Source organism: Roseofilum halophilum BLCC-M91, from assembly GCF_030068445.1.
Lineage (GTDB): Bacteria > Cyanobacteriota > Cyanobacteriia > Cyanobacteriales > Desertifilaceae > Roseofilum > Roseofilum halophilum.
In genome coordinates this window covers 1-55,984 of the sequence record NZ_JAQPOK010000148.1, presented here as the reverse complement: position 1 = coordinate 55,984, position 55,984 = coordinate 1, and the positions used below count along the sequence as shown (strand labels likewise).

Below are 55,984 nucleotides of genomic sequence, written 5' to 3'. Positions count from 1 at the left end.
ACCTGCGAGTCAAGCACCAGAAGTAGTAGAGAGATATCAACATCGAGCTATTGATTGGATTGAAGAATGGCTATCTCTTTTACTGGAAAAGCGATCGAAAACAGACTTGATTAAAGCCTCTGACATCACCCACTTTATTCCTTATCGTGAAGCGATCGCCACTTCAGACAAAATTATGTCTAATCACGATTCATGGCGTGATTTTGAGGCGATCGCTGAATGGTTAGAGCGCTTTTTACCTACAGCTAGTGAAGAGGATATTCCGAGTAGTTTGTCAAGTAGTAAAGAGCAAATCTTGCAGGAATTGCGATTCTCAGGAGGAACGGCAGAATACCAAGATGATTTCCTCGAAACTTTTGTACAAACTGATTTGGTGAATAAGTCACTTAAACAAAACATTCCATTAATTATCGGTCGAAAAGGAACCGGTAAAACAGCGATTTTTAGACGTTTACTAGAAGACCCCAATGTTAATTCTATTGTTGTTTTATCTCCCAGTCCTCTTAAAGGCAATCGTCCTTGGATAATCAGTTCGGTAGAGTTTCAAGCTATAAATGAACTATTGGAGAGTAGCGGAAAAAGCTGGAGAGATTTTTGGTTACTACAAATTTGTTTAGCTTGCTGGAGTTCCTGGAATGGAGATCCCCCCAAACCAGATAGGTCTTTATCAGAGATTTTAGGAAGTAAGCCAACGAGTGAATTAGAAGTGGTTGGCTGGTTTAGAAATCTTCTAAAAAATTCTCAAATTGGGTTATTATCTAGAGATTGGTTAACCCGCTTCGATCGTGCGGCACAATCGCCTCTATTCCTGCTGATTGATGGATTGGACACCGGTTTTGGGAATACTCCGCAAGATCGAGATAGACGGACTAAAGCAATTGAAGGCCTATTTTCTTTAGTAACGGGTATTGGAGATAGTCTGAAATTTTTAAGATTTAAAATTTTGTTGCGAGAAGATATCTGGAGAACTCTGAAATTTGATAATAAAAGTCATTTTTACGGGCGTTCAGTGACTTTAGTCTGGAAAGATAAGGCAACGTTCTTTAAGGTTTTGGTTAAACAAGCTTTGAAATCTCAAAGTTTTAAACAAGTGGTAGAATCAGCCGATCAAGGTAGGATTTTGAACAGTTACGATCATTTAAGTGAATTACAAGTCTTTGCAATCTGGAATCTGCTCGTGGGAGAACGAATGAGAGGGGGTAAATCTGCCTTTACTCGCAATTGGGTTTGGAAACGTCTAGCTGATGGGAGTGATAATCATAGTCCTCGCGCTCTTTTGCAACTTTTTGCAGAAGCTAGAAACTGGGAACAGACAGAACAGAAGCAGAATCCCTATGAGAAGACGATTATTCGTCCCCGTGCTTTAAGTTCTTCTCTAGAAAAAGTCTCAGAACAAGCCTTAGATGCTTTAATTAATGAAGAATTTGAGGAACTTAAAGCATTAGAATCTCGCCTCAGAGATATTGGATATTCTCCGTTTAAAGCGACTGACATCACTGGGTTGGAAGATGAGTTGAGCTTGGCGATAGAAGTGGGTTTACTGTCGATTTATGAAGGAACTGCCAAGGAAGTAGAGCGCTATAAAGTTCCCGATCTTTATCTGTCTGGAATTGGGATGACTCGTAAGGGACAAGCATAGCTGATGCTGCCTCTGAGGTCATTCACACTATCGGCCTGACTACCAATTACCAATTACCAATTACCTATTACCGCGCGAAGCGCTATAACTATGCTTTCTGAACGCTTTGAAAACGCCCTGATTTGGGCACACCAACTGCACCAAACCCAAATCCGTAAAGGTTCAGGAGTGCCCTATATCGCCCATCTGTTGGGTGTTGCCAGTATTGCCCTAGAATACGGTGCAACTGAAGATGAGGCGATCGCCGCCCTTTTACATGATGCCATCGAAGACCAAGGCGGAGAAGCCACCCGCGATCGCATTCGAGAACAATTTGGAGATACGGTAACGGCTATAGTCGAAGGATGCACTGACGCTTACACTACCCCTAAACCCCCTTGGCGAGAACGCAAACAAGCCTATCTAACTCATCTTCCCCAAGCGTCTCCCTCGGTTCGCCTCGTCTCTGCTGCCGATAAACTCTATAACGCTCGCTCCATCATTAAAGACTATCGCCAAGTTGGAGAAAGGATCTGGGACAGATTTAAAGGCGGAAAAGCTGGAACCCTATGGTACTATCTAGCTCTAGTTCAAGCTTTCCAACAAGCTGAAAACACTCCCCTAGTGCAAGAACTCGCCCAAGTCGTCACTGAGATGGAAAACCTATAGTGCTTCGCGCGGCAGAAGGGTAATGGGTAATAAGTAATGGGCTGTCTCCCCATCTCCCCATTCCCCCATTCCCCCATTCCCCCCTATCATGAGGAAAGACAGTACATTTTCTTAACACCCAGACTATGGCAGACGAAAAAAGCACAGCCTCAAAGAAAGAAAAGCCACCCGCTCCGGAAGACAAGCCCTTTGCCGAATTTATTCAACAGGATTATCTTCCTGCTCTGCAAGAGGGCTTAGAAAAACAGGGCATTAGTGACCTGAAGCTCGACTTTACCCAAGCGGCGATCGCTGTCCAGGGTATGGAAAAAGAACCCCCCTGTTGGCAGGTGGTGGGAACCTGGAAAAACGGCCAACACCAATTTAATGTTTACTTTTTCAAAGAAGACATTAAAGGACAACGGGCGTTTTCCTATTCCCACAAGGGAGCTAAACCCAGTACCCTAGAACCCTTCTTGATCGACGAGCGGAAAATCAATCTCGGTTTGTTGGTCTTTGGGGTCGTCACTCGTTTGAATGGACAAAAGTGGCTCACGCTCAATTAGAGGGTTGTACTACATGAGGGGAGAATTCCCCTCTAGGCCTTTATTCTTACCAGAGCGCGATCGAGACAAATCAGCACTGCTCCCGATCCCCATTGAGTCATAAAATCCTGATAGAGAACGCCTCAGCACCCCCCGATCTAACTCAAACCCTATCTAGACAAGACATTACCCATACCCATTACCCATGACCGGTGACGAGCTGGTAGGGTTGAAAGTTTTAAGAATTAACAAGACTCTAAAATAGTCCTTAAATTGTGTGGATTATTTCAAAATAGAAGCGATACAATTCAGAGACGATTAGCAAGGTAAGCAAGCTGAAGGAGAACGACCTATGCAGGCCACTACAGTAATGGCGACTCGAAGAACTGGAGCATATGCTCTGATAGATAGCTTAAAACGGCACGGAGTCAAGCATATTTTTGGTTATCCAGGGGGAGCTATTCTCCCGATTTATGATGAATTGTATCGCTGTGAAGCCAACGGAGAAATCAAACATTTCTTGGTAAGACACGAACAAGGGGCTTCCCATGCGGCAGATGCTTATGCTCGTGCAACGGGTAAAGTGGGCGTGTGCTTTGGCACGTCTGGCCCTGGAGCCACTAATTTAGTCACGGGTATCGCTACGGCTCAAATGGACTCGATTCCTATGGTCGTCATTACTGGACAGGTGACTAGGGCAGCGATTGGTACAGATGCATTCCAAGAAACGGATATTTACGGCATTACATTGCCCGTGGTGAAACATTCCTATGTGGTGCGTCGGGCCCAAGATATGGCTCGGATCGTTGCCGAAGCGTTCCATATTGCGAGTACGGGACGGCCGGGGCCGGTTCTGATTGATGTGCCCAAGGATGTGGGTATAGAAGAGTGTGATTATGTGCCGGTGGAACCGGGAACGATTAAGTTACCGGGGTATCGGCCCACGATTAAGGGAAATCCTCGGCAGATTAATCAGGCGATCGCCTTAATGCAAAATGCTGAACGACCCCTACTCTATGTTGGGGGTGGGGCGATCGCCTCTGGGGCCCATGCGGAACTTAAGGAACTGGCGGAACTGTTCCAAATTCCCCTCACGACGACGTTCATGGCCAAAGGGGCCTTTGATGAAAAACATCCCCTATCCGTGGGCATGTTAGGAATGCATGGTACAGCCTATGCTAACTTTGCTGTCAGTGAATGTGACCTGTTAATCGCTGTTGGGGCCCGCTTTGATGACCGGGTAACCGGAAAACTCGATGAGTTTGCCTCCCGCGCTCAAGTGATCCATATTGATATTGACCCGGCAGAAGTAGGGAAAAACCGCACCCCGGATGTGCCCATCGTTGGAGATGTGCGCCAAGTGTTGATCGATCTGCTCGCCCGGTGTCATCAAATGGGCTTGTCCGGTCAACTCACGAAAACGACCCTGTGGTTAGAGCGTATTAATCGTTGGCGCACCGACTATCCCTTGGTTATTCCTCGCCCAGAAGGGCATCTCTCTCCTCAAGAGGTGATCTATGCCGTTGGCCAACAAGCCCCTAATGCTTTCTATACCACTGATGTGGGTCAGCACCAGATGTGGGGAGCGCAATTCCTGGAAAATGGGCCTCGCCAATGGATTTCTAGTGGTGGCTTAGGAACCATGGGTTTTGGTGTCCCCGCAGCCATGGGCGTTAAGGTGGCTTTGTCCGATGAACAGGTGATTTGTATTGCTGGAGATGCCAGTATCCAGATGAATATCCAGGAACTGGGAACGATCGCCCAATATGGCATTAATGTGAAAGTGGTGATCATCAATAATGGTTGGCAAGGTATGGTACGCCAGTGGCAAGAAACGTTCTATGGTGAGCGCTATTCTGCCTCGAATATGGAAATGGGAATGCCTGATTTTGTCAAATTGGCTGATGCTTATGGCATTAAAGGCATGAAAATCGATAGTCGAGATCAACTGGAAGGGGCGATCGCCGAAATGCTTGCCCATGAAGGGCCTGTGATTCTGGATGCCCATGTCACCCGCAACGAAAACTGTTATCCCATGGTGGCCCCTGGTAAGAGCAATGCCCAAATGATTGGCTTGCCCACCGTGAATAAAGAACCGTCTTTAGATTTGCTCTATTGCACCAGTTGTGGAGCCAAAAACGTCACCAGTAACAAGTTTTGCCCCGAATGTGGCGCGAAACTCTAAATGGGCAGAAGGGTAGAAGGGTAATGGGCAGAAGGGTAATCTCCCCATTCCCCCATTCCCCTACCCCATCTCCCCATCTGCCCTTAAGATAGAACAGATGGCTATGGCACTTGGGTTTATGAATAAAGCAATCTCCACCGCTTTCGTCCTTCTCGGTCTCAGTTTAGCGGCTCCTGCGGTCGCAGAAGATTTAGAGCATCTTAGACAACTGCTCTCTTCTAAAGAATGTCCCATGTGCAACCTGAGCGAGTCAGGGTTAAGTATGGCTGAGTTAGAAAATGCCGACTTAACGGAAGCGGATTTGAGTTTTGCCAATTTGGATAATGCCGATTTAAGTGGCGCGAATTTAAGTGGCGCAGATCTGACGGGGGCGCTGTTATATAAAGCAGATCTGCGACGGGCCAATTTAGCTGGAGCTAATTTAGCTGGAGCCAATTTAATTGGGGCAGATTTATCCTATGCTGACCTCACGGGGGCCAATTTGGCTGGGGCAAATTTGAGTGGCGCGTATATGGCAAATGCCCAAATTGAAGGGGCCATCATTAATACGGCTATTCTCAATGGGGTGATTGACTTTCCGGGTGGGATTTTGACTCCAGAGGATTATTATCGGTTAGCGTTTGTGGATGCTCGTTCTGGAAACCATCGAGGAGCGCTGGAAAAGCATAGTTTAGCCCTACAGATCGATCCCAATTTTGCCCCCGCTTATTTGGGACGTGGTGTGAGTCGCCTGCAACTCGGAGATGGCAGTGGGGCGATCGCCGATTGGACAGTAGCGAGTGCTATTTTTGAAACCCAGGGCAATGAGCAAGGCTACCAAACCTCCCAAGAATTTATTGAAGTGACAGAAAAGGCGATCGAGGAAAGCAAAAGAGGCAAACGACGGGGAGGGTTTCTGAGTATCGTTAATCAACTCGCTCCCATGTTGCTGCAATTCCTCTTGTGAGACTCCCAGCCTCAAGTTCTGGGAAATCATATGAATATAGTCTATTGAAATAGCCGTGAGACAATAGAGTGTTTCAATTTGCTTATTACTTGTTACTTGCCGGTTGTCCAAAGGCTCTGGGACAATGGGCAACAGTTCTCTAGCTAATCGTTTCACCCGTTCAACATGAAAATTGCACAAGATATTACCAAGCTAGTGGGAAATACTCCCTTAGTTCAACTCAACCGTATTCCTCAAGCAGAGGGCTGTGTCGCTAAAATTGTGGTTAAACTCGAAAGTATGAACCCAGCTTCCTCAGTTAAAGACCGGATTGGGGTAAACATGATTGATGTAGCAGAAAAAGAGGGGTTGATTTCTCCAGACAAGACCGTATTGGTGGAACCGACTTCTGGTAATACGGGCATAGCCTTGGCCATGGTAGCGGCTGCGCGAGGCTATCGGTTAATTTTGTTAATGCCAGAAACCATGAGTGCAGAACGGCGAGCGATGCTCAAGGCTTATGGCGCTGAATTAATTCTGACTCCGGGTTCGGAAGGGATGGGGGGATGTATTCGCCGAGCGATGGAAGTGGCCGAAGAAATGCCTAATGCTTATATGTTGCAGCAGTTTCAAAATCAAGCCAATCCCCAGATTCACCGCAAAACGACGGCTGAGGAGATTTGGGCAGATACGGATGGCCAGGTGGATATGATTGTTTCGGGTGTGGGCACTGGGGGCACAATTACTGGGGTTGCCGAGGTGCTGAAGAAGAGAAGCGAGAAAGTTAAGGCGATCGCCGTGGAACCGGTCACTTCTCCTGTATTATCCGGTGGGCAACCGGGGCCCCATAAAATTCAGGGGATTGGGGCCGGCTTTGTGCCAGAGGTTTTGAAGGTAGATTTGATTGATGAAGTAGTGACCGTTTCTGATGAGGAGGCGATCGCCTATGGTCGGCGTTTAGCTAAGGAAGAAGGCTTACTCTCTGGGATTTCCAGTGGTGCTGCGGTTTGCGCCGCCATCCAAGTCGGCAAGCGCCCAGAAAATGACGGTAAATTAATTGTGGTGATTCAACCGAGTTTTGGCGAGCGCTATCTGAGTACGCCTTTATTTCAAGACCCGGAATAGGGAGATGGGGGATAGGGGGGATAAGGCCAATTACCCATTACTAAAAGACGTGAGTTACTATCAAACCCTAGAAATTGAGCCAACGGCGACGGCGCAGGAAGTTCGTCAAGCCTATCGCCGTTTGGTGAAACGCCATCATCCGGATCTCAATCAAGCAGTGGGTAATGCTGACCGGATGGTGGAAATTAATCTGGCCTATGAAACCCTCAGCGATCCCCATCGTCGCCGAGTATACGATCGCCAAAACTTTCCCTACATGCCAAGGGGCGATCGGCCAACATCCCCCAAACCCCCCACCCGTTCCTCTCAACAACCCTTAGATCCCGATCGACATTGGCAACAATGGCTGGCGAGAGTCTATCATCCCGTCAATCTTTCCTTACTTGAAATTCTGAACTCCATTGAAGCAGAAATTGATGAGCTGGCCGCCGATCCGTTTGACGATCGATTGCTCGAAAATTTTCAACTCTATTTAGACAATTGTCGCTCCTTATTAGATGAAGCCCAAGTGCGGTTTCGCTCCCTTCCCAATCCCGGACCCGTTGCCAGTATTGCCGCCCATCTCTACTATTGTCTTAATCAAGTCAGTGATGGCCTAGATGAATTCTCCTGGTTTCCCTACAACTATGACGAACATTATTTACATACCGGACTAGAACTCTTCCGCATTGCCCGTGGGTTGCGCCAAGAAGCACAAGAGGCCCTGCAAGAGGTTTATGCTGACGCTTAATCCATCATTTTTCATCAGTAATATCAAGTCCGAAATTAAAAACCTAGGGAGCAAGCCTCTAGTTATGCTTTTTTTGCATATCATTTATGTATTTGCTTGAATATCTAAGTTTTTTCGTAGTTGATATTACAGAAGATCCTTGAACTATCTGGATATATAGAAGTTATATCTCGGACAAGAAAAAAATCAGATTTTCTATGACCGAGACTGTATAAGGAGAACACCAAAAATGTCACTAAAAGTCGAACTCCTGGAAGAAAGCTTTGAAAAAGTCAAGCCAGAAGCCAATGAATTTGCAGAAAGCTTTTATAACAATTTGTTTACGGATAATCCGGAAGCAAAGCCCCTGTTTGAACATACGGATATGAAGAAACAAAAGCAAATGCTTTTGCAATCCTTGGTCTTTACCGTCGAAAATTTACGGAAGCCAGAAGCCTTAAGTGATGCACTCAAAGGCTTAGGGGCACGTCATGTTAAGTATGGGGCCCTTCCTGCCCATTATCCCCTAGTTGGTGGAGCGCTGTTAAAAACCTTTGAACAATACTTGGGGGATCGCTGGACTCCTGAAGTTAAACAAGCTTGGATTGAGGCCTATCAAGCGATTACGAATCTGATGCTAGAAGGAGCTGAATACGACAAAGCAGAAACCCAACTTTCTTAAGTCATGACCAGCAATTTGCAGCGATTTCCTTTCCTAAAAAATCTTTTTCAAGTCAAGAGTGCGATCGTAGCAGTGGTGGTTTTGCTGCTGGTTTGGGGAATTGCTGCGTTTGCCTTAGATCAACGTCAAATCTTTCTTCCAGGAGTCACATCAGACGGCCACACCTTGATTGAAGCCTCCTGTAGCTCCTGTCATGAAGGATTTAAGCCGGTCAGTAATGAAACCTGTATGCGTTGTCATGAAGCGGAGCTAGTTAGTGATGCTCACGGCCCGAAAAAGTTTCGCGATCCCCGTTGGGCAGAATATTTAGAGAACTTAGATGTTCTAACCTGTACGGCATGTCATGCAGAGCATGTGCATATGTTTGGTCGGGGGGTTCACCTGAAACCCGATTTATGTATGGCTTGTCATGAAGGAGTGATTGCCGGGGATATTCCTAGTCATCAAGGGTTTGAGCCGGATGGGTGTTGGACAGCAGGATGTCATAATTTCCACGATCATCGGTCAATTTCGACGGGTTTTTTGCGGGAAAACTTGAATCAGCCCATCTTGTTACCGAAGCCAGAACTGCCTAATTTAGAGGTCACGCTGACTCAGAATGAACCTCCTCAACCCGATTTGGGTGAAGAGTTTCTGGAGGGTGGAGCATGATTAAGAAGGTTATGGTCGCGCTCTTGTGGCTGGTTCTGATGCTCTGGAGTCATGGGGCGATCGCCTCCCCGGTCTCCTCAGAACGAGTAACAGAAATTACTCAGCAATGGGAAAATAGCGTTCACGCTCTCGCAGATGTGAACTGTTCCACCTGTCACCAAGTGGGAGAAAACAAAGCCCTTGTGGTTCGTCCGAACCAAGAAAGTTGTCAAAGTTGCCATCAGCAACAGGTTGATACGTTTCTGCTCGGTAAACATGGCATTCGTACTGCTGAAGGACTTTCTCCCTTAACTCCAAAGATGGCACATTTACCAATGAAAGCTTCGGCTAGGGAACAGGTGATGGGGTGCAATACCTGCCATGATGTCCATCAACCCGACACCTTTAAGGCTTCGGTGGACTCTTGTTTGCAATGCCATAATGATGCCCATTCTCTCAATTATGGGGATTCAAAACATGGTTCTTTATTTGCTGCATCCGTAAGACTGCCTCGCCCCAGTCCCGATCTGGTGACTTGTGCAACCTGCCATTTACCCCGCACACGCAACGAAAATACCAATTCTGTGTTTGTTAATCACAATAACACTTACAACCTGCTCCCGCGCGATCGCATGGTGAAAGATGTTTGCATGAATTGCCACGGTTTGGAATATTCCTACAACAGCATCTTTGATGATGGGTTAATTGAGGGTAACTTTCATCATTCCCCTCAACAAGATTTAGAAACTCTGAAGTTAGTGAGAACGCTAGAAGCAAAGCGAACCGCTTCAGACTCTGAATAAAAGACTTGTTCACCCAATGGAAAACTGACTATGCCTATCCTTAAAACCTGGATACGTTCACTGAAACTGAAAACCATTAGTCTATTTGTTTTAGCGACAGCCATTTGTCTGACTGCTGTTTCTTGTGCTGGTGGAAACACCAGTAGCTCGACTCAAACCAGTGGCATCGATCCTGCTCTGGTGGTTGATTATATCCATGCCGTCGCTGAATCCGATCGTACTGCCTATACCAAGCATGTGGTTAACCGGCTGAAAACATTAGAAGGACAAGAGAAACCTAATGGAGTCGTTCCCGCAGAAGCAACGGAAGCTTGGCAAGATGCCAATGGTATTCCGCTCCCCGCGCAAATGTTCCGTTTAGGTGCAGAACTGGCTTCTGAACAAGGTACATTCACGTATGGCTTAATTTCACCTTGGAATATTAATGATGCACAAGCCCCCAGGGGAGAGTTTGAAGAAGTGGGGATGCAAACTGTTATTGATACGGGGGAACCCTATAAAGATTATCGGGAAATTGCTGGTCAAGAATATTACTCTGCTATTTATCCCGATAAGGCGATCGCCGAAGCTTGTGTTACCTGTCACAATAGCCATCCCATCCATAAAGAACGCTATCCCGATAAAATCTTTGAATTGGGAGATGTTATGGGGGGTGTCGTAATTAACTTACCCCTAGAAGGAACTTAATCTATTTCTTCTTTTAGGTTTGATTCGGGGAGGAATCCACATTCGGTATTCTCTCCCTTAATTTTTAATTAATATTACAAGTTCTTGCCTTTTGCCTATTGCCTACCGTATACCATGAAACCCAAGTTTTCTACCCTCATTCTCTTAACCGTAGTTTGTGCTGTTTTGCTCACCCCTTTTGTTTTCAGCCCTAACTATATCCCTGCCCTACGCTTAAATGATTTCGATCTCTATTTAACCTTTCAAAGCGATCTTTATAAGCAAATTACTGGATATTTATCCCTGATATTTGTAATTCTAGAAATGATCTTGACCTTTCGCAAACGGGGAAGAAGTTGGAAAATCAAAATCAAAGTTCCGGGAAGTATTCAGCTTTGGAGAAGCCTACATATTTTTCTAGGAATCGCCTTAGTTGGCAGTACACTCATCCATACTATAGGCGTGCGAGGTCTTAATTTTAATGCCATTTTTCTATGGATTTTTTTCCTGGTTACCTTATCCGCTTTAGTCGGAGTCGTTGCTGAGACTGGAATTGTAGAATCTTCCCAGCGCTATTTCCGATTCAGTTTATTCCCTGCTACTGCTAATTCAGCCATTTCTAAAGGGGTTTTAATTCGTAACCTCAGAGGAATTTGGCTGACGACTCATCTTATTTTAGTCAGCATGTTTTTAGTGATGTTGATCTTCCATATTATCATTGCCTACTATTATCAGTAATGCTGACAATCGCCATCCAAAAACATTTTGAATCGGTTGATATTACTGGAGTGGTAGCGTCTCGCTCCCTAGATTTTTGATTATGGTGTTTCTGCTTTACAGACATGAGAAAGCGGATTTGATATCAAATCTTTCCTTAACGGGGAACATTTAATGCACCATTATTTTTTAACCAATTTTTTTGAGCGTCAGTCAATCCTTGGGCATCCGTAAACATGGCTCCCATGACTTCACAGTTAATAAACTCCACATTTTTCCAAATTGTTTGTTCTAAATTGGCATCCTGGAAGCTGATTTCTACTAACTTTACTCGATCGAATAAAGCGAAATTTAAATCAGCAGATAAAAATGAACAATGTTCTAATACACTATCAGTAAAAGATGCATTTATACAGTTTGCACCTAGGATTTCTGTATCTTGTATTTGACTAGAGCGAATATCGCTTTCAGATAAATTAGCAGAGACTAAATTACAGTTTTTCCAGTGACTGTTTAAGCAAATATACCGATGTAAGTTTGATTTTTCTAAGTCAGTTTTGATCAATATACTGCTGCTTAAATCTGCCTGTTCTAAAATAGCGGATCGCAAACTGGTTTCTGTAAAATCACATTTGATTAATTGAGCAGAAGTGAGATTAACCTGATTTAAATTGGCGCGACTGAAATTAGCTTTTTGTGCTTTGATTTCTCTCATATCTGATTTAGAAAAATTAGCATCAATACCATTCAGGAGATCTAAGGATGCTCCGTAGAGTTTCGTGTAACTTGCTTGCAGCGATCGACAATTGGCTCTCTGTAAACAAGCTCTATTGAGTTCAGCATGGGATAAGTTAGCGCAAACTAAATTAGTTTCCGTTAAATTGGCTAACATCAAGTTGGCTTGGAAAAAATTTGTCCCTTGACAAAAGGCCCTAGATAGGTTTGCGCCACGCAGATAAGCTTGAGTAAAATTACCATCATCGAGAATACAATCTTCTAAATTAATCCGGCTTAATTCAGCTCCTACAAAAGATTCTCCTTCCTGGAGTTTGTTTAAAACTTCTTCGGCTGTGAATAAGGTCATAAATCAAGGTGATATGTGAAAAAACTTTAAGTTCTAGTTTATCGCTTAATTGCCCTTTTGCGCTACTTTTGTCATCCTGAATACAACAGAATATTCTCAATCAACTAAGGTAGAGAATAGAAAAATAATTTGATTATCCTTATAAACGGTGAAGATGAATACTCCTTTGATCCGGTTTTTCGGCTCAATCCAGTTTGCAATTCCTCTTCTAGCGAGTATTGCTGGGATTTTAATCGGAGCGACAATTTATGAAGCTCAAGTTGGCTCAACTGTAGTTCAACATTTGATTTATAAGAGTCCCTGGTTTGGGATGCTGATGTTCCTGCTGGCGGTTAATTTATCGATTTCGGCATTCACCCGCTATCCTTGGCGAGGCTCTCGTAAAGTAGGGTTTGCCTTAACTCATATTGGATTGGTTTTAATTATTATGGGATCGGCGGGAGTGATTCATTTGAGCTTGGAGGGAATGTTACCGTTACGGGAGGATCGAGGGGCGAATAATCAGATTCGCATTGAGGGCGATTTATTGGAAGTGATGACTCCTGAAGGTGAAACGGCAGAAAGGGATATTTTTATCCGTCCAAATGGTTCGATTTCGCCTTCTTCGGTGTTGGGGCTTTCTCTGTTAGGTTATGCGGAAAATACGGTAAAAGTGGTAAATTTTAAAGAGGGAGGGAATAGGAGTAATGTGGCTCTGAAGTTGCACTTAACGAGTGAGCGGATGGGACAGGATTTAGAACAATGGTTAGCGTTTGCACCGTTATCTTATCGTAGGGTAAGTTTGGGGCTGGCTGAATTGGTGTTGAGTGCGGTAGAGAGTGAGGAGGTAGCGCAGGGGAAACTTGAAGAACTGGCGGATAGTTCAGAGGGGAATTATTTTCAGGCGATCGCCACTTCATCGGGTAAACTCTATTATGCAACCCATTCCTCTCAAGGCTTCCAATCCGGTATCCTAGAGGTAAATCAACCGGTTAAACTGGGTTGGGCAGACTTTGAACTTACCCTAGAAGAGCAACTCAGCCCTGCTCAGATAGACCGTAAAATTGTACCAGTTGGCGATCGCACCGTGCAAGGGAGTCCCGCTATCCTCGTCGAAACAGAAACGGGAACTCAACAATGGCTCCCTTGGGGAGAACCTACCCCTATCCCCGCACCAGAGGGGGAAATTCTGGCAGCTTTTACCCCTAAACTCTTTTCCCTTCCCTTTCAAGTTGCTTTGCAAGACTTTATCGTAGAGCGCAATGAAGGTTCCGATAGTGTCGCCATGTGGACGAGCAAAATCCAAATTCAAGACTATCATCAGCATATTAGCAGCGATCGCACGGTTTGGATGAACCACCCCACCTGGTATCAGGGCTGGAAAATCGCCCAAGCTTCCTGGAATCCCGGAGATTTACGCCAATCTACCCTACAAGTGAAACGCGAACCCCTGTGGATAACCCTACTCACCTGGACAGGTTCCGTCCTCGTCGTTGTCGGTATTGGTACAATGTTTTACGGTAGGACGATTCAGAAAGCCATCAGTCATTACCCGTCACCAGCAGTTAATTTAGTAGAAAATTAGGGCGTTTTTCTTGGCTCTACTCCTGTCGTCCTTGTACTGTTACCCGATTGACTCTCACCTTAGCTTGTATGATAAACACCGATCTACTGTACCAAAGACTGGGCATCACTCCAGATCAACTCCTAGAGTTTTGCCACAACAACCAGATGATTGAATTAGCTTTATTTGGATCGATTTTGCGGGATGATTTTCAACCCAATAGTGATGTTGATATGCTAGTTACCTTTGCACCAGAGGCTAAAGTTAGCCTTTTACAGTTTATTGGGATGGAACAAGCCCTAGAATACCTACTTCACCGCAAAGTCGATCTGGTACAAAAGTCTGCTGTTGAAAAAGATTATAACCCCATTCGTCGTCGTGCTATTTTAGAGAATTATCAGGTGTTATATGGAGCGCGATCGCTCATATCTTCATGATATTTATCGCTTTGCAAATCAGATTATCTAATTTGTTGCACCCCTGGATGAATCTAGTTTTGCAGAAGATGATAAGACTCAGTTGGCTATACTCTATGCTCTTTCAATTATCGGAGAAGCAACGAAAAAGCTCTCACCAGAATTCCGGACTCAAAATTCCACTATCCCATGGAAGCAAATCGCAGGAATGAGGGATAAGTTAGTCCATGATTATCGACAAGTAGATATTGATATTATTTGGGAAGTTACCCAAACGGATATTCCCGATCTGATCGAAAAAATCAAACCTCTGTTGGCAGAGAAGAGTTAATCCTTTCGGCTATAAACCTAAAATTTTACTATCGAATCCATGTTTTTTAATCCCTTACCCATGAGCAATCCGATCAAATTTCTCATCGCCTTAACATTAGGACTGATCCTATGCTTCTTCCCCGCATGGAAAGGCACAATTTCTAATCCGGAAACCCCTTATGATGCCCTCAAAACCCTAGCTGTACAACTTGATGGACGCAAAAAGCCCCTAGATACGGTTGCCAGAGAAACGGTGACTCAAATTCATGGCCGTTTGGACTATCAACCCTTAAGCGGAAAAAAGCTAGATTATCTTAATACCTATCTTTCCCTATTATTTAATAACCAAGACTGGAATGACGAACCCTTTATTCTCTTGAGTTACCGTCCCTTAAAAACTGCACTGGGACTAAACCCAGAACAGAAATATTTTTCCTTTGTAGAACTGGTGTCTTCTCCCTTGGGTTCCTTGGTTTTGCAAGCCCATGAAGATCGAGCCAAAGATCTCGATTTAACACGAGACCAACGGGAAGCGCTAACCCTAGAAAACCGTTTAGCCTTAATGTTAGAGACGGTGAGCAGTACCGAGTTACCGATTATTCCCCATCCGAGCGATCCGAAGGGGAAATGGTTGGGAATAGCTCAGGCTTCTGAATATTATGCACCGGGACAAGTTGAAACCCTGCAAACCACCTATGACGAACTTAAAAAAGCGGTGCAACTTGGGGTGAATTCAGACTTAAAGTCTCAAGTTTTAGTGCTAAAAAAACAACTGGTCGCTTTAAGTCCTCAAGTCTATCCTTCTGGAGAAAAATTAACGCGAGAAGTCCGTTTTTATGGACTTCATCTGTTTACTAAAGCCTGGATTTTGTATGCTTTAGGATTTCTGGTGATGTTAGTTACCCTGGGATGGGAAAAGTTACAAGCCTATTGGGTAGCATTAGGGTTATTTTGTAGTGGATTAGCGGTGCATGGATATGGGTTTTGGGAGCGGATGCAAATTGCAGGACGACCCCCAGTGACGAATATGTATGAATCGGTGATTTGGGTGAGTTTGGGTATAGCGGCGATCGCCGTTACCTTTGAATTCCTACATCGTGCTAAATATTACCTGTTGGCTGCTGCCCCCTTATCTGTCTTGTGTTTGCTCTTGGGCGATCGCCTCCCGGCCGTCCTCGATCCCAGCATTAAACCCCTCGTTCCCGTTCTCCGCGATAACTTTTGGCTCAGTGTCCATGTGCCCACCATCACCCTCGGTTACGCCAGTTTTGCCCTTGCCTTTGGCTTCGGTCATCTCCTCCTAGGAGCCTACCTTTTCAAGCCCACAGCAAAAGATTGGATTAACCGCCTCTCGCGCTGGAACTATTCCATCCTCCAAGTCGGCGTACTTTTCCTTACCACCGGGATAATCCTCGGTGGCATTTGGGCCCACTTTTCCTGGGGACGATTTTGGGGATGGGACCCCAAAGAAACCTGGGCATTAATCGCCCTAATGTGCTACATTGTGCCCCTACACGGTCGATTAGCCGGTTGGCTCGGCAACTTTGGCATGGCGATCGCCAGTGTTATCAGCTTCAATGCTATCCTCATGGCCTGGTATGGCGTAAACTTCGTCCTCGGAACCGGATTACACAGCTACGGCTTCAGTACCGGAGGTTCAGAACAGACGATCGGTAGCTTAATCGCCCTAGATCTCCTATTCGTATTGGTCGTATTTCTGCGTCAACAAACCCTCAAAAACCAATCCCAATCTCCAGCCCTATCCTAAAACTCAACCCCACCTACTATGGAACGTCGTTACTTTATCCGTTGGATGACCCTAAGCGCACTCGCGAGCCTCCTCCCCCCCACCCTCTCCGCTTGCGACTCTGGAGAAACGCCGCCAACTCCCTCCAGCAATAACAGCCCTGATATTGATACCTCCATGGGCGAAGACGGATTTCAAGCCCTCGGTACAATCCCCCAACTCGAAGCCCAAGGAACCATCCTAGACCGACGCAACGCTCCCAAATCCGTCCTTATTTTCCGCCATCCCGACACCCAAGCCATAGTCGCCCTCAATCCCATGTGTACCCATCAAGGTTGCACCGTCGAACTGTCCGCCGATGAAAACCGATTTCAATGTCCCTGTCACGGTTCCCAATTTGGCTTAGATGGCGCAGTTCTATCCCCTCCTGCGGAAAAACCCTTACCTTACTTTGAAGTCAAACAAGAAGGAGACTTAATTTTAGTCAAAGCCCAGTAAGTTATAAGGCTTCAAGCTGTACTCCATAGAAGAGAGAGCGTATAATTATTTTAACGTTCTCATTTGAATTGAACTCAATTGACTCAGAGCCAGCGCATTTTAATCTGTACCCTAGTCGCCCTAGCTTCCAGTGGCTTCGGTTTTGCTGTCGGTGGCAATTTTCAACTTCAATCTAAAATGCAAGCGTGCCAAGACTATTCTTGGGGGTTTAACAATGTCTGCCAACTCTGGGTCGGCCCCAGTGCTTGGTTACAAGGAAGTACAACAGGAGCATGGGTAGGCATAGTTTTAGGAGGATTTTTAGCCGGGTTATCCACCTCTAAAATTTCTCAAGAAAATCATCAAGAAAATCGCCAATTAACACCAGAAGAACAAGCCGAACTCGAACGAGTATTAGGGTTTCTAGAAACAAAAGCTATGGGAGTCGAGCAATTAACCAGTAGAGAGCGATTAATTCTGGCATTAGGAATGCAATTGAGCCAAAATCAATTCAGAGAACAAGACACCACAGAACCTCTGAAAGTAGAAACCGTTGAGAAACTCATATCAAGTTTAGGGCAAAATTCTCAGACCTCTGGAAAACTGCCCAGTTCAGAAGAGGATAACGACGGGATTGGCCCATGATCGCGGATCTCATTTTATCCATGTTAATTACCGTTGCGATCGCCATTCTGGGGATTTGGTTTGCAGGACTCCCCGGTTATTTTATCATATGGCTCTCACAACCCTTTCTCCGGTTTTGTTTTGGTCAAAAGGCCCTCTCTCATTTGAATCCAGAAGAAAGTTTTGCCGCCATCTTTCTAGTCTCTCTCTTCTGGGGATTTAATGTTCTGCCTGGTTATTTGGTGGCGTTTATTTGGTTGAAAGAATATACCCTGATTAGTCAAATCCCAATTTTTGTCGGGGTGGTGTATGTCGGCAGTATAATCGTGGCCCTAGTAAGCTATGGTTGGGTGATGGGAAGCAATGAAAAGCCGTAAACGAAGCGCCATATGCGAAAATAGGGAAGCTGTTTAGATTCCCCGATCCATTATCGATTCTCCTGTCTCTACCATCCAATCTTTCTCAACTGGAAATTAGGAATGAATTTACAAGTGTGTCCATTAATCTAGAATACCAACCGATAGCTTATCTATTCATGTCCGCTTGCGTAAACCCGCCCTCCAACTCTAGAAAATTAAGGGAAAGGAATAAACAGAACTTGATTTTCATAGTCTTCGGGTTGACTACAAAGAATAAACAGTTCTAAATCATTGATGATTCTGCCTATGGGTGCTGTGGCTATCACCTCAACGACTCCAATCATGGGTAGTCCTTGATTGACTCGTTCATAAGCGTACATGGTGATAGTCGCGACATCATGAGTGAGCAAAATTCGTCCCTCATTGGCTGCCCATTCTAGAATATCTGGATCGTCAGCGTTCATCAGTCCGACATCTTGGACTCGAACAATATCTAATTCAGGTAAACGTCTGATCAAACCTCGTAATATGGCTCCGTTAAAATTTTCATCGGTAAGTAGGCGCACATTAGTTTCCTTTTGTCTGAGAACGGGCAAGTAGTCGCTCCCTCAAATTAGCTAAATTGTGGGTTTGAGTGAGTTGTTGTCTGATCTGTTCGGCTTGTTGCTGGCGTTGCTCTAAATAAAGATCGCATTCTTGTCGGTGGTTGAGATAGTAGGCAATGGTGCTGTAGATGTCTTCTAGACGGAGAACGGGGAACTGAATGGCGATTTCTTCGGGGGTTGAACCCTGATGATAGGCGGCGAGGAGAGTATCGAGGGTAACGCGGGTTTGCCCAATACGGATACCTCCGGCTTCATCCCAATGAAAGGGTGGAGCAGAGAGTTTGAATTCAAGTTGGGTAGTCATGGAAGGTTTGTTTCGTTTATACTAGGGCCTATCATCAATAAGCCATATGACAGCAGCAGCAAGGTGGATAGCACCTGATTGTTCTTGCCAGAATCCCTTACATCTTATCCATCTACTTCTGTCAAGTGTCAAGCAATTTGATTGATAACACGCCCTAGTCAATAAAATATTCCATTTGAGGACAAAAACTTATGACTCAAACAAACGATACTCAAGTCCCAGACAGCGACAATGTACAATCATTCACTCTAAAATTATCCCACGACTTAAATCTAAACCTCGAATTTCTAGATCGACCACAATCGCCAACTGAAGAATTTTCAACAGTTCAAGAAGGGAGTTTAATGCCTCTTTTTGTTGATGATATTGGATCGAGTAGGCGTATTAATATTGCTTGTGATACTAGTTGTAAATAGCAGCTTTTGATTTGTTTAAAAGTCAGAAGTCAGAAATGTATAGCGCTTCGCGCTAGGCAATAGGCACTCTAGCAATAAGCAATAGCTTGTATTGCTTAGTTTCTAATGCTTTAAACTGTACTCCATAGAAGAGAGATGTTATGGATTTGAAAGTTTCACGATACCTAGTTGTGACAGAGCCTTTTACAGAGCGCCAACAGTTATCTCTCAAGCAAATTATCTTGAGTACCCGAACAAACAAAACTTGGATCTGTGACGCAGAAACTTGGAAGGCTATTGCTGAGGGTAAATTCTCTCAATTGTCTAGTCAGATGATTAATGATCTCATAAAAGCCGAAATTTTGGTCTCTAGCGAACAAGACGAACTAGCCGAAATTTTAGCTCAAAACAGAGCCGCTATTACTAACTACAATACCCTGTATCTTGTAGTACAACCAAGTGCTGCCTGCCAACTTGGTTGCGGTTATTGCGGTCAACAACATACACCGCAAGGGCTAAGTCTTGCTAACTCAGAACGATTTCTGGAGTTGGCGCGACAGAAGCTTTCCAATGGGTGTTACAGCTCTCTTGAAGTTTCCTGGTTTGGAGGCGAACCTCTATTAGGCCTCCCTCTTATCCACAGCCTTAGTCCTAAATTTAAGAAACTAGCCCAAGAATTTGGATGTAACTATTATGCAAAATTGGTGACTAATGGTTTGCGTTTGACAGTGGATGTGGCGGAGGAACTATCACGAGAATATAACGTTAAGTATGTTGAAGTAACTCTGGATGGAACGGACATTTACCATGATGCTCGACGGTATTCCAAAAAAGGTTCGCCCACATTCTGGACAATATTTAATAATATTTCATCTGTGGTACGCCATGACAATCTCAATCTCAAGATAGGAATAAGATGCAATGTAGATCGCCGGAATCGAGATGGAGTTGTACCACTTCTACATCTCTTGGTCAAAGAAGGTATTCATCAGCGAATAGAAACATTTTATGTGGCACCGGTACATCCATGGGGGAATGATGTCGATGACATAGCACCCGATCCAGAAGAGTTTGCTGCGTGGCAGATTGCATGGTTTGCAGAGATGGTCAAACTGGGTTTCAATGTGGGTTTAATTCCTCAGCGAAATGAATTAGTCTGTATGGCAGTACAGCCGGATTCAGTACTTGTAGATGCTTATGGAAACCTTTTCAACTGTACCGAAGTGAGTTACGTTCCAACCTATGAAGTTGAAACTGCTTCCCATGAAAAACGCAATATCTATGCAATCGGAGATTTACATCGAGGAGAAGATCCAAAACAACGAGAGTTACTCTCTAGTTTTTATGACAGGGTTGAAAAAGGTGAGTATCCTTGTCATTCTTGTAACATGTTGCCCACTTGTGGAGGCTCTTGTCCTAAACAGTGGTTAGAAAGAATCAAACCATGTCCCCCCGCTAAGTACAACATTAAAGAGCGCTTGATTCTCAAATATCTACTTTCCACGTTGACTCTTTGTGAAGTTTCCTTGGAGAAGAATAAAGCACCGGAAAGCAACTATCCACCAACTACTAAGATCTAATCAATTATAGGTTGGCTTTGATTTTGTAGAAACCAACTTAATCAGTAATTACTTTCATAAAGTAAGTTGAGAAATGAAAATCTTGGATGATTTTAGCCGATCAACTTGAGGGGTAATCTTTTGGTAAAAGTTAATCAACAAACTGATTTTTGTATAGAAGAGATCTCTGAATTATTACTAAGATATCGAATGGGAAAAGATAGAAAAATCATTCCATCTTCTGTGGCTTCAGGTACACTATTTGATGAATATCTACAGAAAAAGTTACAGTCTAGATTATCTATTCCAGAGCAGGATTTTATCAAGTTAATTAGCAATCAATCTTTTCGTGGTCTGGTGTTTGCTCGACGGGGATTTTTAGATGAATCTGTCGCGTATATGAATATGACGGCTAGGCAGCTTCAGGAAGCTTCAGTGAATGATGAGACATTACTGCTGTGTCGGTCTTTTTTCGAGACGGCTGCTGCCTACGTTGATTGTAAGTGTGAGCGTTGGGATAGATCGGCAAAAAGGTTACTATTAGCGCTAAAAATCGACAACATACTAGAGCAAGAGTGTGAATACTCTGTACTTCATCTTCATCGGATTCAACTTGTTCATAATTTTATCCGTCTTTATAGTCGCTATCGTCAAGAAGACGCGATTAATCTGGCAAATGCTGTGGTTGAGTACCTGACAGGAAACAGGCAAACACTGCCAATTATCGGGCAGTGGAATTCTAGTAAACTTGTTAGTCAATATCCAGAGTTTATTCATGCATGGCTTTGTGAGATTATTGGCGAAGTAGGCTTACTGCTGGCAGGACAGAAACTAAAAAATGCCAAGACCCTTTTTAATCAATTTCAATCATGGAGACTTTTAGTATGTGAATATGAGAGTGAACGACTATATCAATGGTGTCAAATCAAACATTATTTCTTGGATTCTAATATAGATAATTTTATTGATTTATCTAGCCAATTTCTTGTAGAAGGTCGTGACGCAACTTCGTTAACTATACTCTGGTACATAACAGTTCTTGATATCATGCGATTTTTGGAAGCAACACATATTGAAACTTTCTGTCTCTTTAGAGACGAAGTTTTAAAGGATATAGAAGAATGGGAGCATTGTCCAAGGCAAATCAAGAGAATTTTTAAAGAATACTGTAAAACTGTATAGCGTCAAAATTTCGTGATCGCCTCCCCCCCCGATTCCAGCCCGTAGCGCCATATGCGAAAATAGGGAAGCTGTTTAGATTCCCCGATCCATTATCGATTCTCCTGTCTCTACCATCCAATCTTTACCGCCAGATGTGGTGCATCGGATCGCTGCGGGTGAGGTGATTGACTCGATCGCCGCCGTGGTTCGAGAATTGGTGGAAAATGCCCTCGATGCGGGTGCGACGCGGCTGGAAATTGAAATTTGGCCGCAAAACTGGCGCGTGAGAGTGGCGGATAATGGTGAGGGTATGAATCGAGAAGATTTGATTCAGGCGGCGCGATCGCATACGACCAGTAAAATTCATACGATTACCGATCTCGATCGCATTACCAGTTTAGGTTTTCGTGGTGAAGCCCTCCATAGTTTAGCCCAACTTTCTCAACTGGAAATCTGGAGTCGAGGCAGTGAGGGGGAAGGATGGCGAGTTCAGTATAATGCCTTGGGAGAACCGGATATGATTGATGCGGTGGCGATCGCTCCGGGTACAATTGTAGAAGTTTCCCATCTGTTTGAAACTTGGTCATTGCGTCGCCAAGGGTTTCCCTCTCCTCCCCAACAACTGCGAGCCATTCAAACCCTGATTCAAAATATTGCCCTCTGTCATCCCAACATTGCCTGGAAAGTCAGCCAAGATTCTCGCCCCTGGTTTACCATTAGTCCGGGGAAAAATGCCCAATCGATTCTGCCCCAACTATTGCGGGATGTACAGGTGAGCGATCTGTGTTTTCGGGACGTTGCCCTAGAGCAAGAGGCACTTAATCCAGAATTAGATAACTTAGAATTAGTCTTAGGCTTACCCGATCGCTGCCATCGCGGTAAACCCGATTGGGTTAAAATTGCCGTTAATGGGCGTTTAGTGCAATGTCCCGAACTGGAAAATACGGCGATCGCCGCCATGAGTCGCACCGTCCCCAACAAACGTTACCCCGTCTGCTTTCTCCATTTGCACCTATCCTGCGATCGCATCGACTGGAACCGTCATCCCGCCAAATCTCAAATCTATTTACATCCCCTCAAACCGCTCCAAGAAGCCGTACAACAAGCCATCTCTGATGCCCTAAAACTCAGTGATATCACCCTACCCCAAGCCGTCCACCAAGAGCGAGTCGGCCAACTGCTCAAAGCCTCCGAAAAGTCCGGTTCCTATCAAGTCGCCCCCAAAACCAACGCCCCCACCCCCTTAGAACTCAAAGCAGTGGCTCAAATTCGCCAAACTTACATCGTCGCCGAGCATCCAGGGGGACTCTGGTTAGTCGAGCAACACATCGCTCATGAGCGAATTTTATACGAACAATTGTGCGATCGCTGGCAACTCATTCCCCTCGACCCCCCCATCATCCTCAACCACCTCACCCCCAAACAAGTCGAACAACTCATCCGTATCGGTTTAGACATAGACCCCTTTGGCGAAGGACTCCACGCCATCCGCAACGCTCCCCAACTGCTCCAACAACGAGACGACTGCGCCGAAGCTCTGCGAGAACTCGCCGCCGGAGGAGACCTAGAAACCGCTCAAGTTGCCACCGCTTGCCGCAGCGCCATCCGCAACGGTACACCCCTGAGCATACCCGAAATGCAAGATATCCTCGACCAGTGGCAAAGAACCCGCAACCCCCACACCTGCCCCCATGGTCGCCCCATATACCTCTCTCTAGAAGAAACCTCCCTAGCCCGATTTTTCCGCCGCCATTGGGTAATTGGCAAAAGTCACGGCATTCAAGAGCGTTAGAAATTGATTCTCAACAGTCATGGGTTAAAGAACACGGCAAATCGATCTTAAAACAAGTGCCCGTTCCTGGATGGGATGTACACTCCAATTTTCCGTGATGCTCTTCAACAATAATTTGATAAGCAGTCGTCAAACCTAATCCTGTTCCTTTACCAATAGATTTAGTGCTGAAAAAAGGATCGAAAATTTTAGCCTTGATCCGATCGGGAATACCTAAAGCATTATCTTGGATCAAAATAGATACTGTACGATTTGAATCCCAGGTAGTTTCTATTTCAATTTTCCCGATAAAATCCGACACAGATTTTGATTTTTCTTCCACCGCATCAATCGCATTTTCGACAATATTCAAAATCGCTTGATTAATTTGGGCTGGGTAGCACTCAATATTAGGGATTTCATTCAATGTTTGCACAACTTCAATTTCTCCCCTAGCGAGTAATGGAAATAAAGAGCTAGAGAGTAAATTTAGGGTGTTTTTTATAGATGAATTTAAATCAATTAATTTCCTACCTTGTTCATCCAGACGAGAAAAATTACGCAAAGATAACACAATCTTTTTAATTCGATCGGCTCCCTTTTTCATCGAGTCTAGTAACTGCACAAAGTCCTCTTCAATAAACTCTAAATCTAGAGATTCGATTTGATCGACAATGACCGGAACCGGTTTTGGGTAATATAATTGGTAGAGCTGAATTAAATTGAGCAAATGCTGGGCGTATTCGCGGCTACACTCAATATTACTATAAATAAACGTAATCGGGTTATTAATCTCGTGGGCAATACCCCCAACCATTTTCCCTAAAGCTGCCATTTTTTCGGATTGAACCAGTTGGGATTGGGTCTTTTGTAATTGCTGTAAGGTTTGAGTTAAGGATTCTGCTTTTTCTCGTTCTTTTGTCTCGGACTCCCGCAAGGCAGATTCTATTTCTATGCGAGCTTGGATTTGATCTTCTAAATTCTGATTAATAGTGTTCAGTTCTTGGGTACGTTCTTTGACTCGTTGCTCTAAAGTCTGATTGGCAATTATCAGCTCTTGTTCTGTTTCTTGACGACGCTTTATTTCTTCTTGCAATTGATAATTGATTGAGGCTAGTTCTTCCGGAGTTTTGAGAGATAAAAATTGTGGAATTAGGGTAACCATAGCTGCCGCAGTATAGCAGGAAATCAAGGCTGTGAAAGCTCGCTCAATTCCAGAGATCCAGTAGTTGGGATACCACAATGTCCACACATCAAAGAGGTGACCGATTCCACAGAGAATAATAAATGCTCCAAACAAAATAAAGATATTCAGAAAAGGAACATCTTGACGTTTCCATACGGAGTAAACGAGAATCCCAGGAATAGAAAAGTAGGCTAAAGCAATAAGAGTATCACTGGTAACATGAAGGCTGACTAGGGGGGTTTGCCATAGGTAACAGTGACCATGGGCCATATAAGCTAGACTGGGAGAAAAAAGAGAGGCAGTCATGTTCCGTATGTTTATACCGTTTACCATCTAAATCGTTTATTATACACCATGAAATATGAGGTACGGTATGTGAAAAAACAGACGCAGTTTTTAATGTTTTATTGATTGGATGGCTTGAATTTCGTTTAAATCTACTTGCATCATGCCCTGTTGTAAAGAAATGCCTAATAATCAATAGCAATAATGCCTTTGGGACAGATCGCGATCGGGCTAGAGACAAGGCATGTTTTGATCTGTACGGGCGGGTTATACCCAAATCTTGTAGACTAACAACTATTTTTGTAAATCAACAACCCCACCCTAGGATGGGGTCGTTGATTTAAACGCCTGCGTGACCTAAAGCCATGGCAGTCACGAGCATTCCCAGAACCAGGAAGGGTTGGGCGCTGGCTTGGTATTTGACATCATTTTCTAGGGGATTTCGCAGGAAATACATATCTTGAAACGTGATTTGGGGAATCACAAACAGCAGCAGGATAGTAGCATAGAAATTTTCGTGAATGCTAATGAGATAAGCAGCAACTCCGGCTTGGAAGACATCAATCATTAACACGCAAATCCAGGCTGCTGTGCCGATGCCGAACATGACGGGGAGGGATTTTAAGCCCAGTTTGGTATCCCCTTCTACGCTCTTAAAGTCGTTAACGATCGCAATCCCCAATCCCGAAAGGCTGTAAAATAGGGTCAAAATGGCGATCGTCCAGTTCATTTGCCCAAACAGAGCATGACCAGCCCACCAGGGAAAAGCGATATAACTTGCACCGAGGGCATAATTACCGAGCCAACCATTTTGCTTAAGTTTCAGGGGGGGAGCAGAATAGATATAAGAAATATAGCTCCCAAACACAGCAATCATAGTGATTACCTTCACCTCATGGCCCGCCCAAATATCTAAGCCATAGGCTAAGAACACCCCAGACAATAATAAAATCCAAATCTGAGCCTCTACCTGGTCTGTAGAAATGGCTCCAGAAGGAATCGGTCGATAGGGTTCATTAATAGCATCAATTTCCGCATCGTAATAATCATTCATGGTTTGGGTATACCCCACCATCAATGGCCCCGACAGCAGCATACAAGCCGCCGCCATCAACACATTCTCCACACTCCAGGTAAACCCTCCAGAAGAAACCGCCCCACACAACACCCCCCAAATCAGAGGAATCCAGGTAATAGGTTTCATCAACTGAAGGCGAATCTTCCAAATATTCGTTTCTTTCGTCTCTGCACCCTTCATTCCCAACATTTGTCGGGTTTGGGCGCTGCTCCCCCGTCGCCGTCGTCGGGATGAAGTAGAATTGGCTGCGGTATCGTCGTTACTCATAGATCTGAATATCCTACTGTCCTAAATTTTCCATAGTAATCACTAAAACGAAATCCTTAAATACCGATCCTGGAACTTAGCTCCTTTAACCGGTTGACCGCTTAAGGGAGGAGGCAATAAGATATTGCGTCGTTGGTCGCCTGCTTCTATGGTAATTTCTGGCCCATATTGGGTGAGTTTAACCTGTTTCTTATCAAATCCGGGTAAAAACAAGCTCACGGTCTTTTGAGCCACATCAACCGTAATCGGTTTCGGGGCCCGGCTGGCCTGGGTAAAATCCGGTAGGGCATTTTGCAACACTTGCCAAGTTTTACTCCGGTCAAAGGGGACAATATTGACCGTCAAAGGCTCAAATTGAGCGGTGGCAGTGCTGACATCGATCGCCTCATGATCGAAGGCATCATACAATTCTTCAAAGCTATTGGCCGCCTGTGCTGCCTCCGTGTCCTGAAGGACAGACTTATTCAAAATCACGCCCCCCACGGTTAATCCCACTTGCTGGGCACTCCCCCACAAATACATGGCTTTAGCCAGGGCAGTTTTATCCCCTGTGGTCACCAAATAGGCCGCCACCCGATCGGGATTGTTCACTGCGGCCTTGCCTTCATCCAGGGTTGAATTGGCTTCTTGAGTGGGAGCGGCAAAATTATCCTGAGACAGGTCTACATTCAAAATGGCGCTACTAATGGGCCCTAAAAACGGTGATAGGGCTTGGCCTACATCAGATTTGACGATCACATCCCGGAACCGACGGATATACCAGCTCATAATTTCCGGGGTTCCTAACATTCGCAGGGTTTGGCGATCGCCGTCTCCATCATAAACAATCACATCATACTTACCGCTTTGGTCATACTCCCGCAGAGCATACAGAGCCAACGCCCCATCCATCCCCGGCAATACGCCCAACTCTTGACCAAACACTTCCTTAAAAAACGGCTTCTGTAAATACCGCGCTTCCAGTTGCTTCACATCTTCCCAACTGCGCTCTAATAAAGCAGCACTCCGGAGGTTCACCGCCTCCAAATTCGTTTCAATGGCCCCAGGAGTCCCCTCCACTTGGCCCAACATTAATCCAATCACCGCAGGCGGTTCAGACAGGGCCAACAGCACCCGTTTGCCCGCACTGGCCATTTGTTTAGCTGTAGCAATGGCCAGGGTTGTTTTACCTGTGCCACCCTTACCCAAAAATGTCAAAATCAGAGCCATGTCTGTTATTAACCCTTCACAATCACGCTGTTGTCCCAGTTTAGCCTTTTCACCGGTTCCCAGTGACCAACGGCCAAGCCAATGGTCACTGTGGATTCTCGATGGAGTCGTCTTAAACTGCCACTAGCTCTTCTTCAAAGAACCAGGTGGAAAATTGACCAAAGTCAACCACAAAACCGACACCCGACCCATCGACCATTTTATAGCCGGTGATTGTCCCTACAGGGTTCTGCTTGATTTTGTCTACCAGATTAGCAGGGATGCGATCGATTAAACCCTTTACTTTTACCTTCTGACCAATATCCATTTATTCCATCTGTTTATGATGTTCTCCAATTCCACAGTGTATAGCAATGGGGGATCGTTAGCCGAATCTTTCCCGTTGAACGCTCCCATCGGTTACACGAGAGAGTAGACAGTTGAGAATCGACCGTGGAAAATAGACACTTGAGAGTTAGGTGGCGTGGGGACAACCCTCAACTCCCAATTTCTTCATCGAGTCTTAACGGAAGACCTAATTTATGTTGCTTGAAAATTGGCCAGAAATCCTATTCATCTTTACCATGCGATTAGGGGATGTTACCCTAGGAACTCTCAGAATTAGTATGCTGGTTCGAGGATATCGTTTGCTTGCGGCTGCCTTGAGTTTTCTCGAATCTATCCTCTGGTTGATTGCCACGGCCAAAGTGCTGACGAGTCTCCAGAATCCGAGTCAGTTTGTAGCCTTTGCGGGTGGCTATGCTATGGGCACATTTGTGGGTTCCACCATTGAGCAATGGTTAGCTCTGGGTGAAAATCTTTTACGGGTGATTGCTCCCACGGATTCGCCTCCTGTGGCGGATGCATTACACCAGTTAGGGCTACAAGCGACGGTTCTCAATGCCCAGGGAGATAAGGGAGAAGTGCGGATTGTATTTTGTATTATCCCAGCCCGTCAGCGAGAGTTGGTCTTAAGAACTGTGGGGTCGGTAAATCCAGATGCCCTGACCACTATTGAGCAAATTACCACAGCCGATTTACAGCGTTATAGCATACCGAAAAATTTTTCCGGCTGGTTTGCCCGCTTGAAACGTCGTTAAGGTTGGACAACATTGACAATCAACTCTCAAGGCTTTTGGCTCTCATGCGCCACTGTTTGCGCCAATGGTTAATTAACATCGTTAACCCTGTAATCAACATCCACAGCAAACCCAAGCCATTGAGTAAAACATAAAAAGATTCAAATGTTTTCCCTAAATACTCTCCCTCATGAATCACCATGAGGATATGGACTTGATCGCGGGTTAATCCAAACCAATCTTTGGCTAACCGATAGGAAACCCCTGTAAAGACTGTGGTAAATAAGGGCAGGAGAACAATGGGAGCCAGGGTTTTATGTAGAGTACGAATGGTGAGTTTAGCCATAATCAGTATCTATAGACTCAAAGATTATTTTAAGGGTTTGAGATCGGACAGTTTCGAGCCGTCCCTCCCTTTAATGAAAAAAAGCCCGACTATATCGGGCTTTCGTGCGTAAGGAGTGAACGATAAACTAGAGGTCGCCACCTCGCAAAAATAGAACAAAGATAACGGCTGGGCCAGCTACCACTACTAATGTTAGCATTAGTAGTTGGGCTATGAGTATCCAATCGATGCCTGTGAACAAATTTGTGATAAAATCCATGTCTCCTCCACACTCAACCCTAGGAGTTGATGCAATTTAATAAATAGAATGCAACTTCTGATTTTACATGGGGATCGACCCCAGGCTTTAAGGAAGTTAACAAAACTCAATAAAGTGTAGCCCAATTCCCCAATCCAGCTTACGGAGTAGCTTTATGGCAACTTGGCGTTGTATTAAACACTGTGGTGCGTGCTGCCATCTCGATCCAGATGAACGACCGGATCTCGACCAATACCTATCCCCTAGTGAGTTAGAACTCTACTACAGTTTGGTGGGGGCTGATGGCTGGTGCATCCACTTTGACCATTTAAGCAAAGAATGTACCATTTATCTAGACCGTCCCCAATTCTGTCGAGTGCAAGCGGATGTCTATGAACGGATGTTTGGTATTGAACCGGATGAGTTGAATGATTTTGCGATAGAGTGCTGTGAGGAGCAAATTGAGGGGGTTTATGGCGATCGCTCTTTGGAGTTGCTCCGATTTCGGCGCGAAGTCGGTTTAGAGACACGGGAGAGTTGAGGTTGAAGGACTATCCCTGAGCAACTCTTTTGGAGTTTTCTATCTTCTCACTTAAACTACAGCCACAATATTTACAAAATTTCGCGTCGGGATCGTGGAACAATAAACCGCAGTCTCGACATTCCATCCGCACTTTTTGAGAGTTTTGAACAAAGTGTTTGACTAAATCGCCGACTTGCCAAGGAATTAAGGCAATTCCTGTTAAAATCATGGCTAAGGTGATCCAACGTCCGGCTTCGGAAAGGGGAATAATATCCCCAAATCCGACGGTTGTCATGGTGACAATGCAGAAGTAAAGAGCGTCAAAGAAGTGGCGAAAGGCTTGGGGATTGATGGCGTGTTCAATCTGATAAATCAAGCCTGAATAGACAAAGATAATGGAAAAGAGGGTAAAACAGATACGGGTAACAATGAGGTCATTTTCTGAGTTGATAATGCCCAAGAATGTTTTGTCCCGCAGATAGCGCAGGAGATGAAAGATCCGAAACCAAATCAGGTTTTCTGAGAATCCTATTTTAATACTAAATAACCCGAAAATGAAGGGGATGAAGATGAATAGATCGATGAGGGAATAGACACTTAAGAAATACTCTAGTTTCTGTTCGGCACACCAGAGGCGCAGTAGATATTCTAAAATAAAGATGATTAGAATCCAGGTATTGGCTAGATCTAAATTTTGATAGATATTGGGGGGAAGATCGTAGGTTTGAATGACGAAAATGGCAGCAGAGATCAGGACGAGGGTGATAATGCTGAGATTGAAGATTTTCCCTAGTAGAGTTTCAATGCCTAACCATTGATTGAGGGTTTGACGTGGGGAAATGAGGTGAGAAGTCAAAATATTAATAATTAATAATTAATAATTAATCCATTATCAAGTAGGGTAGGTCATTGCCCACCCTACTCCTGAAAGATTAGCCGACGGAGGTTAGGGTGCGATCGCTCCCTTCCCGATCCGTATGGGCTTCAACGGTTACATCAGTAACGACGGTTTCTACTTCATAGTTGAGTTCTGGGGTTTCAGAAACTTCAGCATTGACTTGGGCAGCAGCTTGGTTTTTGAGCATCATTCCAGCAGCACCGAGTCCGCCAATACCGGCTAAACCTGCTACGACAGCCAGAGGGTTGGCTCCATTATGGGTATGGGGATGAGCCACTTGACTGATAGGGGTATCGGGAGGCTGATTTTCAGTAGTTCCTTCACCAAAAGACTTGTTCAGAAAGCAGCCTTGAGCGGAAGCACCGAATAAGGCGGTGCTGGCGATCGCCAAACCCATGACACCACCGACGAAGTAGGAAAATTTCATGATATTAAAACAGTTAAATAGGTTTACATCCATTCAGATTAGGGTCAGACCCTAGGGGTTATTATGGATGATGCCCCATTTTACTGCAATGTACTGTTATTTGAGTAACACTTGTGCCATAACGGGAAAGTGATCGGAGATGAATATGCCTTCCCATGGCGATCGCTCGACTCTAGCGGATAAGAGAGAACAGCGAGCATCATAGTAAACGGTATCTACGGCATCCCAAGCTTTACCGGTGAATTCATGATAGCTGTTTTGTTCTTCTGGGGGCATATCTGCTAGGGCATCAAACCAAGGGCGATGGGCGATCGCTCCTTGGGCTAAAATTTGCCTGGGTTGAGTCTGGGGAGATGCATTAAAATCGCCCATGAGAAACCGATAGGATTGTCGATCTGGCCAGTGATTGAGTTGACTTAAAATAACTTTGGCGCTCAAATCTCTGGCGAGGGCACTGTTATAGTCGAGGTGCGTATTCCAAACGACGATCGGTTGGTTTTCTGGGGTGATGAACTTGCCCCAAGTGACAAACCGGGGTTGATGATTGCCCCATTCTGGGGTGATGCTACCGGGAATTTCTGGGGTTTCGCTTAACCAAAATTCTCCAGATTCGAGACACTTTAGACGCTGAGAATGATAGAAGATGGCGCAATATTCTCCGCGCCCGTTGCCCTGGCGATCGCTGCCAATACTCTGATATTCGGGTAAGCGACGATGGAGGTCGAGCATTTGATGGGCCAAACATTCTTGGGTTCCCAGAATGTCGGGTTGCTCTTGGGAGATCCACCCGGCTATGGCTTCCCGTCTTACTTGCCAATTAGAATCTCCTGGATCGGGTTTGTCGTAGCGAAGATTGGCGGTAATCAGTTTAAGTTTCATGGCAGGAGCATTGGAGGACTAATTTAACTGGCGATCGCCATACTGAAACTGATACCCTGTCTCCTTGATTTTCTGGTTCGACACCCAAACATTGTAGGGTCTGGGGTCGGGTAAGCTGGCATCCCAGGTGACGGCAGGATATTGATGTAAACTCAATAGGCGATCGAGCAAGGTTTGGCGGGTTAAATGGGCATCATCGACTAAATTATAGATGCCGTCTAATGTTTTCTCGCAACTATGGGCGATCGCTCCCACAATATCCTCTAGGTGAATCCAATTGGTGGCTTCTTGTCCAGTTCCAGGCCGTGCGGTTCCTGCCAGGGTGCGATAAATTTTAATCAATTCCCGATTGGGGCCGTAAATTCCCCCCAAGCGCAAAATACAAACCTGACGATCTGGAGTTTGGGCACTCAGAAGCACCCGCTCCGTTTGGGCTAAAATTTCTCCGTTCTCAGAAACGGGAGCCACTGGGGTGGTTTCATCGGCGCTGTTGCCCTGGCGATCGCCATACACTTGATAGCTACTGGTATAAATAATTTGTCGCACTTGGGGCGCAGTTTCCAGGGCAGAAACCAGGGTTTGAGCCGTTCCCAAATAAGTATCTCGATAACCCTCTGGGGTGCGGTGGGTGCGTTTTGCTCCTACGCTGAGGAGAATAACATCCTGGTCTTGGATGATGCTCTGGAGTTGTGAGCGATCGCTTCCTTGTACAACTCTAACTTGATGGGCGATCGCCTGCAAATCCTGCACCCGTTCCGGTGTTGTCGTTGTCACCGTCACCTGATGTCCGCGATCGAGCCAATAACGACTACAGGCACTTCCCACATAGCCACATCCAATAATTGCAATTTTCATACCTCAATTCCTGCCCCTGGCCTTTTGAACAAACTTTACCAATTGTTATAGAGTTAGGCTTCTTGCACCAGAACATAGGGTTGGACAATGAGAGCCTCAAACTGTTGATCTGCGGTACGCTCCCAATGGTTTAATTGTTCCAGAGTGGGTTTAGTAATCAGTTGTTCGCCGATCCAGTGTTGTACGGAGGTCACTTCATCAGTAGCGATCGCCACTCCCACATCGACTAAATTTAATCCTTCATTCACCACGACCACATTATCCCTAGCAATATGGGGTTTGAGCCACTGCCATTGTGCCCGATCGACTTCTTGCGTGAGGCGCTCCCGAATATCTTCCATGTTTAAAGTTATCAACTGTAATTCTGCACCTGCCTATTTTACCGCCCTAAGTCATGCAGTGCATGGATGGCATCCCGACAGACTTCAGTAACCCGCTCTAACTCATCCCGTTTAGTGGTTTTCGGCGGATCGATTAAGGAGCCAATGCGAACCGTGACCGGGACAGCACGGGGAATCGGAGTCTCTTTAACCAATATTTTTTCCGTACCCCATAAGCTCACGGGTAATAAAGGAGCCTGTGCTTTAGCCGCAATCATGGCTGCACCTAATTTGGGCGAAGTAATGCGGCCGTCTTTGGTGCGAGTCCCTTGTAAAAATAATCCCGTTGCCCATCCTTCCTTTAGAGCGGATAAGGCATTACGAATGGCGCTGCGATCGGCAGATGCTCGTTCGACGGGATAGGCCCCGTATAGGGAAATGGCCTGTTTTAATACCGGAACCTTAAATAATTCTTCCTTGGCCATAAAAGCAACTGGTCGCCGCACGCAGTTGGAGACAATGGGGGGATCGAAATGGCTGGCATGGTTACTGACGACCACTAAGGGCCCCTCTTGGGGAACATTTTCAGCGCCGTAAATCCGACCTTGAAAATACACATGCAGCATGGGACTGACCACAGACCACTTGAAGAGGTGGTAAAGAACAAGACTTTCCAAGGGTTCGCGGTTTTGAGTCATGGCTTTAATGGGTAATGGGTAAACCGTTGTTTAAGCAGGGTGATTTAGGGTTTGATTTTCGTTAATTTACTGAGTCTGAGCTGATGGGAGGGACTGAGCAGAGCTTGCCAAGCGAGCAGGACAACACCGAGGGTTCCTAGGGCGGTTCCAGAGGCGATCGCAAAAGCGATGATAATTTGATAGCGCACCGCATCCAGGGGACTTGCTCCGGCCAAAATTTGACCGGTCATCATCCCTGGTAAACTGACCACCCCCATCACCATCATCGAGTTAATCATAGGAACCATGCCGCGCCTAACCGCTTGTTTGACTTCGGCATGGGTGGCTTCCCATCGGGTTGCTCCTAAGCTCAGGAGGGTTTCAATTTTGCCCTGATTGGTGACTAAACTCTCCATAAACTGCTCTAAGCCTAGGGAAACTCCATTTAAGGCATTTCCTAGAATCATACCCAGTAGGGGGATTAAATACTGGGGATTATACCAGGGTTCTACTTGAATAACAGCCAGGATCGAGAATTGGGTAATGAAGAACGCAGCCACCAAAATCGAGACAAAGGAGCGCCAATAGATGCCCACAAAGCGCCTTGAAGTTCGGTTCACGCCAGACATGCCAGCGATACTGGCCATCAGGAGTGCCAGCACTAAAATGGCGATCGGATTGGATAAGGAAAACAGCCAATTGAGGACATATCCGATTAACAATAATTGCACGACCATGCGAATCGTGGCGATCGCCAAAGTTTTCTCTAATCCTAAGCGCAGATAAACCGATAATCCCATATTAATCAGAATTAACAGGGATGAACCAATCAATTGACCCACACTAATGGAAATATAGCTAGTGGACATCTGTTCCTACCATTTGATCATCGGTAAGGGGTTAAGGGGATGCTTTTTAAGTTCTTCTTGAGTTAAGCGCAGCAAGTTATCATGAAATCCCAAATTTGGAAAAGTTTTCAAGACTTCCTTAATATAAATTCGGTGTAATCCAAAGGATCTCCACCCCTTCGACACATCTACCCAATCTCCTTTTCTAAAGACTTCTACTAAAGGGTATTTGCAGTTATGCACCGAGGTGATTTTGTGGTGCATCTCAATCATCAAAGCAATTTCCGTAGACCATGACTGCTTACCTTGATTTTTGAGGTAGGTTTTGGCTAATTCAATCGAGGGTGGTAAATAGTCCACCCTATCATCGGGCCAAATGCCCAGATCGTGAAAACAACCGGCAATAATTAACTTTTCGCGATCGTCCTCCTGACATTGATGAAAAATAAAGCAGAAATTCAGCACTCGATAGACATGGTTTTTATAGGGTTCGTATTGACTGCCAATCACAGATTTCCATTCTCCGAGAATGGCTTCTAATAAAGGAATATGGGTTTCAATGGTCATGGATGTACTAAAAGTTTTTCATTGCTCGTTGAATTTGCCGTTGATCGTCACGGCGTTTGATATCTTCACGCTTGTCATGGAGTTTTTTCCCTCGACCTAAACCGACGGCGACTTTCACCCATCCTGATTTTAAGTAGAGTTTAAGGGGAATTAAGGTTAAGCCTTTTTGTTCAACTTTGCCGATGAGTTTGCGGATTTCTTCTTTGTGCAACAATAATCGGCGGGTGCGTAAGGGGTCGTGGTTAAAGTAATTTCCTGTGGTTTTATGGGGAGAAATATGCACATTCAATAAGACGGCTTCTTCGTTGCGAATCAACACATAGCCATCCCGTAAATTAGCCCGTCCTTCGCGAATTGATTTAACTTCGGTTCCCCGCAATTCAATCCCGGCTTCATAGGTGTCTAAGATTTCGTATAAATATCGCGCTTTCCGGTTATCACTTAAGATTTTATGTCCGCTACCGGTTTTAGCCATGGTTTTTCCTCTATTTCTTCTCTTTATTCAACGACAATACACCATTCATAGAGATCGTAGGTGACACAATGGTTGATAATCAAGGGATCTTGTTGAACGATCGCCTCCGCTTCTTCCCAAGATGGGGCTTCAAAAATCAACATGCCGCCGCCTCGCCTGTACCAATACCCACTCCGTGCTTTATGCCCTTTATCCACTAGGCTTTGAACATAGGCTTTATGGGCAGGAACGTACCGATCGAAGGTCGCTTTATCAACAATTCCGGATTCGATTTTGGCAAACCAAGGCATAATGAAATAGCGGCTATGAGTTAGATGAGTCTTTTCTTATTTTAGCGATGAATCGGACGATACAGCGTTTTTTTGTGGCCTTGGTGCTTCCCTCTGGGCTTCAGGAGCAGGTGGAGCAGATTAAGCAGGAGTTTAGCGATCGCTACCAGAGTCGTAAGGCATTTAATGCTCCTGCCCATATTACCCTGCAACCGCCCTTTGAGTGGGAACCCGGCAATATCCAACAGGTGGAAGAGTCCTTAGCGGAGTTTGTGGGATATCATTCCCCCATCCCCATCCAACTCGACGGGTTCGCGGCCTTTCCTCCCAGAGTCATTTACGTCCATGTGGTTAAAACCCCTGAACTGATGGCCCTACAACCGGCCCTTCGCCGCCATATCCAAACCACCCTCCCAGGGATCGAGCAGCCCCACCATCGACCGTTTCAACCCCATGTCACCGTTGCCTTTCGGGACTTAACACCGAAAAACTTCCGTCAGGCCTGGCCACAGTTTGAGCATCGTCCTTTCCAGGAAACCTTTATAGCCCCTAGTCTGACGCTCCTGCACCATAACGGTCAACGCTGGCAGTCCTTTGCTGAGTTTGCCTTCACTGGATAAATGTAAAGTTTTGTTGATATCACTGGACGATCGCCAAAACCGTATCGTACACTACAGAAAGATAAGGATAAATCGTTCATCTGAAATCACTTCCAGTGGAGTTGAGTAAGACGGAAGTAAGGAGAAATCCTGAAGGAACGCGCCTCTATTAACGATGAAACAAAGCGAGTTTGATTATCTTAGGAGGCGAAAGCTATGGAACTTCGTTATCGCGGACTTACTTACGAATACAATCCTCCCGTTGTCGAAATGGGAGAAGAAAAGGTTGGTGGAACCTATCGCGGTTTAGAATGGCGGTTCCGCAACCTCAAGAAAGCCCCCGTGATGCAAACCAATGTAGATCTGAAATATCGCGGACTGAGCTATCATGTCGGCAGCGAAGCAGAAGCACCCCAAGCGGTTCCAGAGGTTGCACCAGTTACCCCAGTGGTTGCTGCTGTAGCATCAGTGGCTGGATCGGTAACGGAAAAAGCCAGAGCGTTAATGATTTCCCGCGATCGCAGCATCAAAACCCGTCAACAAGCCATGCTCGGCCGTTTAGCGACAGAAGTCGGTTTAACTGCTGATGCTGGCAAATATTGGAGCCGCATTCAAGGCAAAATTCAACCCACATTCCGGGTAAACTACGAGCATCATATCGGTTCTTACAGCTAGAAACGCTGTACAAGGATGAGCTTCTTAGTTGGTAAATAATCTAGTCTTAATCTCCCTCCAAGACTCTTGGGGGGGAGATTTTTGGGATTGAGCGATAAAATCTTAAAACAATCTGTATTAGGAGTGTGGTTGATACAATTCAATTTCCGGAACTTAAAGTATCTAATTTCAAGCTGGAGAATAGAGCAATTCCAATGCTGTATTTTATTCATGCTCGCCAATATCCAAAGATTTAATCTGCTCAGAAAACCAATGGGCAACGGTGATATTACTAGCTTCTTGTAGACGGACAAGGGTTTGTTCCAGAAGTGCGATGGGTAAACCCGATAAACCTTGAGAAGTTGTACATTCTTTATATTGGTTATTCTCTTGTAGCTCGAAGGCCAACACTCGCCGTCCTCTGACATCAATCACCCAATATTCAGGGATACCTAAAGAAGCATACAAGTGTTTTTTCTGATCTAAATCGCTCGATAGGGTGGTATCGGAAATTTCACCGACGAGATCGGGGACGCGCCAGCGATCTAAATCAATATAGCGTTTTTCTCCAGGATTCCAGGTGGGATAATTGTCTCCAATATAGAGAACTAGATCGGGCGCAGCCGAACTTTGGTTGTTTTTTTCTAATAAACACCCTCCAAATGAATTGGAGATTTGGGAAGATTTTTGACTGAACCAGATAAAAAAGAGGATGGCAAATAAATCGCCAATATTAGAGTGATTAATGCCTTCCGAACCCATTTCGACTAAGAGTTGATTTTGGTAGTAGTATAACTTGATTCGTTCGGGACAGTCGCGATCGCGCCAAACCTCGTAGTTTTCCCAGCTAGAGGGTTGCCACAGGGGTAACGGCAGTTCATTTTGGCGAGGATCGGCGATGAGGAAAGTCATAGGATTAAGTGACAATTTTTTTGACATTGTACCCTGATTGAGATAAGAGGGATATTATCTGGTTCTCCTCAAAAGGAAATGAAAAAATACTTAGGATTACTATCTACTTTACTGATTACTGGATTGTCGTCGAGCGCGGCACTGGCGACTCCGGAACCGGATCGGACTGTCTCCTGCGATCTCTTGGTGGTAGGGGGTGGACTGGCGGGAACGGCAACGGCTTATGAGGCGCTGCTGGGGGGTAAAACGGTTTGTCTGACGGAGTTGACGGACTGGGTGGGGGGTCAAATTTCTTCCCAGGGGACTTCGGCTTTGGATGAGAGAACGACGCAGAGAGCGCAATTGTTTTATTCTCGTGGGTATTTGGAGTTGCGCGATCGCATCTTCCAGACGTATGGCAAGCTTAATCCGGGGGAGTGTTGGGTGAGTGTCTCCTGTTTTCTGCCCAAAGATGGCCATCTGATCCTGATGGAGATGCTCGAAACTGCCGCTAAACGGGGCAAGGGAACGCTCCATTGGTATCCGAATACGGTGGTGAAAGACCTGGATTATAATGGCGATCGCACGCTGATTGAAGGGGCGATCGCCATTCAACACCAAGCTGCACCTAATGCTCCTCCCCTGAATACGCGCTTTTTGTCTCAAACCCTGGAAGATGCTTACACCTACGACGACTCCGAGGATCTAACCAAAACCATTATCGAGTTTACATCGCCCCAGGAAACCCCCTGGTATGTCATCGATGCGACGGAAACCGGAGAATTAATTGGACTGACGAACGTTCCCCATCGTCTGGGAATCGATGGGCGATCGCCCCTAGAACCCTCTTCAGCCAGTGAAACCGGCGATCCTTACTGCACCCAAGGCTTTACCTACACCTTCGCCATGGAAGCCATGGACTCACCCCAACCCCAGGAGATGCCGGAGTTTTACCCCCAATATGCCCCTTACTATAGCTACGAATTAGAGCGCCTAGCCAGCTTTGATTTAGTCTTTACCTATCGGCGGATCTGGAGTCCGCAAACGGGAGAAAGCACCCGATTTGGCGGTATTGGCTTTACTGAACCCACCCCCGGAGATATCGCCATGCAAAACTGGACATGGGGCAATGATTACCGTCCGGGAACTTCAGTTGATAACTTTATTTACACCCGCGACCAACTGCAAGCCACCGGTCAATTGCAGCCTGGGGGATGGATGGGAGGTTTGCGGGTGGATGCCCTACGCAAGGCGGAAGAACATGCATTAGGATTTTATTACTGGTTAGTGGCGGGAACCACGGATTCCCAATTGGGCGATGGATTTAAGGAACCCCATCCCAATTATCGCTTTTTATCCGGGTTAGACTCGCCTATGGGAACCGCTCACGGACTCTCCAAATACCCCTATATGCGCGAAGGACGACGCATTATCGGTCGTCCCAGTTGGGCCCACCCGGATGGCTTTACGATCTGGGAAATCGATATTTCGCGCCAGGGATATACGGATGACTATTACCAGCAAGCCTTACCGCCAGAGGAATACCGAGCCTTTCGAGCGGCGATCGCCGGATTAGAGGCGATCGAAGTCTTGCAGTCTGACTCCTTATCTAACCCTCCCCAACGGCGCACCCGCTCCACCATCTTTCCCGATGCTGTCGGCATCGGTCATTATGCGATCGACTTTCACCCCTGCATGACCGAAAGTCCTCCGGAAAAACCCGGAAATACAGAACGCGAAGGAGAACGCCGAGGCGCAGGCAGGGCTTATCCATTCCAAATTCCCTTGCGAGCGATGATTCCCCAACAACTGGATAACTTTTTAATTGCCGGAAAAAGTATCGCCGCCAGCCATATTGCCGCCGCCGCTTATCGGGTGCATTCCTTTGAATGGTCAGTCGGTGCAGCAGCCGGAAATACGGTGGTTTTTGCCCTAGAAAACGAGATTATGCCCTATGAATTAGTCGATAATTTACCGGCTCCGGAACCGCAATTAGAAGTCTTGCAACAACGGTTAATTAATCAAGGCAATCCCATCGCCTTTCCCAACACCTCAATTCTCAATGAGGATTGGGACAATTGGCAGTGAACTGGCGTAGAATTCGCCTATGACCAGAAATCTGGCATTATAGCGCTTCGCGCTAGGGAATAGGGAATAGGGGGAGCAAACAACAGACTTGGTGGAAGCTCTGAGCTGTTCTAGCTATCGTTAAAAACCGTCATAATGTACCTCATAGCAAAGGAAACTGCTGTAAAAAATGCGAAAAGTTCCCATAACTGAAGACGATTCTAGAAAAATTGCTAACCAAAACTACAATACTTACATCTCAGAAGGGATTGATTCCCACCAATCTACGCAAGTTGCTCCTTCTCAATTACTCCAGCCTTTTTCTGAAGAACTAGAGCATCAGCTCATCTGTCGATTTCAATCAGTCAAAGAGCAACTCATCGATCATTTAGGCCAGCCATTTTATGCTGATGCTGGCTTTATTCTCTATCAGGGCGATCTCATTGATTTGCTCAATAAACTATCCCATTCCAATCTCTGTATAGATTTAACTGTTACATCACCCCCCTACAATATTGGCAAAGAATATGAAAAGCCCATGGTAATAGAGGAATATATTGCATGGTGTGCTAAATGGATGAATCAGATCTACCAAGTCACTACGCCCAAGGGTTCATTTTGGTTAAATGTTGGTTATCTAGAAGTGCCGGATAAAGGGTTGTGTGTCCCCATTCCTTATCTTTTATGGGATAAATCTCCTTTTTATTTATTACAGGAAGTGGTTTGGAAATATGGGGCAGGTGTTTCAACAAAGTATCGTCTGAGTCCACGCAATGAAAAATGGATGTTCTATGTAAAAAATAATCAAGACTACACTTTTAACCTAGATGAGATACGAGATCCAAATGTCAAATATCCTAATCAGAAAAAAAATGGCAAATATCGTTGTAATCCTTTAGGAAAAAACCCTTCTGATGTTTGGGATTTTCCTAAAGTGACGACAGGAAAAAAACGATCTTCCAAAGAAAGGACAGGACATCCAGCGCAATTTCCTTTAGGAGTGGTTCAGAGAGTGATTAAAGCCTCATCTAATCCAACAGAACTGATTCTAGATCCATTTGCTGGTTCCTGTTCAACTGGCATAGCAGCGATCGGTTTGGGCAGATTATTTTTGGGATTTGAAATTAGACCAGACTATTGTGAAATGGCAGTGGCAAGATTTCAAAAGTTCCAAGAGGAAAAGAAAAACAGTTCTACTTATATTCAACAATCTTTATTCTAGATCTTTTTATAAAGATCTAGAAGTTTATAAGTTTCTACATCGGCTGAGAGGCGTGACTGTTGACCTGTTGATGCTTTTTGACCGATCCAATCGCTAGAATCAAGCCATCCAAATCGAATCAGACGAATAGACGGTGTTGAAGCACTAGAGAATTTCTCAAAATTGACTGCCAGATAGTATCCAGACTTCACTTTTTTCCTTTTTCGAGTCTTTTGTGCATAGCTTCTATTTCCATAAATATGTCTAGGATTAGATGATGTTTTAAGTTCAATGGAAAATGAATTATCTGGTAAGTAAACGATATCTTTATCAGTAACGGTTTTATCTGCTTTCCAAACTCCTGGATACTTTGATTCCAGTTCTAAGGGGATGAGTTCATGCAAAAAGAAACCCATAATTTGAGGTTTAGGAAAAATATCTTTACCAATTTGGAAGCCTTGAGTTCCGAGCTTAGAATTAAATATGGATTGCCAAGAAGACAAAACTATCTCTACTATCTCTTGTCGATCGAGGGGGTGATTATCCACCAGAGTTTGAGTAACATTGAGCCATTGGTTAACCGGTAGATCTGTATAAGGAGAAGTCATATCAAGTCCGGGTAATTGATTAAAGTATAGGAGTGAGGATTGGGACAATTGGCAGTGAACTGGCGTAGAATCAAAATGTACCCCATAGCAGCGTTCGCGATCATCGCGGGCTTTAACGATGGAAATTCTAAGGAATTTCCCAGTTGGACAGAAAAGGGATATGGGTGTGTGTAAGAGAAGCAACTGAAGGAAAACTCCATGTTTTGGCGGATTGCAGCCCTATTGCTTTTAATGGCGATCGCCTCCTGTAAGGGTCGGCATCTGATTCCTATCACCCTCGTGAGTGAATTAGAAATCAGTGATTGTAACAGCCGTGATGCAAGATTGCAGGTGGGTCGGATGGTTTGGATCGACAATGAGTACAACGATCCGATCGCCATGACAGTGATTGAGGAAGTGGACTTTGAGTTTGCTTCAGAAGATCGATCTTCCCTCATAGGGGAGTGTAGCGCCTATGCCGAATTGTATCTTCCCACCAGCGATCGCCCCCCTCGCATGAAAATTCGGCTCTCTGATGGTAGCACTAGCGATTTTTTCACCCAAGAGCAAGTGAACGAATCGGGAATTAACCACCGCTTTCAGAAGCCGACGGCGATCGAATAGCACAAAAGCCTATATTAGTCCATCATTAGTTCATGACAGACAATTGGGAACCTGTAGCCGTTTTGGTGACTTCAATCCGCACCGGAAACGCTTCCTTAAAGAATTTCAGGTGGGTAATCGTGAGGATGCAGGCAAATTCAGGAGAAATGGCATTTATAGCGGCGATCAGGCGATCGCACCCTTCCTCGTCTTGTGTACCAAATCCTTCATCAATAATCAGCATTTGTAAAGATGTCCCCGACTGTTGCGCTAGAAGTTTAGCTAAAGCTAAACGGATAGCAAAGTTCACCCGAAAGGCTTCCCCACCGGAATAGGTTTCATAGGGGCGAGTCCCCTGGGAATCGGCAATTAAAATATCTAAAGTTTCCACCCATTTATCTTTCTTCGTTTTCTGAGTTTTTTGCGTGATAAACTGCACATGCAATTGATGAGAACTCAACCGCGCCAAGACCCGATTGGTTTGCGCTTCCAACTCCGGTAAAATGTTCTCAATCATCAGAGATTGAATCCCTTTTCTACCAAATGCAGTGGTTAATTCCGTGTAAATGCGATAGTTTTTCTGGGCGCTCTCCAATTGTTGCTTAATCGTTTGATACTGCTGATTAAGACTTTTCAAATGTTGGTGCTGCTGTTGCAATCTGCCTTGACGAGAGAGCAACTCTTCTCGCTGCCGTTGCCCATCCTGAAGTTGTCGCTCTAAGGCCTTCACTTGAGGCGTAGCATCGGGATTTTGCAGCAGAACTTGATTCAATTTGGCTAAACTTTCTTCTAATTCCTGGGCCCGTTGTTGATGATCCTCTAAGCGACGGTCTAACTCTAGACAAGTCTGGCAAACTTGGGGATATTGTTGTTGAGCTTGTTCCAATTGTTGATAGCGAAATTGGGCACTTTGCGACTCCCTCAAGCGATTCAACAGCGTTTGATGGCTCTCTGGATCGTAGTCCATTTCCGCTAATTGACACTCTAAGGTTTCAATTTGGCGCTGTAGGGTAGACGTGGTTTGTAATTTCTCTAAACGGCGGCTCAGTTGTTGGTATTGCGCTTCTAATTCTGGACGTTCTTGTTGCAGTTTCCGTTGCTGTTTGAGAGCCGATTTAATTTCCCCGCGTTTAATATCCACCCAACGCCATTTTTCCACTTGACCTCTGGCAAGAACATGATCTTTTTCATCATAGTTGAGTTTTTGCAAACGCCGATCCATCGTCTGGAGTTCAGTATAGAGATCTTGGGCATAGCTGCCGGTTTGCAAAGCCTCTTCTAACTCCATAATCTCCGTTTGCAACTGTTGCAGACGTGCCAATTTTTGCCCCGTAACATCTAAGACAGCTTTGAGTTGTCCTCGCTTTTCTAGGGCGGGACTCAGCCCAGCAAGTTCGCGGTCTAAATCCCGGTATTCTTGACGAAACACTTTAATTTCTAGTTCAGAGGTGGCAAGCTGTTCGCGAATGACCCAGATTTGATTGAGAATTTGTTGTTGTTCAGAAGTGTGTTTTTCTTGCACTAAGTGCCAGTGGTGTTCATCTAGGGGCCGATCGCATAATGGACAAGGTGGATAAATTTGCTCGTCACCCTTTTCTGGGCTAGATCGCTGTTTGAGCAATTGTAGTTTTTGACTAATGGCATCCAGTTGGCTTTCGTAGTTGCGCTGTTGCGCTTGCAAGCGTTCCATCATATTGCGCCGTTCTTGCCCTTTTTCTAGGACACGCTGTTGATAAATGCGTTTTTTCTCTAATTGGGCAATTTGTCCGGCTAAATCTTCGGCAGCTTGTTCTAATAACGGTGTTTCTGCTTGTTCGGTTTGCAGTTGTTGCCAAGTGGCTTGTAACTCTTCGAGTTTAGCTCGACACCGAGCCGTCGCTCGATCGATTTGACTTTGCAGATTTTGGCGATGGTGGAGCAGGGGAGAGACTTGTAATTGAAGCTGATCGAGGGAATTGAGGCGATCGCGAGCTTGTTGGAGTTTAACTTGAGCTGCTTCAATTTCCGGCTGGCGATCGAGTATCGCTTGCACTTCTTGCTCCTGGGCGTGCAGATGCTCAAGCTGAACTTGAGTCAGACGCAGTTGATCCTCTAGAGCGCGGTGCTGCTCGTTTTGTGTTTGACGCAGATGGTTGAGCTGGTCTTGGGTGGTTTGATAGGTGCTAAATTGGGCCGCAAGTTGGGCTTCTTTGGCTTGTAAGTTCTGGAAATTTTGGTAAGCCGTGGTAATGGCACTCTCTTGAGCTAACAGGCTTTCGAGTTGCTCCTTTTGGGCATTAGCGCTGTCTCGCTCCTGGTGCAAGCGTTGGCGATCGCCATCGAGGGTTTCCTGTTGACTTTGATGCCACTGGCGTTGTTGATTCAGGGTTTGTTGTTGGTGCTGGAGCGTTTGCCAACTGCCCAATTGTTGTTTCGCTCTCGCTTGTGTCTCTTGGAGTTGGTGCAGATGTTGCTCGATCTCTTGCAGTTCCTGGGCGATCGCCTCTTCTGTGGTAAGCTGGCTTTCAATCGCCTCAAGTTGCGGTTGCAACACTCCCACCGTCGTCTTATGCTCAAGGGCAATTTCCTTCGCGCGATCGCTCAGGCGATCGTATTGCTCCAAATTCAACAACCGCGCCAAAATTTGCTTCCGCTCCATCGCCCCTTTGAGCATAAACTCATCCGCTCGCCCTTGGCGCAAATAGGCCGAATTAATAAACGTATGGTAATCGAGTTTCAGGCTCTCAATAATAAGCTGTTGGGTTTGGCGCATATTGCGACTCGTCAAAGCACGAAACCCGCTTTCCGTTTGCACCTGAAATTCTAAGCTCGTCGTTTGTCCCCGTTGACGGCTACGAATAATGCGGAACGTTTGCTGATGCTGAATGAGGCTAAACATCACCCGAACCTCCGCCGCTCCGTAGTGGATCAAGTCATCTTCCGTATTGACACGACTTTTTCCCCACAGACACCAGGCGATCGCCTCCAGCAAAGACGATTTTCCCGCCCCATTTACCCCAGAAATGCAAGCGGTATGGATTTGACTAAAATTTAGGCTCGCTTCCTGATAACTCAGAAAATTTTTCAGCCCCAATTGTAGCGGTATCATTCCAAAAGGACACCCTTATACTGTTGTCTGCAAAAGCTCTTGTCTGCAAAAGCTTGTTCATTATCAATAGTATGCCCTGATGGTAAGCGATGCAATCCCTGTGAGAAATGGGGCATAGGGAGATGGGAGGATCTTTCAAGGGCACGATCTTCAAAAGAAATACCATGGGAAGACCTGGCTCAAAAACTCCGGATTCAGAAGGGTTAATCCGTATAGGGAAACGACAGAAAATGATTGCCACCAAGGTGCAAACTCTATGGACTCAACCGCCACTCAAGACCTATCAACCTGGATTCAAACCGGCTGGGTAACGTATCAGTTCAGTGATGCTGAAGACATGGGGAAAAGAGTACCAGAGTTCCCCGGTTTATATGCTTTAGTCGCCGAAAGCCAGGATGGTGAAAACTGGATTTTACTCCATATTGGTCACACTCAAGAGAATTTACGAGACTCCTGGCAGTATTACCGGCAGTTACCCATGGTGAAAATTCTGCATCAGTTATCCTTAAATGTCAGTTTAGCCCTATTTGCCCTTCCCGCTTATCCCCTACCTGGATTATCTATAGAAAACTTACCCGACTGGGAAAAACTGTTAATTCAACAGTTAGAACCGATGCTAACCGAAACCCCAGCCGCCCTACAAATTGCCGTCAAGTAGGTGAGCCGAAACGAGTCTGAGATAATGGCTAGAAATAGCCAAGGTCTCGATAATGCACATTTCCCAACTCTATATTTACCCGGTTAAATCTTGTGGGGCGATCGCCTGTTCCCGTGCCCAAGTTACCCCAAACGGGTTAGCGGGCGATCGCCAAATGATGCTCGTCAATGCCCAAGGGCAATTCATGACCCAACGGGACTATCCGCAAATGGCTCAAGTACGGGCAAAATGGGACTCAGAGACCCTGATCCTAGAACATGACAAATTTGACCCTTTTCGGTTCCAACCCACCTTAGAGGGCAAGCTACAGCCCGTTCAAGTCTGGCGCACCCAGACAATGGCCATCGACCAGGGAGACCCCGCCGCTCAATGGTTTCAAAGGGTTCTCGCCTTAGATCGTCCCTGTCGCCTCGTCTATCAATCTCCCCACCATCCTCGTCCCGTCAATCCCCAATATGCCCTCAGCCCTAACAATACCGTCAGTTTTGCCGATGGCTACCCGATACTGGTCACCAATACGGCATCCTTAGCAGAGCTGAACCGCAGACTAAGCCAAACCTATCCCCAAGATCCGCCCCAGTTTCCCATGAACCGCTTCCGTCCCAACATTGTCATCGATACCGACGAAGCCTTTGCTGAGGACAACTGGACAACCCTAACCCTGGGGACAGTCCAATTGGCAATCGTCAAACCCTGCGATCGCTGCATCGTCACCACCACCGATCAAACCACTGGAGATCGCCACCCCCAACGGGAACCCCTGAAAACTCTGGCCCAGTTTCGCAACCAACCCGGAGGCCTAATGTTTGGCAGCAATGCCATTCCCAAAACCCTTGGTGCGATCGAAGTGGGCATGGAATTGAAAGGATAGCAAGGCCCATTACCCAGCAAGGCTTCCTAAGCTACCACGGTTACGATAGATAATGTTAAAAAAGGAGAAATTTTGATGAGATTTGCCAGCGATCGCCTGTGGCTAGTAGGCCTAATATTGATTATGGGCTGTACAGCCCCAGAAGCCTCAGAACCCAACCAAGAGAGTATTTTGGTCAGTTCTACTGAGGCTCAATTAGCCAGCAATTTACCCGAAAGTAAGACAGAAACCATCTCTGTTGAGGGAGAACCCCAAGAAATTACCCTCAAGCTCTATCAGGAAGACCATATTCGAGTGGTGACCTATTATCCTGAAAATATAAGCGTCAGGAGTGCGTGTAGCCATGAGGGATGCGGCGTATCTTTTGAGCTTCTTCAAGGTCTATCTGTATCTGCTCTCCCCACAGACGAACCCTTACGAGCTAGAGTGCATGTATTTGTTCCCTCCGCAAACACCACCTTAGAGGAGTTAGAAGCGGGAGTCACTGGAGATTGGGGAGTGTTTGCAAGCAATGAGTGGCAACAACAACCCTCTAACGGCTCACTTTCCTATCCTTGGGAGACAAAGAACATGAACTTTTTTAATTATGAAAAAAATCTTTTAGGTTCGGTGCATTTAGGTGAATCTGAAGGACAGGTTTTCCGCGTTACCGTTGTTTTTCCTGGGGATATGGGCGATGGATTTGCTCCCCGCGCTAATGTCATCCTTAACAATCTACAAGTAAAATAGATTCAAGAATTGGTCTTTGGGAAGGGGTTTATCTAAATTACGATCGAGCGGAGTTTGAAGCAGATCTTCAAACCTTAAAGAAGTTGAGTATCGGGTAGGGTGGGCAGGGATAGAGTTGTCTAAGGTGAATCCATAGCCCACTTCTCCTGCCCACCCTACAGTGATTGCGATCTGTAGTGTAAATAAATGGATTTGATATAAAATGTTCAGAGGGCTAAAGCCCTCACTACAAACGAAATCTAATGCATCAAATTAGATGAAACAATCCACTACGATGGTTTGAGAGGGTTATAGGCAATTAACCAATTACCCATTACCGATTAAAATGAAATAGGTGAGTGTGATTGAATAACAGAACGTGAAAATTATTGTCATTGGTAGTGGAGGGCGAGAACATGCGATCGCCAAAACCCTCCTGCAATCTCCCCAAGTGCAGCATGTGGTCTGTATCCCTGGTAATGGGGGAACAGCACGGTTAAAACGTTGTGAAAATGTGCCCCTGAAGATCGACCAAGTAGACCAGTTTGAGGCGATCGCCAATTATGCTAAAACCCACGCCATTGACCTCATTGTTGTCGGCCCAGAAGCGCCCCTGGCTCTCGGTATCACTGATGCGCTACAAAACCATAACTTAACCGTATTTGGGCCCACCCAAGCGGGGGCACAAATTGAATCGAGTAAAGCCTGGGCCAAAGCCCTAATGAGCGAGGCCTCCATTCCCACGGCAGCTTCCGCCGTGTTTACCGATGCAACTTCTGCCCGCGCCTATCTCCAGAGCCAGGGAGCGCCCATTGTGATTAAAGCCGATGGTCTCGCCTCTGGTAAAGGGGTCACCGTCGCCATGACCTTAGAAGAGGCTGAAGGGGCAATATCGGCAGCCTTTGCGGGGAAATTTGGTGTAGCCGGCCAAAAAGTGGTGATTGAAGAGTATCTCACCGGTCAAGAAGTCTCAATTCTCGCGCTCACTGACGGCGAAACCATCCGTCCCCTCATTAGCGCCCAAGACCATAAACGCATTGGAGAAGGGGATACCGGGCCCAATACCGGCGGCATGGGAGCCTATGCTCCTGCCCCCCTCGTGACCCCAGAATTAAGCGATAATGCGACCCATCGCTTACGCGATCGCATTAACCAAGAAATTCTGATCCCCACCATGGAAACCTTAAAAAAACGGGGGATTTCTTACCGGGGTGTATTGTATGCTGGACTCATGATTACCCCAGAAGGCGATCCCAAAGTGATCGAATTTAACTGTCGATTTGGCGATCCAGAAATTCAAGCCATTCTACCCTTGTTAGATACGCCCCTAGAAACCCTGCTCTTAGCAACCGCACAAGGCCAATTAGCCCAGCAAGAGATTACCTGGAAACCGGGAGCGTGTGCCTGTGTGGTGGCTGCCTCTGATGGATATCCAGGCAGCTTTGAAAAAGGCTTTGCCATTACTGGAATAGAAGTAGCCGAAGCTCAAGGGGCGATCGTCTTTGAAGCGGGAACCACCTTAAAGGATAATCGGCCCGTGACCAGTGGTGGCCGCGTCTTAGGAGTGACTGCGGTGGGAGAAACCCACGATCTGGCCTTTGAAAAAGCATATCAGGCGATCGCCTCGATTTACTTTCAGGGGTTATACTACCGTCGAGATATCGGCTATCGCGTGCGGCAAAAAAATAGCCCATAACCCATAATAGAAACAATCCCCAAAAAATAACTGTAGGTCTTCAGCTCAATGTATCGATATTATGGTGGCTTTACTGAAAAATTTTAAAGGAGCGATCGCCCATTGGTGGTCAGAATTCACTCTGCAAACCCGACTCATGGCAGCCGCTACCCTAGCGGTATCGCTGATCATGAGCAGTCTGACTTTCTGGGCCGTCAACACCATTCAACTCGATGCTCGTCTCCATGATACCCGCTTTGGCCAAGACCTGGGACTTTTGCTGGCCTCGAACGTAGCTCCCCTCGTGGCCGAAAATAACCTCACAGAAGTGGCCCGGTTTTCCCAGCGCTTCTATAACAGCACCTCCAATATTCGCTATCTGCTCTACGCAGACGAAGACGGTAGACTCTTTTTTGGCCTCCCCTTCTGGGACTCAGAAGTACAAACGTCCCTGAGTATCGAACGGCGCATTCAGCTACCGGAAAATTACATGACTTCCTCCCAAATTCCCCTGGTGCGCCAACATCAAACTCCCGATGGGGAAGTCACGGATGTCTTCGTTCCCCTGATGCACGAAAACCAATATCTAGGGGTATTGGCGATCGGAATTAATCCGAATCCTACCGTCGTCACCTCCTCAAATCTTACCCGCGATGTTACCTTAGCCGTTTTTGTCTCCATTTGGTCGATGGTCATCTTAGGTGGAGTCTTTAATGCTCTCGCCATTACCCAACCCATTAAAGAACTCTTAACCGGAGTGAAAAGTATCGCCGCCGGTAATTTCAATCAGCGCATTAACTTACCCTTGGGGGGAGAATTGGGGGAACTGATTTGTAGCTTTAATGATATGGCTGAACGGCTAGAGAGCTACGAAGAACAAAATATTGAAGAATTAACCGCCGAAAAAGCCAAGTTAGAAACCTTGGTTTCCACCATTGCCGATGGAGCCATTTTATTAGATACCGATCTCAATATTATCTTAGTTAATCCCAATGCCCGTCGCATGTTTGATTGGGAAGGACAACCCATCGTTGGTAAAAATGTTTTACGCTATGTTCCGCCCCCCATACAAGTAAAATTAACCCGCCCCCTTTATGAAATTATCCAGGGTAAATTTTCCCTAGCTGATGGAACTTCAGTCCATGAATTTCGCATCACCTTAACCGAACCGGTTAAGCGCACCGTGAGGATTTTATTAACTACGGTGCTATCCCATCGAGCCACGGGCGAAGAATCTTTATGTCAAGACTGTTTACATGATGAAAATGATACTTGTGTCGTCCCCGAACGCCCCTTAGCCAAAGAATGCGTTCTCTATGAGCATAACATTAAACCGAGTGTAGATGCTCGTAATATTGGTAATTTGAAAGGCATTGCCATGACGGTTCAAGATATTACCCGCGAAGTGGAACTTAATGAAGCGAAAAGCCAATTTATTAGTAATGTCTCCCATGAACTGAGAACCCCTTTATTTAATATTAAAGGATTTATAGAAACCCTCTATGAATATGGGGAAGAACTCAGTGACGTGGAGCGCCGAGATTTTCTGGAAACCGCTAATCATGAAACCGATCGCCTCACTCGCTTAGTTAATGATGTATTGGATTTATCTCGCCTAGAATCGAGTCGCACCTATCACTTCGATGCCGTCTATGTGGGACAGTTGATCGAACAAACCCTCCGCACCTATCAACTCAACGCCAAAGATAAAGGAATTGAACTGCTCCAAGAGATCGAAACCGACTTACCGAAAATTTTCGGCCATTACGATCTCCTGTTGCAAGTGTTAACGAACTTAGTGGGTAATTCCCTCAAATTCACTGAATCCGAAGGTAAAGTCATGATTCGTGCCTATTGTCCCCAAGGCAAAAATAAAGTCGTGCGTATTGAAATAGCCGATACCGGAATCGGCATTGATGCCGAAGATCAAGCCGCCATTTTTGACCGCTTCTATCGCGTCGAGAATCGGGTGCATACCTTAGAAGGAACTGGCCTCGGATTATCCATTGTCCGCAATATTATTGAGAAACATAATAGTCGTGTACAATTGGTCAGTGAAGTGGGAGTGGGGACAACCTTTTGGTTCGATCTGGCGTTGTATGAGGAAGCACTAGATTCTGAATCGCTCAGTTCCTTAGAACCGGTGTATGGAGGATCTCCCCTCAAAAAATAACCCATGCCCCTTGCCCTGAGCGGAGTCGAAGGGCATTCCCGATTCCCTAATTACCCAAAGGAGACCCAAACATGACCCATCCTTCTGACTCGGAAACCCTTCAGGAATTTCAAGCGGAAATGACGCGCTTGCGGGAAGAGCTAACTTTAAGAGACCAATTGGTACAACAGTTATCTCAAGAACTTTTTCGCTTAGTCAAAGGGAATGCTTCCTTTATTCCAGCAGAAACTGGGTTAGCAGAGCAAACGGAAAATTTGCGATCGCTCCAAGAGCAGTTACAAAGGGTGGAGGAGCAGGTACAGTTTTATCAAGAACAAATACAAGAGCGCGATAGCGAAATCTATCAACTGCGTCAGTCCGTGCAAGAATTAAGCGATCGCTCCGGAATGCTCGAACAAGTCGTACAAGAACTTCCCCATCTCTATCGGCAAAAATTCGCCGAACGCATGGAACCCATCCGGGAAAAAGTGGCTATGCTGCAACGGGAAAACCGGCAACTGCACGCCGAACTGCAAAGCGTCAGCTATCGGTTAGCCATGAGAACTCGCAACCCGTCCCGCATCGATTTACCCAATTTTCCCATCACCTCTGGCCAAACTTATAGCGCTTCCCACGGTAATGGGTGATAGGTAATAGGATTATGTCCCCTTCTACTGTCGAGATCGTTGTCGAGTCAGATAGCGATCGCTCGGCTCCACTAGCAATAAAATTAAAACGAACTATCCAGGAAATTTCACCCAAAGTTGAAATTAGCATTCAATCCCTGGAGAGCCTCAACCCTTTAGAGGGGGTGATGTGGTGTCCCCTAACTCTAAATATTCCCGATTGGCTTCCCTTTTTAGGTCAAAAAGTTTACCAGTATTGCCGATCGCTAGACATCCTACGGCAAACCGTGACAAATTGGGGCTATAAGACGGGTACAGGAAACCATTGGTTACCCCTGGTTCTCACAGCCAAAGGCCCCCTCTATGGTGAAGCCATCGAAAACAGGAACTCCAGCTATCATCAACCCCTACATTTAGACGATAAAACCCGTCAAACCCTCTACCAACTGGGTTATCAGCTCCTGCGCCATATTGAAGCTATTCCTGGAGTTTATCTACTTCAGTTTGGGGGGATATCCGATCCTTGCTTCGATCGCCTCATTCCCTTTCCCGATACCCCAGTCTTAGGGAGTTTAGGGCTTCAGGAACCCGATCTCCTCACCAGTTACTGGTATTGCCAAATCGGAACCCCCCTAATCGACCTACAAATCCGATCGCCTTCTTCAAGCGGCATTCAATCCGGTTAACTCCTCTAACACCTCTTCGTAGGAAGAATAAACCTCAAACACGGCCTCTAGTTTGGCAATATCCAAAATGAGTTTCACCTGCCCCGGAATATGACACAAAACCAGACGGCAATCCTGCTGGCGAGCGGTTTTGAGTCCAGAGACTAACTTACCCAAACCCGCACTATCCATAAAATCCACCCCAGCCAAATCTAGACAAAGGACGGAACATTGAGAAGCCATATCCTCAATCTGCCGAGAAATCTGTTCGCCCCCCTGGTTATCAAAACGCCCTTGAGGGTGAAGAACCGTAAATTGACCCATTACTCTACTTGTCGTCATTGTGGTTATCCTTTTGTTAAGTCCCTAAGAGGTAAAAATCGTTGACCCATCCAAGATCTAAAGCCAAAAGAGTCCGGAAACTGAGTGACCGAACTCTAGCGTAAGCAATCTTACTCTCTTCGATCGCTTCTTTAGACTTTATTAATATAAGCGTGAAAATTGAGAATTGTCAGCCCCAAAAATCACACTTTCTGGGAACTTCACTTGGGGGGGCAAACTTTCCCGAAGCCTCCGATCCCCACTAGCGATTGACAGTACCCAAATTCCACGCCAAGATCAAAAGAAAGCTCACTCTAGAAGCGTCATCCATACGTCTCCTTCTCCCCTACCTGGTTTGCATGTCCTTAGAATTTTTCTCAGTTGATACCATCCAAGCCCTCGCCAGTCAATACGGATACTGGACTATCTTCCTGGGCATTATGCTTGAAAACACGGGCCTGCCCCTACCCGGTGAAACCATTACCCTAGTTGGAGGGTTTCTAGCCGGTAGTGGCGAAATGGTCTATTGGCGAGTCCTCACCAGTGCGATCGCCGGAGCCGTGATAGGCGATAGTTGTGGCTATTGGATCGGTAGAACCGGAGGATGGCCCCTACTGCTGAAAGTGGGTCAATTCTTTCGGGTGGCTGAATCTCAACTAGAAAACGCCAAAACCCAATTTCAAAAAAATGCCGCTCGGGCCGTCTTTCTCGGTCGCTTCATCGCCCTGCTGCGGATCTTTGCCGGCCCGATCGCCGGGATCGTGGAAATGCCTTATCCTAAATTTCTCCTCTGTAATGTCGCCGGAGCCAGCCTTTGGGCAACTGTCATGGTTAGCCTCGCGTTTTTTGTCGGCCGCGTCATTGCCCTAGAACAACTGATCGCTTGGGTGGGCCAATTTGCTATCCTCGCCCTCGTCCTCCTGATCGTCTGGATCATTGTTCCCCTCTGGTTAGAATCTCGCGCTTCCCAAAACTCCTAAGCGATCCGGAGATTCGATTAGCATCCTGGAAAACTTTCCGGTACAATCAAAACCAAATTTGCCATAGATGGTAAGAATTACTTAATTTTTGGAGGATAGGGCTATTAATACCGTAATTTCAACCAATGCTCCCGCTACGGAAGCAACTCAAACCCCTTCTATGCTTCGGATTGAAGGCAGATCTCGCTTAAGTGGGCAAGTGCAAATCAGTGGGGCCAAAAATTCTGCCTTAGCAATTATGGCTGGGGTGGTGCTTTGCTCCCAAACTTGCCGATTACGCAATGTGCCGAACCTGGTCGATGTCAATCGTATGGGGCAGATTCTAGAATCCTTGGGCATTCAGCTCCAGCGTCATGGTAGCACCCTAGAATTGGATGCCACCCACATCACTCAAGGTCAAGCCCCCTATGAAGTCGTCAGCCAACTGCGGGCTAGTTTCTTTATTATCGGCCCCTTGCTCGCCCGTTTGGGTACGGCCCAAGTGCCCTTACCGGGGGGTTGTGCCATCGGCGCTCGGCCGGTGGATCTGCATGTGCGGGGACTGCAAGCCATGGGGGCCCATGTGCAAATTGAACATGGAGTCGTTAATGCCTATGCTCCCCAGGGTAAACTGAAGGGCGCTAAAATCTATCTGGATTATCCCAGTGTGGGAGCTACGGAAACCCTGATGATGGCGGCGACCTTAGCTGAGGGAGAAACCTGCATTGAAAATGCGGCCCAGGAACCAGAAGTGATCGATTTAGCCAACTTCTGCCGCTCCATGGGCGCTCGAATTAAGGGAGCTGGCACAAAAACCATTTGGATTGAAGGGGTTTCCCAACTCCATAGTACCGATTATGAAGTGATTCCCGATCGCATTGAAGCGGGAACGTTCCTAGTCGCGGCTGCTATTACCCAATCTGAACTGCTGCTCAATAACGTCATTGCTTCTCACCTGATTCCCTTGATCGCCAAGTTAGAAGAAACGGGGGCAAAAGTGATTAAAGAGGGAGAGCGACAATTACGCCTTCTTCCCGCAGAGCGCATTGTAGCCACAGATATCGAAACCCTTCCCTATCCTGGTTTTCCCACGGATATGCAAGCCCAGTTTATGGCTTTGCTTACCCTAGCTGAAGGCAACAGCATGGTTACCGAAACCGTGTTTGAAAATCGCCTGCGCCATGTGGCGGAATTGCAACGCATGGGAGCTAATATCCGCGTTAAGGGTAATATTGCCATTGTCAAAGGTGTGCCCCTTTTATCCGGTGCGCCCGTTTTAGCGACAGATTTACGAGCTTCTGCCGCTTTAGTCCTCGCCGGATTAGCTGCCGAAGGAACCACCATCATCCAGGATTTACAACATCTAGACCGGGGCTATGAACAGCTTGAAGTCAAGTTGCAACATCTAGGGGCCCGCTTAACGCGACAAGAAAAAGTCAGTTAATCCTCTTCGATCGGTTGATAGAAATAAGTCCTGAAGGGTGCTGAACTTGATTTTCAAGATTACGGGAAAATAGCGGGAGCATGAAAGCCTCCATCTTTTAAGTGGGGGATGAAATGCGACACGAGCGGTTTTAACCGCCGTGATGTTAATTTCTTTCCGTTGTCAATTTAGCGTTAAGTGCGCTAAACTAAGTTTATTCT

The 55,984-nt window shown here is 45.9% G+C and carries 63 protein-coding genes and 1 riboswitch (1 of these 64 cut by a window edge); of the genes, 40 read left to right on the top strand and 23 right to left on the bottom strand.

The window, feature by feature from the left end:
• The 12 genes from PJF56_RS19120 to PJF56_RS19065 all read left to right on the top strand — a co-directional run.
• Positions 1-1,639, top strand: partial view of a tyrosine-protein kinase family protein gene (locus tag PJF56_RS19120; RefSeq protein WP_283764303.1) — the 3' portion only. Its footprint begins 971 nt before the window's first position; only the last 1,639 of its 2,610 coding nucleotides appear in the window; its start codon lies off the left edge, out of view; the stop codon is at positions 1,637-1,639.
• A 90-nt stretch (positions 1,640-1,729) separates the two neighbouring features.
• Positions 1,730-2,287 carry an HD domain-containing protein gene (locus PJF56_RS19115; protein ID WP_283764302.1) on the top strand — a complete coding sequence of 186 codons (558 nt, stop codon included), beginning with the start codon at positions 1,730-1,732 and terminating at the stop codon, positions 2,285-2,287.
• Between the two features lie 125 nt (positions 2,288-2,412).
• Complete coding sequence (locus tag PJF56_RS19110; RefSeq protein ID WP_283764301.1) at positions 2,413-2,832, top strand: DUF2996 domain-containing protein; 420 nt, start codon at positions 2,413-2,415, stop codon at positions 2,830-2,832.
• 331 nt (positions 2,833-3,163) lie between these two features.
• Positions 3,164-4,996, top strand: coding sequence for a biosynthetic-type acetolactate synthase large subunit (ilvB, locus tag PJF56_RS19105; protein ID WP_283764300.1), 1,833 nt, complete (start codon positions 3,164-3,166; stop codon positions 4,994-4,996).
• 118 nt (positions 4,997-5,114) lie between these two features.
• Positions 5,115-5,942: a pentapeptide repeat-containing protein gene (locus PJF56_RS19100; RefSeq protein ID WP_283764299.1), complete on the top strand. Its 828-nt coding sequence runs from the start codon at positions 5,115-5,117 to the stop codon at positions 5,940-5,942.
• 165 nt (positions 5,943-6,107) lie between these two features.
• Positions 6,108-7,046 (top strand): cysteine synthase A, encoded by a 939-nt coding sequence (gene cysK, locus PJF56_RS19095; protein ID WP_283764298.1) that lies wholly within the window; start codon positions 6,108-6,110, stop codon positions 7,044-7,046.
• Positions 7,047-7,095: 49 nt separating this feature from the next.
• On the top strand, positions 7,096-7,776 hold the full coding sequence (locus PJF56_RS19090; protein WP_283764297.1) for a J domain-containing protein: 681 nt from the start codon (positions 7,096-7,098) through the stop codon (positions 7,774-7,776).
• A gap of 229 nt (positions 7,777-8,005) precedes the next feature.
• On the top strand, positions 8,006-8,437 hold the full coding sequence (locus tag PJF56_RS19085) for a globin family protein (protein ID WP_283764296.1): 432 nt from the start codon (positions 8,006-8,008) through the stop codon (positions 8,435-8,437).
• 3 nt (positions 8,438-8,440) lie between these two features.
• Positions 8,441-9,088 (top strand): cytochrome c3 family protein, encoded by a 648-nt coding sequence (locus PJF56_RS19080; protein WP_283764295.1) that lies wholly within the window; start codon positions 8,441-8,443, stop codon positions 9,086-9,088.
• On the top strand, positions 9,085-9,870 hold the full coding sequence (locus tag PJF56_RS19075; RefSeq protein WP_283764294.1) for a cytochrome c3 family protein: 786 nt from the start codon (positions 9,085-9,087) through the stop codon (positions 9,868-9,870). Before PJF56_RS19080 ends, PJF56_RS19075 begins: the two co-directional genes overlap by 4 nt.
• Positions 9,871-9,900: 30 nt before the next feature.
• On the top strand, positions 9,901-10,557 hold the full coding sequence (locus PJF56_RS19070; RefSeq protein WP_283764293.1) for a c-type heme family protein: 657 nt from the start codon (positions 9,901-9,903) through the stop codon (positions 10,555-10,557).
• 114 nt (positions 10,558-10,671) lie between these two features.
• Positions 10,672-11,274, top strand: a complete 603-nt coding sequence (locus PJF56_RS19065) for a hypothetical protein (protein WP_283764292.1) — start codon at positions 10,672-10,674, stop codon at positions 11,272-11,274.
• A gap of 136 nt (positions 11,275-11,410) precedes the next feature.
• Here the strand turns inward: PJF56_RS19065 and PJF56_RS19060 are convergent, their stop codons facing one another.
• On the bottom strand, positions 11,411-12,337 hold the full coding sequence (locus PJF56_RS19060) for a pentapeptide repeat-containing protein (RefSeq protein ID WP_283764291.1): 927 nt from the start codon (positions 12,335-12,337) through the stop codon (positions 11,411-11,413).
• Between the two features lie 154 nt (positions 12,338-12,491).
• Here PJF56_RS19060 and PJF56_RS19055 point away from each other — a divergent pair, with 154 nt between their 5' ends.
• From PJF56_RS19055 to PJF56_RS19025, 7 genes are all read left to right on the top strand, one after another.
• Positions 12,492-13,901: a cytochrome c biogenesis ResB family protein gene (locus PJF56_RS19055; RefSeq protein WP_283764290.1), complete on the top strand. Its 1,410-nt coding sequence runs from the start codon at positions 12,492-12,494 to the stop codon at positions 13,899-13,901.
• A 68-nt stretch (positions 13,902-13,969) separates the two neighbouring features.
• On the top strand, positions 13,970-14,317 hold the full coding sequence (locus tag PJF56_RS19050) for a nucleotidyltransferase family protein (protein WP_283764289.1): 348 nt from the start codon (positions 13,970-13,972) through the stop codon (positions 14,315-14,317).
• A gap of 43 nt (positions 14,318-14,360) precedes the next feature.
• Positions 14,361-14,627: a HepT-like ribonuclease domain-containing protein gene (locus PJF56_RS19045; protein ID WP_283764319.1), complete on the top strand. Its 267-nt coding sequence runs from the start codon at positions 14,361-14,363 to the stop codon at positions 14,625-14,627.
• Positions 14,628-14,687: 60 nt separating this feature from the next.
• On the top strand, positions 14,688-16,376 hold the full coding sequence (locus PJF56_RS19040) for a cytochrome c biogenesis protein (RefSeq protein WP_283764288.1): 1,689 nt from the start codon (positions 14,688-14,690) through the stop codon (positions 16,374-16,376).
• A gap of 18 nt (positions 16,377-16,394) precedes the next feature.
• Positions 16,395-16,853, top strand: coding sequence for a QcrA and Rieske domain-containing protein (locus tag PJF56_RS19035; RefSeq protein ID WP_283764287.1), 459 nt, complete (start codon positions 16,395-16,397; stop codon positions 16,851-16,853).
• A gap of 78 nt (positions 16,854-16,931) precedes the next feature.
• A complete protein-coding gene (locus PJF56_RS19030; protein WP_283764286.1) occupies positions 16,932-17,477 on the top strand; it encodes a hypothetical protein in 546 nt (181 codons plus the stop codon).
• Positions 17,474-17,833: a hypothetical protein gene (locus PJF56_RS19025; RefSeq protein ID WP_283764285.1), complete on the top strand. Its 360-nt coding sequence runs from the start codon at positions 17,474-17,476 to the stop codon at positions 17,831-17,833. Before PJF56_RS19030 ends, PJF56_RS19025 begins: the two co-directional genes overlap by 4 nt.
• Before the next feature lie 197 nt (positions 17,834-18,030).
• Here the strand turns inward: PJF56_RS19025 and PJF56_RS19020 are convergent, their stop codons facing one another.
• A complete protein-coding gene (locus tag PJF56_RS19020) occupies positions 18,031-18,381 on the bottom strand; it encodes a DUF5615 family PIN-like protein (protein ID WP_347179588.1) in 351 nt (116 codons plus the stop codon).
• 1 nt (position 18,382) lies between these two features.
• Positions 18,383-18,724 (bottom strand): DUF433 domain-containing protein, encoded by a 342-nt coding sequence (locus PJF56_RS19015; protein WP_283764283.1) that lies wholly within the window; start codon positions 18,722-18,724, stop codon positions 18,383-18,385.
• A 191-nt stretch (positions 18,725-18,915) separates the two neighbouring features.
• Between PJF56_RS19015 and PJF56_RS19010 the strand changes: the two genes are divergently transcribed.
• The 4 genes from PJF56_RS19010 to mutL all read left to right on the top strand — a co-directional run bounded on the left by PJF56_RS19010 (position 18,916) and on the right by mutL (position 23,631).
• A complete protein-coding gene (locus tag PJF56_RS19010; protein WP_283764282.1) occupies positions 18,916-19,140 on the top strand; it encodes a hypothetical protein in 225 nt (74 codons plus the stop codon).
• A 140-nt stretch (positions 19,141-19,280) separates the two neighbouring features.
• A complete protein-coding gene (locus PJF56_RS19005; protein WP_283764281.1) occupies positions 19,281-20,699 on the top strand; it encodes a radical SAM/SPASM domain-containing protein in 1,419 nt (472 codons plus the stop codon).
• 120 nt (positions 20,700-20,819) lie between these two features.
• Complete coding sequence (locus tag PJF56_RS19000; protein ID WP_283764280.1) at positions 20,820-21,860, top strand: hypothetical protein; 1,041 nt, start codon at positions 20,820-20,822, stop codon at positions 21,858-21,860.
• Positions 21,861-21,951: 91 nt separating this feature from the next.
• Complete coding sequence (mutL, locus tag PJF56_RS18995; protein WP_347179587.1) at positions 21,952-23,631, top strand: DNA mismatch repair endonuclease MutL; 1,680 nt, start codon at positions 21,952-21,954, stop codon at positions 23,629-23,631.
• Positions 23,632-23,641: 10 nt separating this feature from the next.
• Here mutL and PJF56_RS18990 read toward each other — a convergent pair whose 3' ends face one another.
• From PJF56_RS18990 to PJF56_RS18980, 3 genes are all read right to left on the bottom strand, one after another.
• Positions 23,642-25,102 (bottom strand): sensor histidine kinase, encoded by a 1,461-nt coding sequence (locus PJF56_RS18990; RefSeq protein ID WP_283764279.1) that lies wholly within the window; start codon positions 25,100-25,102, stop codon positions 23,642-23,644.
• Positions 25,103-25,421: 319 nt separating this feature from the next.
• Positions 25,422-26,426, bottom strand: a complete 1,005-nt coding sequence (gene chlG, locus PJF56_RS18985; protein WP_283764278.1) for a chlorophyll synthase ChlG — start codon at positions 26,424-26,426, stop codon at positions 25,422-25,424.
• Between the two features lie 42 nt (positions 26,427-26,468).
• On the bottom strand, positions 26,469-27,635 hold the full coding sequence (locus PJF56_RS18980; RefSeq protein WP_283764277.1) for a Get3/ArsA fold putative tail anchor-mediating ATPase NosAFP: 1,167 nt from the start codon (positions 27,633-27,635) through the stop codon (positions 26,469-26,471).
• On the opposite strand from PJF56_RS18980, the gene PJF56_RS18975 reads away from it, so the two are divergent.
• Positions 27,634-27,762: a hypothetical protein gene (locus PJF56_RS18975; protein ID WP_283764276.1), complete on the top strand. Its 129-nt coding sequence runs from the start codon at positions 27,634-27,636 to the stop codon at positions 27,760-27,762. The genes PJF56_RS18980 and PJF56_RS18975 overlap by 2 nt on opposite strands.
• Here the strand turns inward: PJF56_RS18975 and petP are convergent.
• On the bottom strand, positions 27,748-27,942 hold the full coding sequence (gene petP, locus PJF56_RS18970; protein WP_283764275.1) for a cytochrome b6f subunit PetP: 195 nt from the start codon (positions 27,940-27,942) through the stop codon (positions 27,748-27,750). The two genes, PJF56_RS18975 and petP, sit on opposite strands and share 15 nt — an antisense overlap.
• Positions 27,943-28,156: 214 nt before the next feature.
• Between petP and PJF56_RS18965 the strand changes: the two genes are divergently transcribed.
• Positions 28,157-28,714, top strand: coding sequence for a DUF2179 domain-containing protein (locus tag PJF56_RS18965; protein ID WP_283764274.1), 558 nt, complete (start codon positions 28,157-28,159; stop codon positions 28,712-28,714).
• Between the two features lie 19 nt (positions 28,715-28,733).
• Here the strand turns inward: PJF56_RS18965 and PJF56_RS18960 are convergent, their stop codons facing one another.
• Both PJF56_RS18960 and psb30 read right to left on the bottom strand, forming a co-directional pair.
• The gene (locus tag PJF56_RS18960) at positions 28,734-29,039 is read right to left on the bottom strand and encodes a hypothetical protein (RefSeq protein WP_283764273.1); all 306 of its coding nucleotides are present in this window, start codon (positions 29,037-29,039) and stop codon (positions 28,734-28,736) included.
• Between the two features lie 127 nt (positions 29,040-29,166).
• Positions 29,167-29,298, bottom strand: a complete 132-nt coding sequence (psb30, locus tag PJF56_RS18955) for a photosystem II reaction center protein Ycf12/Psb30 (RefSeq protein ID WP_271936453.1) — start codon at positions 29,296-29,298, stop codon at positions 29,167-29,169.
• Between the two features lie 154 nt (positions 29,299-29,452).
• On the opposite strand from psb30, the gene PJF56_RS18950 reads away from it, so the two are divergent.
• Positions 29,453-29,818, top strand: coding sequence for a YkgJ family cysteine cluster protein (locus PJF56_RS18950; protein WP_283764272.1), 366 nt, complete (start codon positions 29,453-29,455; stop codon positions 29,816-29,818).
• A gap of 10 nt (positions 29,819-29,828) precedes the next feature.
• Here the strand turns inward: PJF56_RS18950 and PJF56_RS18945 are convergent, their stop codons facing one another.
• From PJF56_RS18945 to PJF56_RS18900, 10 genes are all read right to left on the bottom strand, one after another.
• Complete coding sequence (locus PJF56_RS18945) at positions 29,829-30,656, bottom strand: ion transporter (RefSeq protein WP_283764271.1); 828 nt, start codon at positions 30,654-30,656, stop codon at positions 29,829-29,831.
• 76 nt (positions 30,657-30,732) lie between these two features.
• Positions 30,733-31,125: a hypothetical protein gene (locus PJF56_RS18940; RefSeq protein ID WP_283764270.1), complete on the bottom strand. Its 393-nt coding sequence runs from the start codon at positions 31,123-31,125 to the stop codon at positions 30,733-30,735.
• Positions 31,126-31,221: 96 nt separating this feature from the next.
• Positions 31,222-32,004, bottom strand: a complete 783-nt coding sequence (locus PJF56_RS18935; protein ID WP_283764269.1) for an endonuclease/exonuclease/phosphatase family protein — start codon at positions 32,002-32,004, stop codon at positions 31,222-31,224.
• Positions 32,005-32,022: 18 nt separating this feature from the next.
• Complete coding sequence (locus tag PJF56_RS18930) at positions 32,023-32,859, bottom strand: SDR family oxidoreductase (protein WP_283764268.1); 837 nt, start codon at positions 32,857-32,859, stop codon at positions 32,023-32,025.
• Positions 32,860-32,912: 53 nt separating this feature from the next.
• A complete protein-coding gene (locus PJF56_RS18925; protein ID WP_283764267.1) occupies positions 32,913-33,200 on the bottom strand; it encodes a DUF2288 domain-containing protein in 288 nt (95 codons plus the stop codon).
• A 38-nt stretch (positions 33,201-33,238) separates the two neighbouring features.
• Positions 33,239-33,877 (bottom strand): lysophospholipid acyltransferase family protein, encoded by a 639-nt coding sequence (locus PJF56_RS18920; RefSeq protein WP_283764266.1) that lies wholly within the window; start codon positions 33,875-33,877, stop codon positions 33,239-33,241.
• Between the two features lie 44 nt (positions 33,878-33,921).
• Positions 33,922-34,725 (bottom strand): ABC transporter permease, encoded by an 804-nt coding sequence (locus PJF56_RS18915; protein WP_283764265.1) that lies wholly within the window; start codon positions 34,723-34,725, stop codon positions 33,922-33,924.
• Between the two features lie 6 nt (positions 34,726-34,731).
• Positions 34,732-35,271 carry an HD domain-containing protein gene (locus PJF56_RS18910; protein ID WP_283764264.1) on the bottom strand — a complete coding sequence of 180 codons (540 nt, stop codon included), beginning with the start codon at positions 35,269-35,271 and terminating at the stop codon, positions 34,732-34,734.
• A 7-nt stretch (positions 35,272-35,278) separates the two neighbouring features.
• Entirely contained in the window at positions 35,279-35,746 is a 468-nt protein-coding gene (smpB, locus tag PJF56_RS18905; protein WP_283764263.1) for an SsrA-binding protein SmpB, read from the bottom strand.
• 23 nt (positions 35,747-35,769) lie between these two features.
• The gene (locus PJF56_RS18900) at positions 35,770-36,036 is read right to left on the bottom strand and encodes a YciI family protein (RefSeq protein WP_283764262.1); all 267 of its coding nucleotides are present in this window, start codon (positions 36,034-36,036) and stop codon (positions 35,770-35,772) included.
• A gap of 47 nt (positions 36,037-36,083) precedes the next feature.
• On the opposite strand from PJF56_RS18900, the gene PJF56_RS18895 reads away from it, so the two are divergent.
• Positions 36,084-36,635, top strand: a complete 552-nt coding sequence (locus PJF56_RS18895) for a 2'-5' RNA ligase family protein (RefSeq protein ID WP_283764261.1) — start codon at positions 36,084-36,086, stop codon at positions 36,633-36,635.
• A 71-nt stretch (positions 36,636-36,706) separates the two neighbouring features.
• Positions 36,707-36,779: riboswitch (Glutamine riboswitch) on the top strand.
• Positions 36,780-36,830: 51 nt separating this feature from the next.
• A complete protein-coding gene (gifA, locus tag PJF56_RS18890) occupies positions 36,831-37,289 on the top strand; it encodes a glutamine synthetase inactivation factor IF7A (RefSeq protein ID WP_283764260.1) in 459 nt (152 codons plus the stop codon).
• A gap of 204 nt (positions 37,290-37,493) precedes the next feature.
• Here gifA and PJF56_RS18885 read toward each other — a convergent pair whose 3' ends face one another.
• A complete protein-coding gene (locus PJF56_RS18885) occupies positions 37,494-38,180 on the bottom strand; it encodes a Uma2 family endonuclease (protein ID WP_283764259.1) in 687 nt (228 codons plus the stop codon).
• A 78-nt stretch (positions 38,181-38,258) separates the two neighbouring features.
• On the opposite strand from PJF56_RS18885, the gene PJF56_RS18880 reads away from it, so the two are divergent.
• Both PJF56_RS18880 and PJF56_RS18875 read left to right on the top strand, forming a co-directional pair.
• On the top strand, positions 38,259-40,247 hold the full coding sequence (locus PJF56_RS18880) for an FAD-dependent oxidoreductase (protein WP_283764258.1): 1,989 nt from the start codon (positions 38,259-38,261) through the stop codon (positions 40,245-40,247).
• Positions 40,248-40,416: 169 nt separating this feature from the next.
• On the top strand, positions 40,417-41,448 hold the full coding sequence (locus PJF56_RS18875; protein ID WP_283764257.1) for a DNA-methyltransferase: 1,032 nt from the start codon (positions 40,417-40,419) through the stop codon (positions 41,446-41,448).
• Here PJF56_RS18875 and PJF56_RS18870 read toward each other — a convergent pair.
• Positions 41,445-42,035 (bottom strand): ScaI family restriction endonuclease, encoded by a 591-nt coding sequence (locus PJF56_RS18870; RefSeq protein WP_283764256.1) that lies wholly within the window; start codon positions 42,033-42,035, stop codon positions 41,445-41,447. The genes PJF56_RS18875 and PJF56_RS18870 overlap by 4 nt on opposite strands.
• Before the next feature lie 198 nt (positions 42,036-42,233).
• Here PJF56_RS18870 and PJF56_RS18865 point away from each other — a divergent pair, with 198 nt between their 5' ends.
• Entirely contained in the window at positions 42,234-42,638 is a 405-nt protein-coding gene (locus PJF56_RS18865) for a hypothetical protein (protein WP_283764255.1), read from the top strand.
• A gap of 25 nt (positions 42,639-42,663) precedes the next feature.
• Here PJF56_RS18865 and PJF56_RS18860 read toward each other — a convergent pair whose 3' ends face one another.
• On the bottom strand, positions 42,664-45,705 hold the full coding sequence (locus PJF56_RS18860; RefSeq protein WP_283764254.1) for an AAA family ATPase: 3,042 nt from the start codon (positions 45,703-45,705) through the stop codon (positions 42,664-42,666).
• A 256-nt stretch (positions 45,706-45,961) separates the two neighbouring features.
• On the opposite strand from PJF56_RS18860, the gene PJF56_RS18855 reads away from it, so the two are divergent.
• From PJF56_RS18855 to PJF56_RS18825, 7 genes are all read left to right on the top strand, one after another.
• Positions 45,962-46,363 carry a hypothetical protein gene (locus PJF56_RS18855; protein WP_283764253.1) on the top strand — a complete coding sequence of 134 codons (402 nt, stop codon included), beginning with the start codon at positions 45,962-45,964 and terminating at the stop codon, positions 46,361-46,363.
• Positions 46,364-46,415: 52 nt separating this feature from the next.
• The gene (locus PJF56_RS18850; RefSeq protein WP_283764252.1) at positions 46,416-47,234 is read left to right on the top strand and encodes an MOSC domain-containing protein; all 819 of its coding nucleotides are present in this window, start codon (positions 46,416-46,418) and stop codon (positions 47,232-47,234) included.
• Positions 47,235-47,309: 75 nt separating this feature from the next.
• The gene (locus PJF56_RS18845; RefSeq protein WP_283764251.1) at positions 47,310-47,963 is read left to right on the top strand and encodes a hypothetical protein; all 654 of its coding nucleotides are present in this window, start codon (positions 47,310-47,312) and stop codon (positions 47,961-47,963) included.
• A gap of 358 nt (positions 47,964-48,321) precedes the next feature.
• Entirely contained in the window at positions 48,322-49,638 is a 1,317-nt protein-coding gene (gene purD, locus PJF56_RS18840; protein ID WP_283764250.1) for a phosphoribosylamine--glycine ligase, read from the top strand.
• A 61-nt stretch (positions 49,639-49,699) separates the two neighbouring features.
• Positions 49,700-51,790: an ATP-binding protein gene (locus PJF56_RS18835; RefSeq protein ID WP_283764249.1), complete on the top strand. Its 2,091-nt coding sequence runs from the start codon at positions 49,700-49,702 to the stop codon at positions 51,788-51,790.
• Positions 51,791-51,861: 71 nt separating this feature from the next.
• Positions 51,862-52,416, top strand: coding sequence for an Npun_F5560 family protein (locus PJF56_RS18830; RefSeq protein WP_283764248.1), 555 nt, complete (start codon positions 51,862-51,864; stop codon positions 52,414-52,416).
• Between the two features lie 14 nt (positions 52,417-52,430).
• Entirely contained in the window at positions 52,431-53,081 is a 651-nt protein-coding gene (locus PJF56_RS18825; RefSeq protein ID WP_283764247.1) for a hypothetical protein, read from the top strand.
• On the opposite strand, the gene PJF56_RS18820 is transcribed toward PJF56_RS18825, so the two are convergent.
• The gene (locus PJF56_RS18820) at positions 53,058-53,402 is read right to left on the bottom strand and encodes an STAS domain-containing protein (RefSeq protein WP_283764246.1); all 345 of its coding nucleotides are present in this window, start codon (positions 53,400-53,402) and stop codon (positions 53,058-53,060) included. The two genes, PJF56_RS18825 and PJF56_RS18820, sit on opposite strands and share 24 nt — an antisense overlap.
• Before the next feature lie 338 nt (positions 53,403-53,740).
• On the opposite strand from PJF56_RS18820, the gene PJF56_RS18815 reads away from it, so the two are divergent.
• Positions 53,741-54,361, top strand: a complete 621-nt coding sequence (locus PJF56_RS18815) for a DedA family protein (protein ID WP_283764245.1) — start codon at positions 53,741-53,743, stop codon at positions 54,359-54,361.
• A 160-nt stretch (positions 54,362-54,521) separates the two neighbouring features.
• A complete protein-coding gene (gene murA, locus PJF56_RS18810) occupies positions 54,522-55,784 on the top strand; it encodes a UDP-N-acetylglucosamine 1-carboxyvinyltransferase (RefSeq protein WP_283764244.1) in 1,263 nt (420 codons plus the stop codon).
• Positions 55,785-55,984: the final 200 nt, after the last annotated feature.

Coding starts and splice junctions, on each gene's coding strand:
- PJF56_RS19115 (WP_283764302.1), top strand. CDS start 1,730: ATGCTTTCTGAACGCTTTGAAAACGCCCTGATTTGGGCACACCAACTG.
- PJF56_RS19110 (WP_283764301.1), top strand. CDS start 2,413: ATGGCAGACGAAAAAAGCACAGCCTCAAAGAAAGAAAAGCCACCCGCT.
- ilvB (WP_283764300.1), top strand. CDS start 3,164: ATGCAGGCCACTACAGTAATGGCGACTCGAAGAACTGGAGCATATGCT.
- PJF56_RS19100 (WP_283764299.1), top strand. CDS start 5,115: ATGAATAAAGCAATCTCCACCGCTTTCGTCCTTCTCGGTCTCAGTTTA.
- cysK (WP_283764298.1), top strand. CDS start 6,108: ATGAAAATTGCACAAGATATTACCAAGCTAGTGGGAAATACTCCCTTA.
- PJF56_RS19085 (WP_283764296.1), top strand. CDS start 8,006: ATGTCACTAAAAGTCGAACTCCTGGAAGAAAGCTTTGAAAAAGTCAAG.
- PJF56_RS19080 (WP_283764295.1), top strand. CDS start 8,441: ATGACCAGCAATTTGCAGCGATTTCCTTTCCTAAAAAATCTTTTTCAA.
- PJF56_RS19075 (WP_283764294.1), top strand. CDS start 9,085: ATGATTAAGAAGGTTATGGTCGCGCTCTTGTGGCTGGTTCTGATGCTC.
- PJF56_RS19070 (WP_283764293.1), top strand. CDS start 9,901: ATGCCTATCCTTAAAACCTGGATACGTTCACTGAAACTGAAAACCATT.
- PJF56_RS19065 (WP_283764292.1), top strand. CDS start 10,672: ATGAAACCCAAGTTTTCTACCCTCATTCTCTTAACCGTAGTTTGTGCT.
- PJF56_RS19060 (WP_283764291.1), bottom strand. CDS start 12,337: ATGACCTTATTCACAGCCGAAGAAGTTTTAAACAAACTCCAGGAAGGA.
- PJF56_RS19055 (WP_283764290.1), top strand. CDS start 12,492: ATGAATACTCCTTTGATCCGGTTTTTCGGCTCAATCCAGTTTGCAATT.
- PJF56_RS19050 (WP_283764289.1), top strand. CDS start 13,970: ATGATAAACACCGATCTACTGTACCAAAGACTGGGCATCACTCCAGAT.
- PJF56_RS19040 (WP_283764288.1), top strand. CDS start 14,688: ATGAGCAATCCGATCAAATTTCTCATCGCCTTAACATTAGGACTGATC.
- PJF56_RS19035 (WP_283764287.1), top strand. CDS start 16,395: ATGGAACGTCGTTACTTTATCCGTTGGATGACCCTAAGCGCACTCGCG.
- PJF56_RS19025 (WP_283764285.1), top strand. CDS start 17,474: ATGATCGCGGATCTCATTTTATCCATGTTAATTACCGTTGCGATCGCC.
- PJF56_RS19015 (WP_283764283.1), bottom strand. CDS start 18,724: ATGACTACCCAACTTGAATTCAAACTCTCTGCTCCACCCTTTCATTGG.
- PJF56_RS19010 (WP_283764282.1), top strand. CDS start 18,916: ATGACTCAAACAAACGATACTCAAGTCCCAGACAGCGACAATGTACAA.
- PJF56_RS19005 (WP_283764281.1), top strand. CDS start 19,281: ATGGATTTGAAAGTTTCACGATACCTAGTTGTGACAGAGCCTTTTACA.
- PJF56_RS18990 (WP_283764279.1), bottom strand. CDS start 25,102: ATGACTGCCTCTCTTTTTTCTCCCAGTCTAGCTTATATGGCCCATGGT.
- chlG (WP_283764278.1), bottom strand. CDS start 26,426: ATGAGTAACGACGATACCGCAGCCAATTCTACTTCATCCCGACGACGG.
- PJF56_RS18975 (WP_283764276.1), top strand. CDS start 27,634: ATGTCTGTTATTAACCCTTCACAATCACGCTGTTGTCCCAGTTTAGCC.
- PJF56_RS18980 (WP_283764277.1), bottom strand. CDS start 27,635: ATGGCTCTGATTTTGACATTTTTGGGTAAGGGTGGCACAGGTAAAACA.
- petP (WP_283764275.1), bottom strand. CDS start 27,942: ATGGATATTGGTCAGAAGGTAAAAGTAAAGGGTTTAATCGATCGCATC.
- PJF56_RS18965 (WP_283764274.1), top strand. CDS start 28,157: ATGTTGCTTGAAAATTGGCCAGAAATCCTATTCATCTTTACCATGCGA.
- PJF56_RS18960 (WP_283764273.1), bottom strand. CDS start 29,039: ATGGCTAAACTCACCATTCGTACTCTACATAAAACCCTGGCTCCCATT.
- psb30 (WP_271936453.1), bottom strand. CDS start 29,298: ATGGATTTTATCACAAATTTGTTCACAGGCATCGATTGGATACTCATA.
- PJF56_RS18950 (WP_283764272.1), top strand. CDS start 29,453: ATGGCAACTTGGCGTTGTATTAAACACTGTGGTGCGTGCTGCCATCTC.
- PJF56_RS18940 (WP_283764270.1), bottom strand. CDS start 31,125: ATGAAATTTTCCTACTTCGTCGGTGGTGTCATGGGTTTGGCGATCGCC.
- PJF56_RS18935 (WP_283764269.1), bottom strand. CDS start 32,004: ATGAAACTTAAACTGATTACCGCCAATCTTCGCTACGACAAACCCGAT.
- PJF56_RS18930 (WP_283764268.1), bottom strand. CDS start 32,859: ATGAAAATTGCAATTATTGGATGTGGCTATGTGGGAAGTGCCTGTAGT.
- PJF56_RS18925 (WP_283764267.1), bottom strand. CDS start 33,200: ATGGAAGATATTCGGGAGCGCCTCACGCAAGAAGTCGATCGGGCACAA.
- PJF56_RS18920 (WP_283764266.1), bottom strand. CDS start 33,877: ATGACTCAAAACCGCGAACCCTTGGAAAGTCTTGTTCTTTACCACCTC.
- PJF56_RS18915 (WP_283764265.1), bottom strand. CDS start 34,725: ATGTCCACTAGCTATATTTCCATTAGTGTGGGTCAATTGATTGGTTCA.
- PJF56_RS18910 (WP_283764264.1), bottom strand. CDS start 35,271: ATGACCATTGAAACCCATATTCCTTTATTAGAAGCCATTCTCGGAGAA.
- smpB (WP_283764263.1), bottom strand. CDS start 35,746: ATGGCTAAAACCGGTAGCGGACATAAAATCTTAAGTGATAACCGGAAA.
- PJF56_RS18900 (WP_283764262.1), bottom strand. CDS start 36,036: ATGCCTTGGTTTGCCAAAATCGAATCCGGAATTGTTGATAAAGCGACC.
- PJF56_RS18895 (WP_283764261.1), top strand. CDS start 36,084: ATGAATCGGACGATACAGCGTTTTTTTGTGGCCTTGGTGCTTCCCTCT.
- gifA (WP_283764260.1), top strand. CDS start 36,831: ATGGAACTTCGTTATCGCGGACTTACTTACGAATACAATCCTCCCGTT.
- PJF56_RS18885 (WP_283764259.1), bottom strand. CDS start 38,180: ATGACTTTCCTCATCGCCGATCCTCGCCAAAATGAACTGCCGTTACCC.
- PJF56_RS18880 (WP_283764258.1), top strand. CDS start 38,259: ATGAAAAAATACTTAGGATTACTATCTACTTTACTGATTACTGGATTG.
- PJF56_RS18875 (WP_283764257.1), top strand. CDS start 40,417: ATGCGAAAAGTTCCCATAACTGAAGACGATTCTAGAAAAATTGCTAAC.
- PJF56_RS18870 (WP_283764256.1), bottom strand. CDS start 42,035: ATGACTTCTCCTTATACAGATCTACCGGTTAACCAATGGCTCAATGTT.
- PJF56_RS18865 (WP_283764255.1), top strand. CDS start 42,234: ATGTTTTGGCGGATTGCAGCCCTATTGCTTTTAATGGCGATCGCCTCC.
- PJF56_RS18860 (WP_283764254.1), bottom strand. CDS start 45,705: ATGATACCGCTACAATTGGGGCTGAAAAATTTTCTGAGTTATCAGGAA.
- PJF56_RS18855 (WP_283764253.1), top strand. CDS start 45,962: ATGGACTCAACCGCCACTCAAGACCTATCAACCTGGATTCAAACCGGC.
- PJF56_RS18850 (WP_283764252.1), top strand. CDS start 46,416: ATGCACATTTCCCAACTCTATATTTACCCGGTTAAATCTTGTGGGGCG.
- PJF56_RS18845 (WP_283764251.1), top strand. CDS start 47,310: ATGAGATTTGCCAGCGATCGCCTGTGGCTAGTAGGCCTAATATTGATT.
- PJF56_RS18835 (WP_283764249.1), top strand. CDS start 49,700: ATGGTGGCTTTACTGAAAAATTTTAAAGGAGCGATCGCCCATTGGTGG.
- PJF56_RS18830 (WP_283764248.1), top strand. CDS start 51,862: ATGACCCATCCTTCTGACTCGGAAACCCTTCAGGAATTTCAAGCGGAA.
- PJF56_RS18825 (WP_283764247.1), top strand. CDS start 52,431: ATGTCCCCTTCTACTGTCGAGATCGTTGTCGAGTCAGATAGCGATCGC.
- PJF56_RS18820 (WP_283764246.1), bottom strand. CDS start 53,402: ATGACGACAAGTAGAGTAATGGGTCAATTTACGGTTCTTCACCCTCAA.
- PJF56_RS18815 (WP_283764245.1), top strand. CDS start 53,741: ATGTCCTTAGAATTTTTCTCAGTTGATACCATCCAAGCCCTCGCCAGT.
- murA (WP_283764244.1), top strand. CDS start 54,522: ATGCTTCGGATTGAAGGCAGATCTCGCTTAAGTGGGCAAGTGCAAATC.